This is a genomic window from Mucilaginibacter frigoritolerans, from assembly GCF_007830615.1.
Classification (GTDB): Bacteria; Bacteroidota; Bacteroidia; order Sphingobacteriales; family Sphingobacteriaceae; genus Mucilaginibacter; species Mucilaginibacter frigoritolerans.
Window position 1 is genome coordinate 57672 of record NZ_VLLI01000017.1, and the last position, 57671, is coordinate 115342.

The window sequence follows — 57671 nt, forward strand, 5'->3', positions numbered from 1 at the left end:
CGGCGGCCCTAAACAATATAGGGTAAGTTATACACCGCAAGCATTTGAAAAAGCATATTTGAGCGGCACATTTAATTTTACGGAGACATTCAGTTTACCAAAACATTTCTCGGCAGAGCTTTCCGGATATTATAATTCACCATCGTATTATGGTAATTTCAGCTCAAATTCAAATAGTATGATTAATTTGGGTTTTAAAAAGGAGCTTGAAAATAATGGAGGAACCTTTCAATTATCTGTTTCAGACCTCCTTAATGATGCTAACTACCGTAGTAAACTAGGCGAGCTTACCAGGGATGCTTTTTCTTCCAGTGCAAGTGTAGGATATTTGGCTGAAACCAGTCGCGTTCCTGTATTTAAACTTACCTATTACCGGTCATTTGGATCTTCGGCCAGTAAGAAATCCAATAAAACAGGTGAGGGAACAGAAGAGGAACAACGGCGACTTGGGAATTAATATTCCAGAGTGCTAAATAAAATCACGAAAACTTTTTAGGTGATGCTTTGTTGAGTGCTATACTGATTATAGATAGCTATAATCAATTCATTTACAAATTTCACTACAATGAAGATTAAAGTAATTTTGCCCGTACTACTGCTTTTGGCAGTTGCATTTCAAAGCTGTGTAAGTAATAAAAAATATGCTGCACTGCAATCAGATTATAACAAATCAATTGATACTAACCGTAACCTGAAACAAAGCTGGCAGGTTACCCAGCAGGAGCTGGCGGTATCAAATAACCAGGTAAAAAGCCTTCAGGATCAAATTGCCCAGGCGCAAAACAATTCACTTGCTTTACAGGATGCGCTAAACAAATGTTTGGCCGGTAATAACCAGGGAAATGTAAATATCTCTAAACTGGTTGATGAGATCAATGCATCAAATAAATACATACAGCACCTGGTGAACCTGAAAAATACCAGCGATTCACTGAATATGGTATTAACCACCAACCTAACCCGTTCTTTAACTCCTGATGAGGTACAGGGTGTTGATGTTAAAGTATTGAAAGGGGTGGTTTACATATCACTTGCCGATAATATGCTATATAAATCAGGCAGCTATGCTATTTCTGACAAGGCAGGCGCCACGCTGGCTAAAATTGCCAAGATCATTAATGATTACTCAAGCTATGATGTGCTGATTGAAGGTAATACAGATAATGTACCTATCTCTCAAACCAATATCCGTAATAATTGGGATTTAAGTACTTTGAGAGCATCCTCAGTAGTACAGGCATTGCAAAATAATTATGGCGTTGATCCTAAGCGATTAACTGCCGGTGGCCGCGGAGAATATAACCCGATAGCTGATAACAGTACTGATGCCGGAAAATCTCAAAACAGGCGTACACAAATTATTATTACACCAAAATTGGATCAGTTTATGGCCCTTATTGGCAAAACACCGGAAACAACGACACCACCTGCCGCGGATCAGAAATAAAAAATAAAAAAGTGAATGGACGCTCTTCGGGAAACTGAGGGGCGTTTTTTATTAATAGATACTGGCAATATATTGGCTATTTAATATATTTACCACGATAATAAATCAAATAAACCAATTTGTAATAGCTTATAAATCTTTATTTAATATTAACAATAATTGAAATTATCCGTATGAAATATATCATACTGTTAATGATAGATCATTTTAGTTAATATATTGTCATTATTGGCCAATGGTTTGTTATATTTGGGTAAATGGCAAACAAAGCCAAATTTAGTATTTACTAAAAAACTGTTTTATGAAACATGGACTTTTGATTGATATGGACGGTGTAATTTATAGCGGTGAAAATTTGATACAAGGCGCCGATAAATTTATAGCCAGTCTGCTTAAAAATAATATACCTTTTACATTTATGACCAATAACAGCCAGCGTACGCGTTTGGAAGCGGTGAGGAAATTAAAAAGGCTTGGTATTAATGTTACCGAAGATCACGTATATACCAGTGCAATGGCAACCGGAAAGTTTTTGGGCGACCAGGGCCCCGGTAGTACTGCTTATGTTTTAGGCGAAGGTGGTTTATTGACCAGCTTGCACGAAAATGGTATTACCCTGGTTGATACAGATCCTGAATTTGTTGTTTTGGGTGAAGGTAGAAACTTTACGCTGGAAATGGTTCAACGGGCGGTTGATATGATTTTAGGCGGTGCCAAATTTATTACTACTAACAGGGACCCTTCGCCGAAGAAACCCGGATGGAATAACCTGGGGATTGCGGCAACTACTGCCATGATTGAAGAGGCCACCGGACGCAAAGCCTTTGTAACAGGGAAACCAAGCCCGGTAATGATGCGCTCGGCACGCAAATACCTTGGTCTGGAAACCGCAGAGACTACCGTTGTTGGAGATACAATGGAAACCGATATACAAGGTGGTGTGCAAATGGGCTATAAAACCATTTTAGTACTGTCGGGTATTGCCCGTAAGGAGGATTTAAGCCATTATGCTTTTAAACCTGATCTGGTGGTTAGTTCGGTGGAAGAGATTGCATTTCCGTTAAAGTGGTGGGAAAAGGTTAAGGCTGAGCCTGAGGTTATAGATTCAAAGGCTTAAGTTGAAATTATATTATTATGCTTAAAAAAGGTGAACATATTGAAGGCACACCAGCCGAATTGCAGATGTTGCTTGATAAAGATGCAGAAGCGAATAAATTTTTTGAAAGCTTATCAAAATCATACAAGCAAGGTTATTGCGATTGGGTAGGATCTGCCAAACAAGAAGAAACCCGTAAGGTTAGGGCCGATAAAGCGCTGATAATGCTGCAGAATAAGCAAAAGACGCTAAAAACGTAATTAGTTTTTTATTATAGGGTAAAGCGTTCCATTTCTTATAATGGAATGCTTTACCCTATTTAGTTAAACCTCAGATCTCACGATTGCGGAACTAAATTCTTTCCGCAAATCATATAAATCATTCACTTCTCAAACTCTTCACCGGGTTAGTCAATGCAGCTTTTATGGCCTGGAAACTGATGGTTAACAGGGTGATGATGATAGCTACAATGCCCGAAGCAATGAACACCCATATGCCGATGCTGACGCGGTATGTGTACTTTTGGAGCCAATTATGCAGGTAATAGAATGCCACCGGTGAGGCAATAACGCAGCTGATGATAACCAGCACTATAAAATCGCCCGAGAGCAGCAGCCAAACCTGCGCTATTGAAGCGCCAAGCACCTTGCGGATACCAATCTCCTTGGTTCGCTGCTCGGCAACGTAAGCGGCCAGCCCGAACAGCCCAAGGCAGGATATAAATATGGCCAGACCCGCGAATACGCCCGCAAGCTTGCCCACCAGCACCTCCAGGTTAAACTTATGCTCGTACTCATCGTTCACGAACTTGTATTGATAGGGGTAAGCAGGGTTATACTTTTCAAACACCTTGCCGATCTTATCTATCGCAGTATGCATATTAACGTTTTTCGCCAGCCGGTACGTCACTACAAACCCAAAGGGGTTATGCCCGAATACAGCAGGCTCCACCGGGCTATAAGGAGAATCCATCAACGCGTCTTTTACAACGCCGATAATCCTTACCGGTTTTGTGTTTAAATTGATGGTTATCAGCTGATTAACCGGGTTTCTCAACCCTATACGCTTAACCATCGCTTCATTTACTATCACATTCAGCGTGTCGCTTTTCCAGTCGCCCGTGAAATTGTGCCCAGCGGTAAAGGTCATCCCCAAAGTCTTAAAATAGTCCTCAGATATCCATATCGCGCCGATGTTCACATTTTCGTCACCTGCAATTTTGCCCGGCCATTTCTCCAGAGAAAAATGACTGTACACCTGCGTAGCCGGGGAGGTTGATGAGGCCACGCTCTCCACTAGTCCTGAAGATAGTAGGTCGTTTTTCAAGGCTTCATATTGTTGGGAAAGATCGCTATTCATGTCGGTCATCACCAGTCTGTCTGCGCTGTAACCAGTCGGCCGGTTTTTTACGTATTGAATCTGCTGGTAAACGATAACGGTACTGATGATCAATGCAATGGAACAGGTAAACTGCACCACTACCAGTACCTTTCTTGGTATTGATGCCCAGCGCCCCATCTGAATGCTTCCCTTCAGCACCTTAACCGCATTGAAAGATGACAGGTAAAATGCAGGCCGACTGCCTGCTATTAAACCGGTAAACAGCACAAACACGATCATGATACCCCAGAAGCCGATATTGTTATATGGAATTTGGACATAGGCACCCGTCAGTGTATTGAATGCAGGCAAAGCTAGCATCACCAGCAGCAAGCTCAGCAGAAACGATATAAAAGTTATCAGTATGGATTCCATCAAAAACTGGAAAACCAAATCCATCCGCGCCGAGCCGATGGCCTTGCGCACGCCAACTTCCCTCGCCCGCTTCTCAGACCTGGCCGTTGAAAGATTCATGAAATTGATACAGGCGATGGCCAGTACCAGCATACCAATGATGCTAAACAGACGTACATACTCCACAAAGCCACCAGCCGGTTTACCGTTCTTGAAATCAGTGATCAGATGCCAGTCTTTTAAAGGATGCAGGATCACCTCTGGTTTTGAAGGTCGCATCTCGGGGCTTCTTTTGTTGACGATATCCCTGATCTTCGGTTCGAGCTGCTTGTAGGTTACCCCCGGCTCCAGTGCTACGTACGCTGAAAATGAATTGTAGGTCCACTTGGTGCGGCCTTCTTTGATCCAGCCCTGGGTGGCTTCGGTGTAAGCAAAAGGTACAAGGTAGTTGAATTGCAGCGTGGCATTTGTCGGAATATCCCTGATAACGCCTGTTACTGTCATGTTCTGCGCATTATCAAAGCGGATGGATTTCCCCATCGGATCAGCATCTCCAAACAATGCTTTGGCAGTCGATTCGGTTATGACTATCGAATAAATATCCTTTAGGGCTGAATTACCGTTGCCTTTAACAAACGGATATTGAAATATCTTAAAGAAATCCGCACCGACTGATCCTCCGCCCAGGTATAGCTTTTTATCGCCTACCAACAAGCCGTGGTTCGCTTTACCTACGGCATCAGCTTCAGCCACATATTTTATCCCCGGTATTTCTTTGCGCAGAACATCGGTCAGTGGTAGGGCAATGGATGTCTGGGTACTTGTGCCGTTGTGCTGGCTGGTAAGGTTCATCTCCACCTGGTACAATTGCTGGTAACCGGGCAGGAAGCGGTCATAAGAATATTGGTTAACTACCCACAGCCCTATGAGCAGCGCCACCGCCATACCGGCGGCCAGGCCTGCAATATTCAGGGCGCTGTAAACTTTGTTGTGCAGCGTGTTGCGCCACGCCATCTTCAAATAATTACGAAACATATAATTGCGATTTAATTGTTCATAAGACCATACGGGTATGGCTTTGTGACTCGAAATTATCGCTTCGGAACGGAAATCAGGTTCCAAATCATGATTTGGTCGCTCTTTTTTAAGTCCGCCCTTATATTGAGCAGGGCTTTTCCCTGTAACTTGTTTAAAGGCGCGGTTAAAAGTAGTTTTTGAGTTAAATCCGCAATCGTACGCAATACCCAAAAGTGTTATCCGGTCATATACAGGGTCCTTCATTTTCCGGGTAATGTCCTGTATCCGGAATTCATTAACAAAGTCGTTGAAGTTTTTTCGCAGGCCGGTATTGATGATCCTCGACAATTCATGGATAGAGATACCAAGCTCTTTGGCCAACGAATTAAGGCTCAGATCCTCATTGAGGTAAAACCTGTTCGCCTTCATTTGGTGCCGCAGCCAGTATCCTCTTTGTATCAATTTATCTTTTGACGATGGGCTTAGGCGCAAAAAACTTTTCCCGGCTGTTTTATAAAGATTTTGCCGGGCAGGGTTTTTAACCAGCTGTGCACAGCGATATAAATAAGCGGCAACAGAGATAAAGGCCAGCAATTGCAATACCGGCTGCCATTGTTTATAGGCCAAGGTATTGTACGTAGCAGTGCTGGTATGTACGCTCTGTACGACAGTTAGCACATGCAGACCCAGTTCCAGCAAAACCGGGCTGAAATGTAGCAAATCCTTGCGGGTGAATTTTTGCTCCGGCCGTACTATGCTATGCACATAAAAAAATAACAGCGGACCGAGTGAAAGCAGGAACTGTAATGGCATCCAACTCCATAGCGGAAAATAGTTTCCTAACCGGATACTTATACAAACAGTCTTGGTCAACCACAATGTCATAACGGCCAGGGTAAGGCTAAGCAAGCGGTTTGAATCCCCGGAGGCCTTTTTGAGCCACAGCTGTATGCTGAATGTCAGCCCAACGAGTATCGATGCGAATAACGCAATGTCATATAGGCCGATATGGAATGAATATTGTTTCAAGTAAGTTAATTAGCTCAATCGCTGTTCCAGGATTTTAATGTATTGATATATAGTAATATAGGTGTATTGTTGTTTATGTATGTTGTAACAAATCCGGACGTTGATATGTCCGGTTTTGGAGCATTTAGTAGTGGAACTTGAAACAAAAAGCGCCATGCAAACTGTTTTACATGGCGCTTTTTGTTATTTAATGATCTTGTTTATTTAACAGCATTTAAAGTTGCAGTCGTTTTTCCGCAGGTTGCCATTTCTTTGTCATTATAGTATGGGTTTTTAATGGTTGGTGATTCACTTAACCAATATGCTTTTTTCATTGGGCAATATTGTTCATAAAGGGGTGAGGTGTTCACCTTAAGTCCTTTTAAAACTTCGTACAGGTTTTTTGAAAGGCTTTCAAAATGCTCACGCTGATGATCAACCTTAGCAACTTCACTGATGTGGCGGCTGTCGAATTTTAATTTATCTAGATAGCTGTTTAGTAGTTTTTGCTGATCGGCATTTAGGCCCTTGCCCGGATCTGTTGATAGTGCGTCCAAGAGTTCTTTACCTTTTGCCTGTGCCAATGTGCCATTGCCGGCAGCTAATGCATTTTTAATGCCCAAATAGGCGCTGGTTATTTTATCGATATTATTTGCCGGAGGTGCTGCTTTTACCAATGAGATGGAAAATGCTAATACCAGCATTAAGGAGATCAATTTAAGCGTTTTCATGATTTTAGATTTTTAATTATTTATAAAATTATTACATTTTTTATTAATGGTAGATACAAATGGATGTTTATTCTTCATCTGCCTGTGATTTACAGGTTAGTATAGAATAGTTAAACCGGCGCCCAGACCCATATCACTGTCGTAATGACCGGATATGGAAAAGTATTTGGTTATAATATACCTTAAGCCGGCATTGTATTCTTTATCGGTGTTTCCCATCAGACTAAACCTTAACCGGCTGGTTACAGGGATATCGTCTCGGCCCAGTTGTAAACGAAGCTTGCCATTACCATCAATGCGGGCATCTGCAACAAATAGCAGTGGCAGGGCATAAGCCAGGCCAGCAACAACTGTATGCCGGTTGTTTTGATTGCTGATTTGTCCAAAAAGATTCTTTTCTGGTCCGTTTACTTTTCGGTATTGATAATCAAACCCGGCATAAGCGTAAAGCCATTGCATTTGCCCCAGGTAGCGGCCAACTATGGTTTCGCTTTCGTATCCTTTTTCGTCAGTTGTGCCCAGTTTCCATAGGGTTTGTATCTTCCAGCGGGTATTCACTAAGCTGATATTACCATCGCTGCCATTACTTTCCAGGCCGATTTTTGCCGTCGGAAAAAAGCGCTGGTCATCAGCATAAACTTTTTTAATCGCTTTGGTAGAATCTGGAATCTCTGGATTTTTCGGTGAATTTTCATAACTGAAAATCCTACCCATGCCACTCATCATATGATAAAGGATATGGCAATGGAAAAACCAATCGCCACTGGCTGTTGCTGCAAACTCAATGGTGTCGGTTTCCATCGGCATAATATCCAGTGTATTTTTTAAGGGAGCATATTCACCTTGCCCATTCAATACCCTAAAATAATGGCCATGCAGGTGCATAGGATGCCGCATCATGGTGTTGTTGTAGAGGATGATCCTTACGTTTTCGCCCTTTTTAATCAAAATCTTGTCCGATTCTGAAACCGTTTTGTTGTTGATGGTCCATACATAGCGGTTCATGTTACCAGTTAAATTAAACGTGAACACTTTAACCGGCCCAGGAGGCAAGGTGGTAGGATGGGGCGCTTTCAACATTCCATAATTAAGGGTAACCAGATCACCGGAAGTAGTCATATCCGTTGCTCCCATGTCCATTCCACTCATGTACGTGGCCGCCATGCTATCCATTTTTTTTCCGACTGTGTCCATTGTCTTTTTCATTGAGGACGCGGTATCTTCTGTTATTTCGGGATACATCACACGGTTCATGTCCATTTTTTGGTTACTCATCTGCATGCCATCCATCTTTTGCCTGTTACCGCTCATCGTCATCATACCGTTCATCATCTTCATCCCCTCAAAATATTGGAGTTTAGGCAAGGGTTTAGCTTTTACTTTTGCGCCATCGCCCAACCAGAGGGAGGTGGAACCTGAACGATCCTCAGCGGTAGCTAAAAATTCAAAACTGCCATCCTTTGGAACGGTAACTTCAACATCATAGGTTTCGGCAACTGCTATAATCATACGGTCAACTTTTACAGGTTCTACTGCCTGACCATCACTAGCCACTACGGTGATTTTACCGCCTGCATAATTGAGCCAGAAATAGGCTGATGAACTGCCATTGATAACATGCAACGTTACTTTATCGCCGGCTTTAAACTGTGATGCCTGTTGCTGCGGACTACCATTACTCAAAAAACGATCGTAATAAACATCACTCACATCCATAGCTATCATGCGCTTCCATTCATTGGTCAACTTGGTGCCCAAATAACCTTTACTTATGGCTTCGGCATAGTTTTGCGTGCTGCCTTTTTTTATGGCATACCAATCTGTTTGGTTATGTAGCGAACGTTCTACCTGTTCGGGATTTTCATCTGTCCAGTCACTGAGTAGCAGGGTATATTCTTTTTGGGCGATTTGCTGTTTGGGGTGAATAATAAAGGCCCCGTATATACCACTTTGCTGCTGAGTCATGGTGTGTGAATGGTACCATAAAGTACCATGTTGCACCAGCGGAAACTTGTAAAAATGTGTTTCGCCCGGCTTTATGGGCGCTGTGGTTAGATATGAGACCCCATCATAACGGTTGGGCAGGATAACCCCGTGCCAGTGGATGGAAGTTTCCATCATCATTTCGTTATGAATATAGATTTCGGCGGTATCGCCTTCTGTAAACTCCAATGCTGGCGCCGGAATAGAACCGTTGATGGCCATTGCCGGTCTTTTTTTGCCGGTATAGTTTACAATAGTATCGCCAATGTATAAATGATAAATTTCCCGGTTGCCAATTTTGGTATAAAAAGGCAAATGCTGTTCCTTCTGGCTTTTTTCCATGTTCATAGGCATGTGTTGTGGAAAAGCAGCCCCCGCAATAAGCAAGCCCCAAAGTATTAATACTGTAGTTTTCATTACTGAAATACATTTTGGCCTATAGCCATTAAGTAATTATTTTTTGATTATTTGAGCTGAATTTATTAGAAGGATTAAAAATAATCCATAATTCAGCTATTGATCGGTTACTTAAGGAGAGATCAGATCAGAAGGGAGCGAAACAGAATAGATATGGAGCGGCCAGATTTCCATGGCGGTGCTTTACCGCTTATTTGGGTATCTACGTTAGCAATTATGGCAACTGCCTGGTAATTAATTAAGTGCTGTGTTGGAGCAATTGAAGCCGGATGCTGCCCGAACTGAATGGTAAAATCAGGCTTTATGTTTTCCTTGATGACAAAGCTGCCATGTTTTTTGCAGCAGTCGCAAGGTTTATCGCTTTTGCAATGGTCGGTTTTATTGCCACTCATTTGCATGCTTGCTTTAGCCATTAGGCCTTCGGCAGAACAATGCATGGTACAAACAAACATACCCGTAGTAAGTAACAGGTAAAATGCTGTAAGACCAATAACTGCAATTCTTTTCATCCTTAACAAAAGTAACAATAAATTATCCTGATTACATATTGCCTTTTAAAACTGACATGCTAAAGACGAATGAAATGCTCTTTAATTATATTGTTAATAAAATGATAGCCTAAACTTTATAAATTCTGTTTAATTTTCGGCCGTTAAAACCAGTTAAACCCTTCCTGAAATGAAAGCTATTTGTGTGTTCTGCGGCGCCAATTTTAACGGCGACCCTGTATTGAAAAGTGCCATTGAAGAATTAGCCGAAATAATGGTTAATCGTGATATTATGTTGGTTTATGGCGGCGGCAAAGTAGGGGTGATGGGCTTAATAGCAGATGCCATTTTAAGCAGGGGCGGAAAGGCAATAGGTGTTATTCCGCAGTTTTTGATGGATAAGGAGGTTGGCCACACCGGTTTAACAGAATTACGAATAGTGGAAAATATGCACCAGCGCAAGCAACTAATGAATGATTTGAGCGATGGTATTATTATGTTGCCTGGCGGTTTCGGTACTTTGGAAGAGTTTTTTGAAGTGTTAACCTGGCTGCAGCTAGGCCTGCATAATCACCCGGTAGGGGTTTTAAATGTAAATGGGTTTTATGATTTATTGTTGCAGCAGATGGACCTGATGGTGGAGCAGAAATTTCTAAAACCCGCCAATCGTGAGTTGGTAATTACTTCTGCTGATGCCATTGAGCTGGTAAACCTAATGGAAAATTGCAATGTGGCACCCGATGAAGTCTGGTTCAGAGATAGGGATTTAACTTAGTTCTTTTTGGCTGGTATATCGATATAAAAAATAAAATCCTGTTGCTGATGCAGTACATAAACAAGCCAGCCCCCACCATAGCATCCGAAAACCACCATAGTTTATAACAAAGCCGCCAATAAGCGGCGCCAGTATTTGAGCAGCCGACCACGACATACTGTACAAAGCGGCATATTGCCCCCTGTTATTTTCGGACGTGCGGCTTATCCAAAATGCGTTCATAAAGGGCATGGAAAGCATTTCGGCAATGGTAATTACAATAACAATAGCTATGCCGGCAATTAGGCCGGGTGGCAGCCAATTGAGCATTACAAAATCAACGGCAGCAAGGGCTACACCCAGATAGATGTAAATAATGCCGTTTCTTTTGCCTTCCAGGTTATGGATGAGCACCATTTCTACTGCTACTATCATCAAGCCGTTTAACGCCATTAAAGAGCCTATGAGGCGTTCGTTAAAATGCCATTCTATTTTATAAAACACGGGCTCCATAATAAAAAACTGAAAAAAGCATATGGAAAACAGTGTGGTGAAAAGGATGAATAACAAATAAGTGCCATCACGGTAGGCTGATGCACTTTTAATGGCTTTGTTTACTTTTTTAATGCCGGTTAAAATATTGGCTCTCGGCATTAGCCTGAGCAACATTAATGCGGCGAATATATTAGTGGTGCCATCAACCCAAAATAGTAAATGATAATTAATAGCTGCTATAAAGCCACCCAAACCGGCACCAAATGCCCAGCCTAAATTAACAGCCAAACGGTTAAGGGAGTATGACCGGGTTTTGTTTTCGGGAGTGCTGTAATGTGCTATTGCCGTTGAATTGGCCGGTCGCACGGATTCGTTGCAAAAGCTTAATACAAATACACCTCCACAAAGTATATAAAAGCTATGCAAATAACCTACTATAATAAAAAACATACCACCGCTTAACAGTGCACCAACCTGCAGATCATAAAAGCCTATTTTGTCAGTAAGCTTACCGCCTATAAACGAGCCGCTTATAGCCCCTGCTCCAAAAAACGCCATTATAATACCTGCCTGTATTACCGTGAAATGTAGCTGTTGTATACAATAAATACTCATGTAGGGAACCACCATAGTTCCGCTGCGATTGATGAGCATTACGATGCTGAGGTACCAGCTGTTACGGGAAAGTCCGGTATATGCGTTTTTGTATAATTGGAAAAAGGAGGTGAGCATTAGGGGTAAAATTAGCTAAAATCATTTATTCCAGGCCTATTAAAGTACGCTTTAGAAGGCGCACTCATCGTTTTTTTACAACACTAGTCATATAGCTACAACTGATGGGTGGTTTATGACGTCTGAAAAATAATATTATATTTGAATCATAAAATACTAATAATCATGAGTATACCAACCTGCAATTTGCCCTGGACCGAATCTCCTTTTTTTGAACGGGAGCTTGCAGCAGCAAACCTATCACCTGAAGACAAAACGTTTGTTAAGTTTTATGCTGATAATGGCTATGTTATTTTTGATCCAAAAATCGATGACGAATCGATTGAGGCTATAAAGTCTGAATTGGCAGCAGCTCATGAAAAATACGCAGCAAAAAATAAGAAAATACACTTTTCACCACATCGTATTCAAGATGCCTGGTTATTTAATGAAAATGTAAAGAAGATAGTACTAGCCCCAACGGTGCTCGATAAATTAAAGTTGCTTTACAGGCGACGCCCAATCCCGTTTCAAACACTCAATTTTGACCGGGGAACTCAGCAATGCACACATTCTGACATGATTCATTTTAGCTCTATACCGGAGCGTTTTATGTGCGGAGTATGGGTGGCGTTGGAAGATGTTACTGATGAAAACGGGCCTTTACACTATTACCCTGGCAGCCATAAGCTTCCTTTTTACGAAATGTCTGACATGGGCGTAAAGGCTTCTGATAGTTTGAAGATGAAAAATGGTTACATGGATTATACGGACTATTACGAGAAATTTATACAGGATGTAGTTGATAGCCTTGGTCTCGAAAAAAAGAAATTACTGATAAAAAAAGGTCAGGCACTTATTTGGTCGGCTAATTTATTACATGGCGGCGATACCATCACCAGGGAAAACTCAACCCGGCACAGCCAGGTATCGCACTATTATTTTGAAGATTGTACCTACTACACGCCTTTGTTTACCGACATGTTGTTGAAAAAGATATTTCTGCGTAAAATAATTGATATATCAACAGGCGAACTGGTACCCAATAAATATTTTGGAGAAGAAGTAACGGGTTCAACTTTAAGCACCATAAAAGGCAAAGTGGCTAAGTTGATGCCCAAAAAGATGCTTAGCTTATATAAAGCATTCCGGGAAAGGTAACCGTAGAATAAATCCGAAGAATGTTAAAGACTTCGGATTTATTTTTCTTTTTAGCTCAAAATAGAATTTCTGTTTCTCAGCCAATGATCAGCTAATACGAGCGCAGCCATTGCTTCCACAATTGGTACTGCACGGGGTACCACACAAGGATCATGGCGGCCCTTGCCTGATATTTCAGCAGCGTTACCCTCACTATCTATAGTTTGCTGGTTGTGCATAATGGTGGCTACCGGTTTAAAGGCTACCTTAAACTCAATAGGCATACCATTACTGATACCACCCTGCACACCGCCCGAAAAATTGGAGCGGGTTTCAATGTGACCCAAATGGTTTTTTACAAATATGTCGTTATGCTCCGAGCCGCGCATTTCACTGCCCGCAAAGCCCGATCCGTATTCAAAGCCGTGTACTGCATTAATACTTAGCATGGCCTTGCCTAAATCGGCATGCAGTTTATCAAATACCGGTTCGCCAAGACCAACCGGGCAATTTTTGATATAGCAGCTTATTTTACCGCCAACAGTATCACCTTCTTTACGGATGCCATCAATGTATTCGATCATTTCTTCGGCTGTTGCCGGGTCGGCACAGCGGACAATGTTCTTTTCGCGTTCTTCAATAAATTGTGCAGGGTTGCTGAAGTCAACATTGGGCGAATTTATTTTACCTACACTGCTTACATGGGCAACAATTTCAATCCCTTGCGTTTTTAGCAATAGTTTCGCCAAGGCACCTGCTGCTACCCGCGCGGCAGTTTCGCGGGCCGATGAACGGCCACCTCCACGGTGATCGCGGATACCATATTTGGTTTGGTAAGTATAATCGGCATGCGACGGGCGGAATACATCCACATTATGGCTGTAATCTTTTGAGCGCTGATCTTCATTAGGAATGATCATGGCGATAGGCGTTCCGGTTGTTTTGCCCTCGAACACACCAGATAGAATTTTCACCGTATCACTTTCTTTGCGCTGGGTAGTGATTTTGGATTGACCGGGTTTACGTTTATCCAGTTCACCCTGAATATAGTCCAGATCAACTTCCAATTGCGCCGGACAGCCGTCGATAATTACGCCAATGGCTTCGCCATGTGATTCTCCAAAAGTGGTTATCCTGAATATTTGTCCGAATGAGTTGCCTGCCATGATTTTTAGATGTGCAGATTTGCTGGTGTGCAAATGTGCGGATTATTTTAATTCTTACTCTTTTAATTCCGAAATCGAAATTCCGCAATTCGAAATTATTGCACCTTCGCCTCAAATCCTGCCTTTTCCAGATCGGTCCAGAATGCGGGGTATGATTTTTCTACTACTTTTTCGTCCTCAATTTCCAGCTCAGGTATTACCAGAGCCAGTGGTGCAAAGGCCATTGCCATGCGGTGATCCTCATAAGTGTGGATAAACATCTTTTCCGGAATGAACTTTTCGCTGCAATCCAGTTTGTACACCAGGCCTTTTTCAGTCAGCTTAACACCCATTTTAGCCAGTTCGTTTTGTAGTGCCTTTATACGGTCGGTTTCTTTAATTTTTAAGGTTTCCAGCCCGGTAAACGTAGCCTCATGGCCCAATGCTGCACAAACCACAATAACGGTTTGGGCCAAATCAGGGCATTCTTTTAAATCAAATATTTTACGGCCCAATGGCTTTGGTTCCTTTAACAGGTATACGCCGCCATCTTTAAATTGTGATGTAATGCCAAAATTGGCCATTATCTCAGTAATAACACTATCGCCCTGTAAGCTGTATTGCGTTAATCCGGGTAAAAATAGTTCGGCTTCATCAGATAAAGCAGCAATAGCGTACCAGTAAGAAGCGGCGCTCCAATCCGGTTCTACATGTAGTGATGTTTCTTTGAAGTCTTGTTGGGTAATGCTGATCACATTACCATTCCAGGTATGCTGAATACCTGCCGATTGCAGCATGGCCAAAGTCATCTCAACATACGGACGTGAGGTTAAATCGCCTTCAATATGCAGTTCCAACCCGAAAGGCAGCCGTGCAGCAATAAGCAACAGCGCAGTAATATACTGACTGCTTATACTTCCTTTTATACTGACCTTATTAGAAAGCTGCACCAGGCTGCCTTTCAGTTTTATCGGAGGAAATCCATCATTCTCCACGTATTCAATCTGCGCACCCAGTTGGCGCAAGGCATCAACCAAAACACCAATGGGGCGTTGTTTCATGCGTTCGCTGCCTGTTAGTATTACTTCTTCATCCTGCAAAGTAAAATAAGCAGTTAAAAAGCGCATTGCTGTTCCGGCGGGACCGATATTGATTTCGGATTTCGGAATTTCGATTTCGGAATTAGTATCATACGCCGCCGCTCCTGCTAATCTCTGACCTCTAGCCTCTGATCTCAAAATAGAAGCCAACGTCACCGTATCGGCAGCATCCGAAATGTTTTCAACCTTTACCTTACCATGACTCAGTGCTTCAATAATAAGGGCGCGGTTACACTCACTTTTTGAACCGGTGAGGTGTACTGTGCCTTTTAATGATTTGCCTGTTTTGGTAAGGATGATGTTGTGGTGTTTCATTTGTGTATTTCTATACAGAGACGCAAAATATTGCGTCTCTGTAGTATTTGTCAGAAGCGCAAGCTATTGCGCCCCTATAAAATTTATGCGTGTGTTAATTTCTCTGCAGCCTGGCCAGCCTGATCTTTGTTCATGATCTCAGTTTGTTTACGGATAGATTCGCTGTGGATCAATTCCAACAGTTTCTCTGTAAACTCAGGGCTTAATTTTAATGCTTTACCGTAGTTAACGCCTTTCTGCAAAATTTCGTCCCAACGGTTAACCTGTAAAATGGTGATGTTATTGTCTTTTTTGTAATTGCCAATCTGCTCAACAATTTTCATGCGCTCAGCCATTTTCTGAATCACCAGGTCATCAATTTTGTCAATCTGGTTACGTAATTCAGCCAGTTTATCTTTCAGCTCGGTACCTTTTACCTCTGGTTTACGTAATGCCAGGTGATTAATAATATCAACCAATGCATTAGGTGTAACCTGTTGTTTAGCGTCAGTCCAGGCAACACTTGGATCGATGTGTGATTCGATCATCAGGCCCTGCATATCCAGATCAAGCGCTTTTTGTGAAATGTAACCGATTAAATCGCGATTACCGGTAATGTGGCTCGGATCGTTGATTAATGGTAAATGAGGTGCATGTGTTTTTAAGCTGATGGCCAGATCCCACATTGGCTCGTTACGGAAAGCGCTTTTTTCGTGTGATGAAAAGCCGCGGTGTATAGCTGCCAGTTTGGTGATACCTGCGTTATTGATACGCTCTAAAGCACCGATCCATAAAGAAAGATCAGGGTTTACCGGGTTTTTAACCATTACCGGAACGTCAACACCTTTAAGGGCGTCAGCAATTTCCTGTACGGTAAAAGGGTTTGCAGTTGAGCGGGCACCTACCCATAAAATATCAACACCTGCATTTAAAGCTTCTTCAACGTGTTTGGCGGTTGCCACTTCAACAGCTGTAGGTAATCCGGTTTCGTCTTTTGCGCGTTTTAACCATTCCAAACCGATGCTGCCAATACCTTCAAACTCTCCCGGACGGGTACGTGGTTTCCAGATACCGGCACGTAATGCTGATACTTTACCGGTTTTTGCTAATAAATGAGCTGTGGCCACTAATTGTTCTTCAGTTTCGGCACTGCAAGGTCCCGCTATTACCAGGGGTTCGCTGGTAACTTTCATCCATGAGCTTAGCGGTTGTATGTTTAAATCAAGTTTCATTGTTTTGGTTTTTTATAGTCCGAAATTCGGAAAAGTCCGCAAGTCCGGATTGTGTTATGTTTAATTTTATATTGTTTTTTCTCTTTAATGTGTTCCTTTGTTTTCGGATATCCGGCTTCCGGAGCTTCCCCGATTTAAATCCCTACGTTCCTAATTTTTTAATATTGATATAAGTACGTGGGCTGCGTTCTGCTTTTACTGATTTTGGAACCGCACTTTCTTCATCGTGCCTTTCGTATTCGCCCAAAATGTTAAAGTTGTGCGTATATTTCAGGATCTGCCTGATGGAGCTGTCATATTGTTTGGGGTCTTCCCACTCAATATCTACATAAAAGTTATACTCATTGCGCTTTCCTAAAATAGGCATGGATTGTATTTTGCTCATGTTAATGCCTTCTTCAGCAAAAATATTAAGCACTTTGGCCAATGAACCCACTTTGTTGCTTACCTGAAAACAAAGCGATGCTTTATTGGGCTGCCTTTTTACCACATTTTCGTGATGGGTAAGGATCAGGAAACGGGTAAAGTTCTTTTTGTTTGATTCTATGCGGCGTTCCAAAACGTCGAGTCCGTAAAGCCTTGCTGCTAGTGTATTGGCGATAGCCACGGTATCAGTAAGCTGCTCATCGCGGATGCGTTTGGCGCAGGCCGCGGTATCACTGCTTTCAACAATTTGCAGGTGCGGATATTCATCAAAAAAATCAACACACTGGCGAATGGCAATAGGGTGGGAGGTTACATATTTAATATCCTCAAATTTTACGCCCGGCAGAGCCATTAAATGCAACTGTATAGGCAGGTAAATTTCGCCAATTACCGGGAAAGCATAACTTAACAGTAGCGAGTAATTGGGTAAAATACTGCCGGCAATGCTGTTTTCAATCGCCATTACCACGTAATCGGCATTTTTGTTTTGCAGTGCCTCAAACGTTTGTTTAAAAGAGTTGCACTCAATAGTCTGGATGTTTTCTCCAAAATATTTGAATGCTGCTTCTTCGTGAAAAGAGGCGCGGATTCCTTGTATGGCAACTCTGGGTTGTTCGTGTTTCATAAAAGTCCTGATAAAGCAAAAAGTCCCGGTTTTTGGCCGGGACTTTTCAGTTTCTTTATATGTTGTTCAAGCATATTAGTCCCGGCTCTTACTGGTAAAGTAAAAGTAGTAACCGTAAAAATATGCGTTGTTAAATTTCATTTGTTTTTGTTTACGTTGTAAATGTAAGGTTAAAAAGAGAATTGTCAATAGAAAATTTTATTTTTTTTAAAAATGTTACATTAAACAGAATTTTATTTGGTAATAGGTGTGTTTAATGTATATCAATTAAGTATAGTTAGGCGATGTTTATGTGTTATGGAATTTTATTTGGCGGATTAGTTACAGGGGGGAATAAACCTGCATTATTTTATACTACTTCTTCATTAAGCGCTTTTAGTTCATCTTCATACTTACTCAAATCAATGTCATTGTCTAATTCTTTGGCTTTATTAAAATTGATAGTAGCCTGATTAATGTCTTTTATCTTTAAATAATAAATGCCTAATACTTTGTATGCATCGGATGCATTTTCATTAACAGACAAACATTGATTAACTAACTTTTTACCGGTTTCCAAATTGCCCTCCAAAATTTCCAGGTGACCAAGATTTCCGATGGGTGCATAAAAATCAGGATCGAGTTTTATTGCTTTTTCAAAGGCATGCCTGGCTACAAAATATTCTTCTTTTTCCAGTAATGCAGCTCCAATATTATTGAGTGCAAGAATGTTATTCTTGTCCTTCTTTAATACTTCATTGTAGGTTGTTATCGCCTCATTATTTCTTTGGGTTAAAGACAATAAAGTGGCTTTCATCAACAGGTCGTTTGTTGATAATTTAAACTTGTTTTCTAATTCTGTTAAATAAAAATGTGCATCATCGTACTGCTTAGTCTCGATAGAAGTAAAAATTATCAGTCTTAAAATATCATCGGATGTTTTATGTGCTTTTTCAAGCACTAATTTTAAGCTAATGGCCGCTTTCTCAAATTTTTTGTTTTTATAATGTTCTGCAGCTTCCAAATAAATAGGAAAGGCTTGCCTGAGATTTAACGCAAAAAGTATTTGTTTGCCATCATTAGCCAGATACACTTTGTACTTTTTGTTTATATCTTTTGGAATCAGGTTGTTTATTAAACTCAAAACAGAGAATCCCAGGAAAATATAGCAACTGGTGAGTACTAATAAATTAGCCCCTGTATTAAGTATAATAATGAAAGGTATACAAGCCGCAACAACAGTAAATAATGGGCCCGCCAACAGAATTATTATTTCATTTATATAAGATGGTTCTTGTTTTGAACTGTGGCAAAGACCTATGCCCTTAATAAAAGGGAAAGACTTCTTTATGTAGAAATGTAGTTTACCTAATTTGAATGCTATATTATTTTTCTTGTTGCCGTATGAGCCTATATAGATATCTATTTTATTGGGTTTGGTTAATATCAAATAAGCAAAAGCGTGCCCTAACTCGTGAAGTACTGCAATTAATGGGCTTGAAATAAAAAGAGCAGTGTATATTACTATGAGTACTAACCAATCGTTCATTTCTCTAACATACCTATTTTTATTTATTGGGCAAAACCATGTGATAAATAATAAAAACTTAATAAAATATTCAATATCCGACACCTTATAGAGACGATGCTTCATAAAATAAAAGGGTTTCAAACCTTGTTGGCATGAAACCCTTTTGTGTAAGGTTTAAATGGGATAAAGGCTTATTTTTTTGCCTTTACCACTAATGATTGCAAAAACTGAACCTTTTTTGCAGGCAATCGTCCTGCTTTCGGATAAGTGGCCGTTATCTCGAAAAGGTATATATCGCCGACTTTTGCATTGGCCGGTACTACAGCCGAAACGGTAAAATTTGTTTGTTTTTTATCCGCAAAGTGCAGCACATAATCATTTGCCTCCGGTTGTTTGGATATTTCGCCCTTTGAAGTAAGTTTAAGCTCCGGTTTAATATTAACCACAGGTAACGTTTTCCTTAATACCGGGATAAGGTAGGGGGGGGCTTTGCTGTAAATACGTTTGTGTATCCTTACTTCTTCCAAAACTTTATCATTTTGTGCCCAGTTAGCAGCAACGTGCTGTGTAGTAAATTGAATGCCAATTGATAAATTTTCATATTCAAGCGGAATTTCTCCCAAGCCTAATATTAAATGCCATGGTTCGCCTGGAATTACAAAAATACTGTTTGTATTTCTCCATGCAGAACAACTATGGCTAACGTTTGCATTAGGCGATGGAATATTCACCGCATCAGCTGAGCTTGTAGGGTTGAAGCCGCAAGGCGAATCAGCGGTATACAGGCTAACCGCAGCACAAGTGTGGCTGTCGACACCGCCGGTATTTACAAATGGTACGGAAGATATCACTATTTGAGAACTGCTTGCAGGTATAAGAACTGTTTGTGTATCCAGCAGGATACCTATCGTAGCCAGGCCCTCCGGAATGGCCCAGAAAGTAACCTTTGTACTTACTTCAAATGCTGAATCATTGTGTATTACCGCAGCAAAGCCATACTGAACCCCAGCTATTACCGTTGTACTGCCACCTACAATGGGAACGGTAGTGCCCAGCGAGGTGCTGCTGAATGGAGTGAAAAGGATAATATCAGGACTTTCGTAGCTTCCGGTAATATAAGTAGACGCAGGTTCTTTATAAAATGCAAAGGCTGTTATATTGGAAGGTGTTGAAGCGCTTACAGTTAAGTTAGTACCGGCTATTGTTTGTGCCGGACCTTCCAATTGCCCCCATTTATCAAAAAGGGCAGTACTGTTTGCTACTCCTGGCGTATTAATTGGATTGGTGGCTGCCTGTACGGTTTCTGCACGTGGTTCAACAGCTAACGAGCCGTATACATTAACATTTGGGGTTAACGAATTGTCAGGAGTAATGCTATTAACAAAAAAGTTATCCAGAAAAGTGCCGGTTGTTTCGTCCATAGCATCTAGATAGATGCCCGGACCCCCACCGGAACCTGTACCATGGGCAATGTATAAAACTAAAATATTAATTACCTGTGTGCCTACAATTAACGGGGCAAATGGAGATGAGCCAGGTAAGTTATTAATATCGGTTGAGGTTTCGCCTGCACCTGCACAACCGGAAACATTCATGAACCCGAAATTATAAGTGTTGCCAACACTGTCGGTATAAGAAGCGGGTGGTGTATCGGGAGTAAAAGAACTGCCGGTAGCCAGATCATTGGTTGCCGGTACCGTAATGCCGGGAATAGGTATATATTTTGATGATGTGGCAGGATTTCTGTTTTGTCGTGTTTCAGGTCCACCAACTGTTAGTGGTTCGTAATAAACATACTGGTAAATTGCGTTAGGCATGATTTTTTTTGCTTAATGTTTTGCCTACTCTATAACCCGTTTTCGGCTAATCGGGAGCTTACTCTTTTTTTGTTTTCGCTGCAGTCTATTCCAAAAGGATTTTCGGCTATTGCTCCGTTATTAATTTTTTGATTTTAGTTTAAATGATCAGGTTTTTATTGCTGGTTTTTTTTCACTGAAAATATAAGGGTTTGTTTTTCAGGTTAATTGGTTGAAATTAATATCCAAATGTACAGGCTGTTATTCCCAAAGGGTGTAGTAAAACCACTGGATTTTAGCGAGGTTTTTACGCGATGTTTAATGCGTAATAATAGACGGGAGAGGTGCGTAGTTTAAACAAATTAATTATGGGTTTAGGCTCATTTTTTAATTAAGTGTACCGTTGAGAAAAATAATTTTTTGTCCCATTTATCCCAATCTGCCCCGGTGTTGGCCTTAGCTTATTGATTTACAGTGTGGATTTGTTTCTACCGCCCTATGCGTTTCTTTTTGTTCCATTTTTTCTGCGGGACAACAAACGCCGGGCGGCTACTGAAAATATAGCGTTCAGGGTGTTTACGCATTAAATGTTATTCCAATAAAAATGCCGCCTCATAATTGCTTATAAGGCGGCATTCTCCATTATTGAATTGATAAAATCTATAATCTTATTCTTTTATCATGCGACTTCCAAATACAGGCCCGGCACTGTTATCAGTTTTGGGTAACAGCTTAACGGTTACTTTTGATTTTCCTTTGGTTAGTTCAATTGGTATTACATAGGATATATTATAAAAGCGACTTTCTTTGTACTTATTCAAATCTTCGGTACTTAGTTTAACGCCATCAATTAAAATATCAAATATTCTTCCCCGGTTATCAGTACCCCAGTAAGTATTGATCAGGGTATTGACTTTATCCGGATCGGTTTTCATTTCATAACTTAAAAAACCACCAACATCAGTAGCCCGCCATTTTTTCTGGTGATCTTCGCCGGTAATTTCATGCTCTCCTTTAAAGTTATGATCCCTTTCTGGCTGCATTTCACCCAAGCGGATCATGTCGGTAGTATGAGCTTCCAACTCTTGCTGTTTTTTCTTTTCTTCATCATAGGCTTTTTGTTGTATGGCCCAGGTTGCAGGAGTAAAAACATCCCAGTACACAGAATAGTATTCGTCTTTTGTCTGATTAAAAGGAATCAGGGCTACTTCTTCAGGCTGAGCTATATTGACTGTTGTAAACCGCAGGCTTTTTTGGTCAACCATTTTAAGCCATTGATTAGGATTTGTTTCGCTGGTTACAAACACCGGTACACCTTTAAGCGGATCGGGTTCTTTGTTACCCAATACACCGGCCAGTAATACCGGGCCGTAAAATAAAGCCTTGCGGTTTGCATTATCGGGGATTGCTTCGGTGTATATAGATTCGGGGGCTGTAAATTCAATTTTGTCATTGTTTTTCCATTTGCGGTTTAAAACAAGATATCCTTGAGCATCTATAACTGCCTGCTGAGTTTCTCCGTTAACTTTTAAAGTACAATTGCTGCTCCATTGCGGTTTACGGATACGCAGGGAGAACGTAACAGGTTTCTCGGTAGCTATGGTGAAATTAACTTCATCATTTGCCGGTAAGGTGGTTTGTTGGGTAACTGTTACTCCTTTGCTTTTCCATTTAAGTACTGAAGGAATAAACAGGTTCACATATAAGCTACCGTCGCCTCCGCGGAAATAAATGCTTTCGTTATATTTTACGTGATTTTCCATACCAGAGCCTACGCAGCAGGTAAACGTAGTAAAGGGTGTGCTGTATTCTTTTTTGCCACCCATGCGCAGTGGTACAAAATAACACATCATGCCGCTTTCATGGTTTTGAGAGGCTAAGATGTGATTGTACAAAGCGCGCTCATAAAAATCCATTAAGGTAGCTGAAGGGTTAACCGCAAACAAATGTCGGGTTAGTTTTAGCATATTATAGGTATTACAGGTTTCTGTAGTGTTTTCGGTAAGCTTATCGTTTAATTTATCGGGCTCACTTAAATATTCGTAGTTGCTGTTTCCACCGGTAGCATAAGTATGATCTTTAGTGATAATTTGCCAGAAATTGGCCGAAATAGCTTCGTCCTTTTTATCTCCGGTAAGTTCATACCTGCGTGCACTGGCAATAATTTTAGGGATTTGAGTATTGGAATGCTTGCCTGGCAATATATCTTTATTTTCGGCAAGCGGATCCAGTATCCGTTTATCGTAAAACTTGTAAGAGGTAGTTAAGTAATCTTTATTACCGGTGATGGCATATAGATTGGCCATTACCTCGGCCATGCCACCGTATTCGCAAAGCAGCATTTTCTGGATCTGATCGTCATTAAGGTCTTTCAAAGTTCCAACTGTCCAGTCCCCCATACCTTTGCATACAGTTAACGCTTCGGTATTATTTGCATATAAATAGGCATCTAAAAGCCCGGCCATAACCTTGTGTACAGTATACCATGGCGACCAGCCGCCATTCAGGTCAAATCCATGAGAGCGGATATCTCCCTTTTTAACTTCCGCCCAAATCGTATCTTCTTTGGGGATGGCGCCAACATAACCTGTTTTACGAGCAAGCTGGCATTCCCTTAATTCTTTAACTATATAATTAATGCGTTTCAAAAATTCAGGGTCGCCGGTTGAAGCATATTGCATGGATATGGCAGAAAGATAATGCCCTAGCGTATGTCCTGCCAGTCCTGATGACTCCCAACCCTCGTACAGTGCACCTTTTGGTTTTAAGCCGGAATGTGAACGGAAACCAGATAACAACCTATCAGGCTCAATGGATAATAAGTAAGCTGCATCTTTTTCCATTGCTTCCTTAAAAGGGCTATTGAGCAATTGCACATCCCGCAAATCGAATGAATAAGCCTTTATTTCTACCGATGGCCCAACTTTCATTCGGCTATCATTTAGTTCTGGCACATATGATTGCGCTTTTACCATTAATCCATCGGCAATCAGAAAAATAGCCAGTAGTGCTTTTATTAAACCAGGTTTTCTGATCAGGGTGTGTTTCATATTTTATCAAATTAATACAAGGATAAAATTAAGATACTTTAATTGCTGTTTGTGTATGCTTTTTTGCTATTAATGCACATATTTTATCCGTTTTTTCTCTTTGTAGTATTTAAAACTGTTATTATATAGTGATTTTTAGTATCAAATTTATCTCTATTCGCTCTTTTTATTAAAAAATATCTACATAATAATTATGAATTTTAATGAATTTATAAAAATGGCTTTAAAAATGTAACATTTGTGATAATATATTGTAAGTATGAGACAAATTATGTAAAAAATTAAGGGTTTTGTGCGAATAACTTTACGGTGTACTGATTTAGTACTGATTTATTGAAAATTTTTACTCACACCTTAAATGTATTTCTATGAACCCAAAACGTTTACTTAAAAAGCTCTTCATGACCTGTTTGAGCATCACCCTGCTCTGTTGCGGTGCTTATGCACAAAGCATTAGCCTAAAAGGAAAGGTTACCGATAATAAGGGCCTTCCCATGCCGGGAGTTACCGTTAAAATTAAAAACACTAACAAAGTTACCGTAACTGATGTGAACGGATCATTTGTTATCAGTCATGAAAACCCTGCCAAATTAGTGGTTTCTTTTATTGGTTTTATAACCAAGGAGGTGCCGGTTACTAACGAAGCAACTGTTACCATTAGTATTGCTGAAGACGCACAATCGCTAAACGAAGTAGTGGTTACTGCATTGGGCGTAAAACGCGAAAAAAAGAACTTAACCTACAGTACTCAGCAAATTGGGGGAGAAGACCTGGTACAGGGAAAGGACCCAAGTTTAATTAATGACATTGACGGAAAAGTGTCAGGTGTGCAGATTGTAAGCTCATCTGGTACGCCGGGAAGCTCATCGAGTATTGTGGTGCGTGGCGCATCATCATTTTATGGCAATAACCAGGCGTTAATGGTTGTTGATGGTGTTCCGGTTAATAACGATGAAACAGGTAACCTTAATTCGGGCCCGGGAACAAGTCGTATTGCTGATATTGATCCATCAATTATTGAAAGCATTAACGTTTTAAAAGGTGCAGCAGCAACGGCCCTTTACGGTTCTGCGGGCGCAGCCGGGGTAATTATTATTACCACAAAAACTGGTAAAGTAAACGCAAAGCCAACCATTAATTTCTCTTCCGATTTTTCGTTTGAAAATGCGCTGCTTCCGCAGATCCAGGATAAATATGCCCAGGGAACAAATGGTGTATATTATGATGGAACTACCGAAAAAACAAGTACTTCTTGGGGCCCACTGATGGATACGCTTACCATTAATGGCCAACCTGCGAAAAAATATAACCAGGCTGCTCTTTTCTTTAAAACTGGACACACCTATAATAATGTAGTAAGTGTAGCAGGTGGTGGTACAGCATCAAACTATTATTTGTCATATTCTAATTTCGATCAAACCGGAACGGTGCCTACTACTGAGTTTCTCCGCAACGCTCTATTTGCAAAATATGGCGCAAAGATTAACGATAAAATAAATACTACATTCCAGTTAAATTATACCAATTCCCAAAACCACCGTTTACCTGAAGGTTATGCGCTGGAAAGCCCGGTATGGACTATTTATACCGCACCTATTTCTTACAACCTGTTGCCTTATGAAAATGCAGACGGCACACAACGTTTATACCGTTATTCCAGAAATAACCCATATTGGGTGTTGAACAATATTTCAAATACATCATCTGTTAACCGGTTCTTACCAACCTTTACTACTGATTATAAACCGTTAAAATGGTTAACCGTTACAGAAAGGTTTGGAGCCGACGTTTATAACGAAACGGATAATTACCATGAATCGGCACAATCAGTATCGAATCCGACAGGAAGAATTGTGCTGAATAGTTTAAATTTCAGGCAGTTTAATAATGATTTGGTTGCAAGTGCTAATCATCAATTTGGCGATTTTAATATTGACGGATTAATTGGTAACAACGTTTACTCTCAGTATTCGCAGGATTTATATGCAAATGGTGTAGGCCTTACCGTTCCTGATCTTACTAATATCAGCTCGGCTTCCACTATCAACTTTTCTGAATCACACTATTTACAACATAAAATCGGCGTTTATGCTCAGGCCAATGTCGATTATAAACGTTTTCTGATTTTGGCGCTTACCGGTCGTTATGATGGCAGCTCAAAACTGGCAACAGATCATAGCTATTATCCTTATGGATCAGCTGCAACGAGCTTTATAGCTTCAGAATTTTTCTCAAAGGAATTACAGGATGTAATGAATCTGGCTAAAATAAGAGTGTCATACGCCAGTGTTGGTAATGATAATATAAGCCCTTATTCGCTTACTACACCTTACTATAGCCAAACCATCCGTAACATTACGTTTCCATACGAAGGACAAGCCGGATTTTTACTAAGCCAAACTTTAAATAATCCTTACCTGCAAAATGAGCGTATCAACGAGTTTGAAACTGGTATAGAAACGGGCTTCTTTAACAACCGCATTACCATGGAAGCTTCATACTACATCAAAAACTTAAAAGATGGTATTATCCCGGGTGTAGCTATTGCACCATCTACCGGTTATACAGGTACAACTGTAAATACCGGCGTTATGCGTAACAAAGGTTTTGAGTTATTACTTACCGTTGTTCCCGTTAAAACCAAAGATCTTAAATGGGATGTAACCATAAATTATTCTCAGATTCGTAGCAAAGTATTAACTATTGATGGCGATTTACAACAAATTGGTAATGGCTTTTCATCAATTATAGTTGGTCAGCCATATGGGGTGCTTTATGGTACGCGTTATGCCCGTAACGCTAAAGGTCAGTTGCTGATTGACGATAGCGGTTTACCTTATGCTGATGCAACGCCGGGTGTTATCGGTAATATCAATCCTGATTGGACCGGTGGTTTTAGCAGTACTTTAAGGTATAAACAATTTAACTTTAGCGTGTTTTTCGATGTTAAAAAAGGTGGAGATATCCAAAACAATGTTGATGGCTATGGTTATTTTTATGGTACTCCTAAAGTTACCGAAAACCGTGCACCAAGAGTTGTTTCTGGTATATCAGAGTCAACAGGTTTGCCAAATACTGTTGTAGTTACCGGACAGGCATATTATCAGCGCTTAAATGGTATAGAAGAATCTGTAATACAGGATGGTACTTACATAAAACTACGTAATGCAAGTATTGGATACACCCTTAAGCCAACCTGGTTAACCGGTAGTCCATTTAAATCTATTAATGTTAGTGTAACCGGCCGTAACCTTTGGATATATGCTCCGCACTTTACCGGCGGTGATCCGGAAGTTAGCTCATTTGGTGCATCAAACGGCGATCAGGGCATCTACTCGTTCTCCACTCCAACATCCAGATCAATTGATTTTAGTGTGAAAGCAACGTTGTAATCATCTGTTAATCCTATTAAATATAATCAGATCATGAAAAAAATATATTCTATCATAACTATATCAGCCTTGCTTGTAAGTTTTACGGGCTGTAAAAAATTTATTGATGTAAATCAAAATCCCAATCAACCGATCAGCGTAAGCGAAGGGCTAATTCTTTCTCCGGTTGAACTGGCTATATCTTCCAACCTTTATGCTGGCAGTGGTGCTGCTGTTATTGTTCAGGAGTATATGCAGGTGGCCGCCCTTAATCAGGTTGCACCCAATGCCGGCACTTACCTTATGTATAATACCGATATGGATGGTGATTGGAGTAATTTATATACCACCTGCTTAAATAACCTGGTTACTTTAACCACTAAAGCTACAGCCGATGGTAATACCAATTACTCAGGTATATCAAAAATATTAACTGCCTATTGTTTAGGTAATGGCACCGATTTGTGGGGCGATATTCCATACTCTAAAGCATTTAACGGGGCGGGTAACTTTACACCAACTTATGATTCACAAAAAGCTATTTATGCCGATATCCAATCATTACTTGATGCTGGTATAGCTGATATAGCCAAAAATTATGCAACCACACCTGGTGGTGATGATTTGTTTTATGGTGGCGACATGAGCAAGTGGACAAGGTTGGCTTATACCTTAAAAGCCCGTTATTATATGCACTTAACAAAAGCACCGGGTACAACAGCTACTGAACAGGCTCAATTGGCATTAACTGCCCTTCAAAATGCAATGGCATCAAACGATGATGATTTTAAAATGATCTACTCTGGTGCAGCAGGCGGTGAAAACCCATGGCAGCAAAATTTCATATCGGCAAGCACTGTAGTTTTGGGCAGTACTTTTGTAAATGCTTTGGAAACCCGTAACGATCCGCGTTTAACCATAATGGTAGCTCCTGCAACTGCAACAGGCCTTTATACAGGTTTGGGCGAAGGTTTAGAGCAGATTGGACAATTGGAAGATTACTCGCGCCCCGGTGATTTTTATGGAGCAACCGGTGCATATGATTATCTGGTAAATTATTCGGAGGTTTTATTTCTGAAAGCAGAAGCAACCTTAATTATTTCGGGATATACTGCTGCTGAACCAATTTATGAAAGCGCTATACAATCGCACATGACCAAATTGGGTGTAGGCACAACAGACGCTGCTAATTACATTGCAAGCCGTAAATTAACCAGTACCAATGCTGAGCAATTTATCATTGAGGAGAAAAATGTTGCTGACTTCCTTTCATTAGAAAATTATGTTGATTTCAGACGCACCGGCTTCCCTGCACTAACAAAGGCCCCTAATGCTTTGTCTGATATTCCAAGAAGAGTATTGTACCCTGAAGCTGAGATCATTTCAAATCCTCAGCCGCAGCAAACAGCAAAACTTACAGACCGTTTATGGTGGGATGTTCAATAAAATATTGATAAAATAAAATAAGTATCTGGTAATTTGTTACTTTTTAACCCATAGTTTCGATTTATCTTTGCATACAATAAAAAAAACGTAATACATGAAATTTGACTGGAAGGGGGTTTTCCCTGCGGTAACTACAAAGTTTACTGATAATGAGGAACTTGACTTTGTTGCCTTTGATATAAATATTGACGCGCAGCTTGAAGCTGGCGTTGATGGAATAATATTAGGCGGATCATTAGGAGAAGCAAGTGTTTTAACTAGCGACGAAAAATTTGCACTGTTAAAACATACACTTGAATATGTTGACGGAAAAGTGCCTGTGATATTAAATATTGCAGAGCAATCAACCCGTAGCGCCATTGATATTGCAAAAAAAGCATTTGAGTATGGTGCCTCAGGTTTAATGCTGCTTCCGCCGATGCGTTACAGTTCTGATGAAGATGAAACAATAGCTTATTTAACAGCGATTGCTGAAAGTACGCCTTTGCCTATAATGATCTATAACAATCCGGTTGATTATAAAACGGAAATAACCCTGGATATGTTTGAGCGTTTGAAAGCGTATCCTACAATTCAGGCCATTAAAGAATCAACCAGGAATATCATCAATACAACAAGGCTCATCAACCGTTTTGGCGACAGGTATAAAATATTTACTGGCGTTGACCCTATTGCTACCGAAAGCTTGATAATGGGCGCACATGGTTGGGTTGCAGGTTTGGTTGATGCATTTCCGAAAGAAACAGTTGCTATATACAGACTGGTAAAGGCCGGAAGAATTGCAGAAGCCATTGCCATACACCGTTGGTTTTTACCTGTACTAGAGTTGGATATTCATGCAAAATTGGTACAGTATATTAAACTTGCCGAGGTAGCAACAGGCATCGGTACCGAAAATGTAAGGGCTCCGCGCTTGCCGCTTAAAGGTGCTGAACGCGAAAAGGTATTGAACATTATCAATGCTGCATTAGCTGTTCGCCCTCAATTGCCTGAAGGAAGCTGGGGAAGATTAGAAGAAAAGGTAAAGCAAATAAATTAACTGATGATAAATGGTAATAATGTAATTGCCGGTAATTATGTTGAAGTTGATGGAGGAGTGTTTAACGCTACAGATCCATCAACCGGGAAACAGTTAACTGGCGATTTTCATGCAGCCGATACTTTATTAATCGAAAAAACCTTAAATGCTGCAACCGCAGCATTTAAGGTTTATAGAATAATTTCTCCGGCAGCTAAAGCGACTTTTTTACGTACAATAGCTGATAAATTAACGGCTATTGGCGACGATTTAATCAATAGGGCAGTAGCCGAAAGTGGTTTACCTGTGGGTAGAATTACAGGCGAATTAGGCCGCACCACAGGCCAATTACGTCTATTTGCTGATTTGGTTGAGGAAGGTTCATGGGTAGATGCCGTTATTGATACTGCACAGCCAGAGCGTACACCAATACCAAGATCTGATATCCGCAGAATGTTTAGCCCGATTGGCCCGGTGGTAGTATTTGGTGCCAGCAATTTCCCGCTAGCATTTTCAGTAGCAGGTGGCGATACCGCTTCCGCACTGGCAGCCGGTTGCCCGGTTGTGGTAAAGGCACATCCGGCACATCCCGGCACCAGCGCAATGGTTGCCGCGGCAATAAGCGCAGCAGCAATAGAAACAGGCATGCCTGCAGGTGTTTTTTCCATGTTGTATGACAACGGTTATAATGTTGGTGCTCAATTAGTAAAACACGAACAAACCAAAGCCGTAGCTTTTACCGGTTCATATAATGGTGGTATGGCCTTGATAAAACTGGCACAGGAGCGTAAATCACTCATCCCGGTATTTACGGAGATGGGGAGTATTAACCCGGTTATATTATTGCCTGCAATACTTAATGCAGAACCCGAAACATTGGCCGCAAAATATGCAGGTTCTATAACTTTAGGAGCAGGGCAATTTTGCACTAATCCCGGTTTAATCCTAGCGATAAAATCTGAAGGGTTAGATCGTTTCGTAACTTCATTGGGCGGGGCTATTGAAATAACACCATCTGCCACTATGCTCACGGCAGGTATCTGGAAAAACTACGAGAAATTATCAGGCGAAATATTGGCAGAGCCAGGGATTGAGCTGGTAACTAAATCAACTGCAATTGATAAGGAGAAAGTAAATCAGTCGGTTGCAACCATTGCAAAAGTATCAGCAGAAGCTTTCATCGCCAATAAAAAGTTTGGAGAAGAGGTTTTCGGCCCCTGGTCACTACTGGTAGTTGCTGATGATGCAGCCCAGTTACAGCAGGTAATAGAATCTTTGGATGGTCAGCTTACAGCCACTGTTATGGCCGAAAAAGAAGAATTACCATTATATGGCGATTTGTTGAATGCCCTAACAGAAAAAACGGGTCGCATTATATTAAACGGCGTGCCTACAGGTGTTGAGGTTTGTGCAGCAATGCAGCATGGCGGGCCTTTCCCGGCAACCAGCGATAGCAGATTTACTTCTGTTGGAACAGGAGCTGTTTACCGGTTTGTAAGGCCCATTGCCTGGCAGGATTGGGAAGACAGCCTTTTACCACCTGAATTACAACAAGCCAACCCGCTGAACATATGGAGGCAGGTAAATAATAAATGGACTAAAGAATAATATGGCGAGTAAAACATTTTTTTGTATCGACGCACATACCTGTGGCAATCCGGTTAGATTGGTTGCCGGTGGAGGCCCAACGCTTAAAGGCGAAAATATGAGCGAAAAGCGCCAGCATTTTTTAAAAGAATATGACTGGATCCGTACCGGCTTAATGTTTGAGCCGCGTGGCCATGATATGATGTCGGGAAGTATTTTATATCCGCCTCATAATCCCGAAAATGACGTGGCAGTTTTGTTTATTGAAACAAGCGGCTGTTTACCAATGTGTGGCCATGGCACCATCGGAACAATAACCATTGCCGTTGAAGAAGGCCTTATCCAACCAAAAGTGCCTGGTATAATCCGTATGGAAGCACCAGCAGGTTTGGTAATTATTGAGTACAAACAGGAAGGTGCAAAAGTTACCTCTGTTAAGCTTACCAATGTGCCTGCATATCTTGCCGGCGAAAATTTACAGGTGGAATGCCCTGATTTAGGAACATTAACATTTGATGTGGCCTACGGTGGTAATTATTATGCGATAGTTGATCCCCAGCCAAATTTTAAAGGACTGGAAGATTATACAGCAGGCCAGCTTATTAGCTGGAGCCGCACTATCCGTCAACGCATTAATGAGAAATATACCTTTGTTCATCCGCAAAATCCTACTATAAATACCTGTACGCATATACTTTGGGCAGGTGCTACATTATCTGCCGATGCAACTGCGCGTAATGCTGTTTTTTATGGAGATAAGGCCATTGACCGCTCACCTTGTGGTACCGGCACCTCGGCCAGAATGGCCCAATGGCATGCAAAAGGCAAGTTGAAAAAAGGCGATATGTTTATTCACGAAAGCATAATTGGCAGCAAGTTTACCGGTAGGGTAGAAGACGTAGTGAAGATTGGTGATATTGATGCCATTGTACCGAGTATAGAAGGATGGGCCAAGGTTTATGGTTACAACACCATAAAGATTGATGATGACGATCCTTACGCACATGGCTTCCAGGTAATTTAATAAAGAGTTTAATTTAAAACTTAGGCTGCGGTTTAAGTTGAGTTACGATGTTTCTATGTCTAAAATATTAATTGTTGGTGGTGGTATAATGGGGCTTAGCTCTGCTTATTATTTAAACAAAGCAGGGCACGAGGTTACCATTTTAGATAAAGGCGATTTAAGTGATAACTGTTCATACGGCAATGCCGGGATGATAGTTCCGAGTCACTTTATACCACTTGCAACGCCGGGCATGATAAGTCAGGGCATCAGGTGGATGTTTAGCAGTAAGAGTCCCTTCTATGTTAGGCCATCGCTTAACCCTGACTTGATTTCGTGGGGCATTAAGTTTATAAAGCATGCCAATGCCAAACATGTTGAAGCCTCGGCTAAACCGTTGATGGAGATCTCCATGCTTAGTAAAAATCTTTATAAAGAACTTGCTGCTGAACCTGGATTTGATTTCGGTCTTACTGAAAAAGGCATTTTGATGTTTTTTAAAACAGAGAAAGCAGGTGAAGAAGAAGCGCACATGGCCGAAAAAGGACGTGAGCTGGGCCTTGATATGGAAGTACTCACCGTAGCCCAATGCAAAGCTTTGCAACCCAAGCTGGAACTGGATGTTTTAGGTGCGGTACACTATCGTTGCGATGCGCATTTATATCCTACCCATCTGATGGCTGCTTTGTTAAAGCATTTGGAAGCTAAAGGGGTGAATATTGTAAGGAACCACGAAGTAACAAAAATTGAAACTGCAGGCAATAAAATAAGCAAAGTATTTACAGGTACTAAAGAATGGACTGCCGATAACTACATTATAGCGGGTGGTTCATTGTCGCCAGCTATAGCTAAGCTGGTTAATATTAAAACGCCTTTAATGCCAGGCAAGGGCTATTCGTTTATGGTTAACGAGCCGGAACAACGAATGCAAATTCCTGCTTTATTAGCGGAAGCCAGGGTAGCTATTACCCCAATGAATGGCAGCTTGCGTTATGGCGGCACCATGGAGCTTGATAAAATAAATAAGCGGATAAATATGAACCGGGTAAAAGGAATTGTAGAAGCTATCCCTAATTATTTCCCCAATCTGCATCCTGAAATACCGGCCGAAAAAGATATCTGGTTTGGTTTCCGTCCATCATCTCCGGATGGCTTACCTTATATAGGCAGAAACAATAAATACGATAATTTAATTGTAGCAACAGGACATGGAATGATGGGTCTGAGTCTTGGCCCTGCAACAGGTTTATTGGTAAGTGAGGTAATTGATGGTAAGAAGCCAAGTATTGCTATTGATCCATTCTCTCCAAATCGCTTCTAAATTGTGATGATTAAGTACCGATTTTAGCCGAAACTTCTTATATTTTATCCTATATAGAATAATTGTTGGAAATTAAAGTTAATTAATTGTAAATTATACACGAATTAATTAATTGGCCGCTATGAAGATACTTCAATTTACAATTCCAGTTGCGCACGATAAGAGTGTCATAATTGATCAGGTTGAATTGCCTTACCATTATCCTTATTTGCACCGTCACAAGGAGGCGCAAATAACCTGGATACAGCAAGGTGAAGGTACTTTGATAGCCGGAAACAACATGCATGACTATGCAGCCGGCGAGATTTATTTGTTGGGAGCTAATTTACCTCACCTGTTTAAAAGCAGCCCTGAATATTTTAATCCTGATAGTGGAAGGTCAGTAAAAGCGTTCACTTTGTTTTTTAATCCAGACGGAGTTTTATCGGGACTGTTTGATTTGCCCGAGATGAAAGCTTTTAAGATTTTCCTGCAACAACATCAGCAGGGTTTTAAAGTTCCGGAGGAATATTTTAACGAGGTTTCCCAATCGATGAATGCCATTAAAAGCAGCCATGGCGCCGATAATTTAATGCAGTTTTTTGGCTTACTCAAAAGCCTGTTTTCTATAAATACTAAGCTTGAGCCGTTATCTACTTATGGAAGTATTCCGGCAATTACTGAAAATGAAGGTATCCGCATTGGCAATATTTATAACTTCATTATGCAAAATTACAGCGAGGCCATAACCCTTGAGGATGTTGCCAAAGCTGCCTGTATGACTCCCGAATCATTTTGCAGATATTTCAAAAAGCATACTGGTCATACCTTTATCTCCTTTTTAAATGAAATAAGGATAAATGAAGCTTGTAAGAAACTCATAGCCCATAAATTTGAAAGTATATCAACAGTGGCCTATAAATGTGGTTTTAAAAGCATAACAAACTTTAACCGCGTGTTTAAATGTGTAATAGGCACATCGCCCCGCGAATACCTTGATAATTATCACAACAACGTGAACAGTCTAACTAAAATAGCAAGCTAATTTCTGGGTTATCTACCTGTAAAAGCTAAAAAATAAGTAATAGAGGATAAGTTAGGCCATTATGCCGAAGCTTATCCTTTTATTTTTGCTAGGGCTTTAACATTCAATTCATCATGCACATTTCTAAAAAAGATTACTTATCCGTTACCAGAAAAATATTTCTTTCATCCGCTTTAATTCTTGGTCAGCTTTTATTTATTAATGCCAGTTTAAAGGCGCAAAAAATAGCACCCGAATCAGAAATATATGAACAGGCAACAGAGGTGAGTGGTAAGTTGATTCAGTATGGACAGGATATAAATGCTATCAGAGAATTTTACACCCCATATCGCTTAAATCCAACAGGCGAAGAACAGTATAAACAATGGGTATTAAACTCACCGGAACAACGAAAAAGATTAATAGAGGTAAATAATGACTATCTGCAAAAATTGGCAGCCATTGATTTTAACTCCATAAGTGTTTATGGAAAGGTTGATTATATCCTGTTAAAGAAAAAAATAAACCTTGAGCTGGAAAATCTGCAGAAAGAGGAAGTTCAATATAACAGTATTAAAAAATATATCCCCTTTGCTGGTGAAATTTACTTTTTAGAAAAGCAGCGCCGCAGAGGTGTTTCATTGGATGGTCAACAGGTTGCAGCTAAACTGGATTCTATTTTAAAAGAAGTGAAAACCGACGAAGCTTCGTTTAGTAAAGTAGCTTCGTTGGATATGACGCTTGCCGTAAAAGCGCAACAGGCTGTAATTGGTTTAAAAGGCAGGCTTAAAAATGTATACGATTTTTATTATGGTTACGATCCTATGTTTACCTGGTGGGTACCTGCACCATACAAGTTATTGGATAGCGCTTTAACTGTTTATAGCAAACAGCTAATTCAAAAAGGGAAATTACTTACTACTCAAAAGCCTGATAGCAGCGGCATAAAAGGGGTGCCTATTGGCCGTGATGCTTTAATAAGCCAGCTAAATGCTGAGATGATACCTTATACTCCCGAAGAGCTGATTGCTTTAGCCAATAAGGAATTTGCCTGGTGCGATAAAGAAATGTTGAAAGCCAGCCAGGAAATGGGCTATGGCAATGACTGGAAAAAAGCTTTAGAAAAAGTTAAAAACAGTTATGTTCCTGCCGGAAAACAACCGGAGCTGATAGTAAAGTTATATAACGATGCCTTAACTTTTATAAAGGACCGCGACCTGATAACTATACCTCCATTGGCTGAAGAAACCTGGGGAATGATTATGATGACCCCGCAAAGGCAGTTGGTAAATCCATTTTTTACCGGTGGCGAAGAGATCAGTATCTCGTATCCAACCAATACCATGAATGAGGGTGATAAGCTGATGAGCATGCGCGGTAATAACCCATATTTTTCAAGAGGTACGGTACAGCATGAATTAATACCGGGACACAACCTGCAATATTTTATCAATAGCAGGTATAAACCATATCGCCAGGATTTTCAAACGCCTTTTGCTATTGAAGGATGGTCGTTATATTGGGAGCTATTACTGTACGATCAGGGGTTTGCAAAAACACCCGAAGAACGTATCGGTATGTTGTTTTGGCGCATGCACCGTTGTGCAAGAATCATTTTCTCACTCAATTATCATTTAGGCAACTGGACACCACAAGAGTGCATTAACTTTTTGGTTGACAGGGTAGGCCACGAAAAGGCCAACGCTGAGGGTGAAGTAAGGCGTTCATTTGAAGGCGGCTACAGTCCGCTATATCAGGTGGCTTATTTAACAGGAGGGCTGCAATTAATGAGTTTAAAACACGAACTGGTTGATGGCGGTAAAATGACCTATAAACAATTCCATGATGCAGTGATAAAAGAGAATCTGATCCCGGTTGAGTTAACAAGGGCCACTCTTGAAGGTACCCCTTTAGATAAAGATTTTAAGACTAACTGGAAGTTTTACAACTTTATTAAGTAATCATTAAACATATTAATACCCTGATATTTAAACTCCCTGATTTTATAAATGGATAACAACTCCTCTTTTAAACCATCGCTACGACTGATTGATGCTACCATGTTAGTGGCTGGTAGTATGATAGGTTCGGGTATATTTATAGTAAGTGCTGATATCACCCGCAATGTAGGCAGTGCTGGCTGGTTAATATTTGTTTGGTTGATAACCGGCTTTATGACGCTTACTGCTGCGTTAAGCTATGGCGAGTTGAGCGCAATGTATCCGAAAGCAGGTGGCCAGTATGTATATCTGAAAGAGGCATATAATCCGCTTGTGGGTTTTTTATATGGATGGAGTTTTTTTACAGTAATACAAACCGCTACAATAGCCGCCGTAGGTGTGGCATTCTCTAAATTTTTGGCTTACCTGGTTCCAGTGGTAAGTGAAGATAATATATTGTTTAAGCTTAAAACAGGTATGGGTAATGCCGGGCAGCCTCAGTTTTTTACGCTTAATGCGGCCCAACTGGTATCAATAGGTTTAATTGTGCTGCTTACTTTTATTAATACCCGTGGTATACGAAGCGGAAAGCTTATCCAAACTACTTTTACCCTAACCAAGCTGCTCAGTTTATTCGGGCTGATTGTTTTTGGTTTTATTGCTTTGGACAGTGATATATGGAAAGCCAACTGGCACAATGCCTGGAACCTGCATAGCTTAAATAAAGATGGCAGCTTTTCAACCTATACAACGGTTGCTGCATTGGGGGCAATAGCCTCATCAATGGTAGGTTCCATTTTTAGCAGCGACTCATGGAATAATGTAACCTTTATAGCCGGTGAAATTAAAAATCCTAAAAGAAACATCGGCTTAAGCCTGGCTTTAGGTACGCTTATAGTAACAGTAATATATATTGTTACCAATATTATGTATACAGGTGTATTGTCCCTGCATGATATTGCTACTGCTGATAAGGATAGGGTAGCAGTTACCGCATCGCAGCAAATATTCGGGCATGCAGGTACTTTGATTATTGCATTGCTTATTATGGTATCAACCTTTGGCTGTAATAATGGATTAATAATGGCCGGTGCCAGGGTATACTATTCCATGGCGAAGGATAAACTGTTTTTTAATAAAGCGGCTACGCTTAACAAAAATTCAGTACCGGGATACGGTTTATGGATCCAGTGCATCTTTGCCTGTTTATGGAGTTTAAGCGGTAAGTATGGTGATCTGCTGGATATGATTTCATTTGTGGTGGTAGTATTTTACATGTTAACCATTATAGGTATTTTTATTCTTCGTAAAAAACATCCAAATGCTGAGCGTCCTTACAAAGCTTTCGGTTATCCTGTTTTGCCTGTATTGTACGTTGTTATGGGATTGGCATTTTGTATCTTACTCATAAAGTTTAAACCCAATTATACCTGGCCGGGATTAATTATTACGCTGGCAGGTATCCCGGCTTATTACTTAATTATGCGTAAGCAAACTTCTTTGAAATAGTTTTTGAGTTTTCTTTAAATAATAAAATCTTACATGTTTATTTATAATACTTTAAATAGTATCAAAATGTTAATCCATAGGAATTTCTTTATAGCCGTATTGCTGGTATTTTGTTTGATTTCAATAGGCCAGTCAACTATGGCACAGGACCCATGGAAAGCTTTGGAAGCAAGACCATCCACACTGGGGCTTGAAAATGGGGTATTAACATTTCACACACCGGCATTACAATTGCAGCTGGTAAAGTCATCACAAACGGTAGCTGCGTTAAATCCTGATAGTGATAATAAGTTTGATTTTACTCCCGGTAACAGGCTGAAAATACGAAGTAGTGATGGCATGTATCAATTAGGCGATCTGGATCTTCGTTTGCGGGCCGAAGGTGAAAGTGCCTGGCAGAAATATTCAACAGCGGCAAAAAGAGCCCCGGTGAGCGCTTTAACTATTAACGATGATAAAGTACTTGCCGCAGCTGATTTGTCGGCCACACTGCCTGCCGGTATCCCCTTAAATGTACAACGCTATTGGGAAATAATAGATGGTCACCTGGTTTTATTATTCAAACTGAAAAATACAAGTGACAAAAATGTTGAAATAGGATCAATAGGTATCCCCATGATCTTTAATAACATTATGCAAGGTAAATCACTGGAAGAGGCCCATGCTGAAAATGTTTTTTATGACCCCTATATTGGTAAGGATGCAGGCTATTTACAGGTTACCCGTTTAAATGGGCATGGCCCGGCTTTGCTGGTGGTACCATATGGTAAAACACCATTTGAGGCTTACAATCCTTTACTCGATGACCCGACCCCGCGAAGTATTGATTTTGAAGGATTTTATGAATGGATGACGCATAGTAAAGCCTATGCTGAAAATGAATGGAAAAAAGCCGAACCATGGAACACTCCAACCTCTTTTACCCTTAAACCTGGTGAAACAACAGAGTACGGACTGCAATTTTTACTGACTGATTCCATTAAAGGTATTGAGCGTAAATTGATTGAAAGTAAACGACCAGTTGCAGTTGGCACCCCTGGATATGTATTGCCGATTGGTACGCAGGGCAAGTTATTCTTAAACTATCCTGAAAAAATAAAATCATTGCAGGTAGAGCCAGAAGGTGCTTTGATACTCAACGAAACGCCATCTATTAATGATAAATGGAAAGCCTATCAAATAGAAGGAAAAATATGGGGCAGGGCACGTTTAACCATTACTTATGACGATGGGCTTTCCCAAACCATTAATTATAAAGTTATAAAGGCTGAAACGGATATGCTAAAGGATTATGGTCATTTTCTTACGCATCAGCAGTGGTATGAAAACAAATTAGATCCTTTTCACCGCGACCAATCGGTAATTACTTATGATTACGAAACCAAGAAACAGGTAACGCAGGATAGCCGGGCATGGATAGCAGGTTTAAGTGACGAAGGTGGTGCAGGCAGTTGGCTTGGCGCTATGATGAAAGAACTTATCCAGCCTGATAAATTGGAAATTGATAAGTTGCAACGTTTTGTGAACCATACGCTTTGGGGTGTAATTCAGCATGATGCAGGCAAACAAAAATATGGTGTAAAGAAAAGTGTGTTTTACTATGAGCCAAAGGAGATGCCAGCAGGCACTTATAGTGACAGTATAAATTATAAAACCTGGGCCGCCTGGAGCCATGAATCTGCTAATGATGTTGGCCGCTCTTATAATTATCCACACGTTGCTGCGGCATGGTGGGTTTTGTATCGCTTATCACGTAATCATACAGGGTTGGTTACCGAACAAAACTGGCAATGGTATTTGGATCATGCCTATCAAACTACTATAGCCATGGTTAACCAGGCGCCATATTATGTACAGTTTGGACAAATGGAAGGCACTGTTTTTTACATGATATTGATGGACCTTAAGGCTGAAGGATGGAACGATAAAGCAGCCATATTTGAAAAGGCCATGAAGGTACGTGCCGACCATTGGAATACCCTGATGTATCCTTTCGGGAGCGAAATGCCATGGGATTCAACAGGGCAGGAAGAAGTTTATTTATGGTCATCATATTTTGGTTATACCAGCAAAGCCGAAATTACTATAGATGCCATACTGGGTTATATGCCTACTGTGCCTAATTGGGGTTATAACGGTTCTGCACGCCGTTATTGGGATTTCTTGTATGGTGGAAAGCTTTCCCGTATTGAGCGTCAGTTGCATCATTATGGTTCAGGAATAAATGCCATACCTGTTTTGGCAGAGTATAGGAAAAACCCTAATGATCTTTATTTGTTGCGCGTAGGTTATGGCGGTTTAATGGGTTCTGTTTCCAACATCACCCAGGATGGATTTGGCCCGGCAGCTTTTCATTCATTCCCTTCAACCCTTAAAATTGATGGATTATCCGGCGATTACGGATCAAACTTTTTTGGCTATGCTATTAATACTGCAACTTATATAACACACGATGCTAATTTTGGCTGGTTAGCATTTGGAGGTAATTTAGCAGAAAAAGATAATTGGATAAATGTTAAGATAACCAATGGTGCAAAATCACGCGTATTTATTGCACCAGCCGGACTTTGGCTAACGCTGGATGCCGGAACTTTTAACACAGTATCTTACAATACCCAAACCGGAGAGGTATCCGTTTTGCTGAATGCTGCTGATAAATATACTCCTAAAGCCTATTTAAGAATAAAACACACCGCTGATACAGCTATATCAGGTAAATATGTTCCCGATTCAAAAGTCATTACGCAACGGGGCGCCTATGTTATTTTATTAAAGAATAAGGTATCTAAAATAAACCTTGTTCATCATAAATAATTGGCAAGCGTATCACACAAAAAAGCTGCCCCAAAAGAGCAGCTTTTTTATATATCAATTAAGTCTTTGAAATGTCTCCGGATATTAAAAGCGTCGCCCTATAATTATTTTGAAAATTAGTTTTTCGGTACTATCGGTAAAGCCATAGCCTACACCGCCATTAAATTCCCAATCGGGGTTGGTATTTAAATCTGTGGCAACAAATAATTGCTGCATTTGCTTTTGAAAGGGATCATAATTAAAGAATGGTCCGGTACTGCCATAATATTCAAGCCCTAAAGCAACAACTTTAGTTACATCATAACTTCCTTTTACATTTGGAGAAAATATGAATCCGCGATTCTGATCAGGGCCTGCAAAGCTTTTATCGAGCGTTGGGTTTACCGAAACATAAATTTTGTTCCATTTCTTATCTACTATTGGTCTGATCTCCAGGGTGCTGGTATTAGAAGAAAAAGCCTTTTTCTGAAACCCGAATTCGGTAGAAAGGCTTACCCCAACAGGCCAATTCCAGCTTAGCGGTGCAGAAACACGCGGTCTGATGTGTGAACCAACATAAGCGGTACGGCCATCACTTCCTAGGGAGTTAAAAATGTAAAAGCCGGTTTCAAACCAGGACGTCCAGCCATGTGTAATTTCTATCGTTTCGTGAACTTCGTGGTTGTCTGGCAACTGTCCGTCAACAGTAGTAGTAAGTCCGTTTGCAGTATAGTTGCTGTGCAGCTCAATCATTGTGCGGCCCGGATCTACCGTTTCTGATCCATAAACTTGTATTTCATAATTATCCTGGGCCTTAACCAAGGTTGATAATAGTACAGCGCAAATAAAGGTGAAGAGAAATCTTGTCATATTCAATTAGTATAAATCTTTTTCTTTTGATACATGTTGTTCATTTTCAATTCATTCAAAGATGTGTTTTACGAATGGTTGATCCTGAAATAATACCTGTTTTAAGCTAATTCAATAGGTGTATATTATTGCCGGTGACTTAACTTAAATTATTTATTCAAAATTATAACCGCAAATTGAAGCAATTCTGTAGTAACAGCTTTGTTATACTAAATGGGCTTAGCCAAAAATAACGATGACTTTAAACTGACTTAAATGATTTTTTATTGGCCTAAATTGTATAATTTATGTCCTTTGAGACAATTGATTTAAACTATAAATTTGTTATAAGAGTTATGAATAATGTATGATCGCTAATAATCAGCAAAGGAAACAGGTGGTAATTGTGGCCATGTCTGGTAATACGCTGCTCAATTTTGCAGGCCCGGCTGATGTTTTTACCAGTGCTAATAATTGTTTAGGTGCATCAGGCTCTGAAGCAGGTTACGATGTTTTGATTGCATCGCCAACTATGGATAAGAGAGTGAGCAGCTCAACCGGAATGGAGATAGTTTGTCAATACTGCGCAATGGAAATTAAAACGCCTATTGATACGCTCATCATCGCCGGTAATGACTTTCAAATGCTGAGAAAGCCTGAATACAAGGATTTTTATCAATGGTTATCATTCCTAAGTGAAAATCAAACACGGCGCATTGGGTCGGTTTGCGGAGGAGCATTTTCATTAGCAGAGGCCGGACTATTAAACGGAAAAAAAGCAACAACACACTGGCAATTGAGCGAAAGGTTGAAGAAAGAATATCCGCTTGTAGACGTGGACGCTACCGCGTTTTATACCAGTGATGGCCATATTTATACATCAGGTGGCGTATCGTCAGGAATTGACCTTGCACTTGCATTGGTAGAGGAAGATCATGGGAAAGATATTGCCATACAGGTTGCGCGAAAATTGGTTTTTTATTTGAGCAGGCCCGGTTTCCAGGTGCAGTTTGGTAATTTGCTGCCCGTTTATGAAAGTTCCAATATTGCCGAAAAACTGCATAATTGGTTTAATGAAAACCTGCACGAACCTTTGGATGTAGCCAGTATTGCAGATCATTTAAATATGAGTCCGCGGAATTTTACACGTGTTTTTCATAAGCAAACAGGTTTGCCTCCTGCTAAGTTTATAGAAAAGTTAAGGGTTGAAACCGCCCGCAAATATCTGGAAGATACCGATATGCCCCTGGATTGTATAGCTGAAAAGTGCGGACTGGGTGGATTGGTATCTATGAGGCGAACGTTTCTGCGGCATTTAATGACTACGCCCTCCGATTATCGCCGGGCATTCCGCACATCACTGAAGGTAGCCGGCGTTGGCGATATTCTTCAATCCAATTTACATTATCCTAATTAATTAGAAAAAATATCAGCCTTAATTTAAAATGTGCAGCTACTGGTTACACGTTATCAGGTTTACTACGTCTTTTTATTATTTAACTTAATATATACAAAATGAAAATTGCAATTAATGGATTTGGCCGTATTGGCAGAATGACCCTCAGGGCATTACAAAACAAACCAGAAATAGAAATTGTTGCTGTAAATGATTTAACAGATATTAAAACGCTGACCCATCTGCTTAAATATGATACTGCCCACGGCCGTTTTCCGGGAGAGGTAGTTGCTGATGGCGATGCGATTATTGTAAATGGAAAATGCATACAAATGCTAAGCGAACGCGATCCTGAAAAGCTACCATGGAAAGATTTGGGTATTGATGTAGTGATAGAATCAACCGGGCGTTTTACCGATAAAGCTGCGGCACAATCGCATATCAATGCAGGCGCGAAAAAAGTATTGATTACTGCCCCCGCTTCAGGTGGTGTAAAAACCATTGTACATGGAATAAATAACGAATTGATAGGGGAGGATTTAATTTATTCAACCGCATCATGCACCACCGGCAGTATTGCCCCGGTATTGTACATTCTGGATAAAGAATTTGGTATAGAATCGGGCTATATGATCACCGTGCACGCATTTACTGCCGATCAAAACTTACAGGATGCGCCTCATAAAGATCTGCGAAGGGCGCGGGCAGCATCTTATTCCATTATTCCTACTACCACTGGCGCAGCTAAAGCTATAGGCGACGTATTGCCAAACTTAAAAGGGAAAATGGATGGCTACTCATACCGGGTACCTGTAATTGACGCCTCTATAGTGGATTTATCCATCAATTTAAAAAAAGAAGTATCCGTTGCAGAGCTAAATACCTTGTTTAAACACTATGCAGAAAACTCGCTCAAAGGCATCCTTGAATATACCGAAGAGCCTTTAGTATCTTCAGATATTTTGGGAAACACGCACTCATCCATAGTAGATGGCAGCCTCACTAAAACGATTAATAAATTGGTAAAAGTTGTTTCCTGGTATGATAATGAAGTTGGCATTTCTAACAGGATAGCAGAGTTGGTTGCGCTGTTATAATTTAGGAATTAATTTAATAAGAATAGTCGGGTCTATAATAATCAGTTTATTATGGGGCTGGCTATTTTGTTTAAAGATATAAGCTTGTTACTTAATCAAACACCGCTATAGTAAGTGCAATAATATCCTTAAAAACAGATGGATCTGTTGTTGATTTTGCGGTTACGCGCATACCTTTTACTGCATTAATAATAAACCTTGCCAGTGAGCGCGCGTCCTGCTGGTTCTTTATTTGACCACTTTCTTTACCTTTTTGTATTACCTGGTAAAAAGCTTCTTCCATTTGCTGATCATTTTTGCAAACCATATTATTCACTTCCTGGTCATGGGGAGCTACTTCAACTTCAGCATTTACCATAAAGCAGCCTTTATGTTGTTTATCAGTCATCAAATCGCCGGTTGATAGTTCCAGTAATTGTTTAATGGTTTCTTTTGCAGATGACGTATTAGTGATAATATCCTGAATTTTTGCTGCTCCTGAAGTTTGATAGCTTTCCAGGGCCTTTATAAATAAAGTGTGTTTATCGGTATAAGTATCATATAAACTAGAACGGCTGATGCCCAGGCTATCCACCAGATCCTGCATAGAGGTGCCATTGTACCCCTTGTGCCAAAAAATCTGTATGGCCTTAGCCAGCACTTCATTCTCATCAAAATCTTTAGTTCTTGCCATAACGTTAAATAGCCTTGCCTAAGGGCAAAGCTATTCATTTTTAATTGTTTTCGCTTAAAAGGATTCGATATTACCTAATGCCACCGCCGGCCAATAATGTTTCGCCGGTTAACCAGCGTGAATCTTCAGAAGCCAGGAACACAGCCACATCAGCAATATCATCAGGCTGACCGATACGGCCCAGCGGAGTTGTACGGGCCATTTCAGCTTCAAAATCACTACCGATAAATCCGGCAGCGTGCGTGCCTTCAGTTTCAATCATGCCTGGATTAATGGAGTTAACACGTATTTTTTTGCCACCTAACTCTTTTGCCAATACATGAGTTATAGCATCAACAGCGCCCTTTGTTGCGGTATAAATAGAGCTGGCAACCGGTGCGATGGAACTAACAACCGAACCTATATTAATAATGCTGCCACCGTTTGCGTTAAAGTTTTTAACCGCACCTTGTGTGGTTAATAATAAACCCAATACGTTGGTGTCAAATTGTGTATGGAAGTCTGCCGCATTGATTTCTTCAATAGCGCCAAATTTGTAAACTCCCGCATTGTTTACTAAAATATCAACAGCGCCAAAAGTTTTTTTGGTTTCTTCAAATAAACGGGTAACATCAGCCTCGTTTGATACATTACCCTGTACGGCTATTGCTTTACCACCTTTGGCGGTTATTTCGGCAACTACCTTTTCGGCCCCGGCTTTTGCCGATGCATAATTTACTACTACGCTGGCACCTGCTGCTGCAAGGTGTTTAGCGATACCTGCACCTATACCTTTTGATGCTCCTGTTATTACAGCTACTTTGTTTTCTAACTTTTTCATTGTCGTGACTGAATTAATTTTTATATTTGGAATAATCGTTCCGCAAATATAAATCTAAAATGGAATGATCGTTCCGCAAATAAATATTATTGTTTTGGGATGACAATAGGGGAGCTAGGCAAGCGTGTTTGCCTGATAAATCATTTGTTTGAGATAGGAGAGAGCAAAAGAAAGGAGTTAAGGTACAATACCTTATTATAAGGTGCCGATTAGACGGAGGATACCCTAAGCTTTCTCAACGCTTTAAATTTGTCTTTCTGCACTATATCCATTTTTTCTATGGCTATAGTGAATGCAATACTGCTCACCTGTTTAATATGCTGATTAAGATAAGACATGGTTGGTAAGGGATATACCGTGTGAAGCTCGCGTAGTGTCCAGCCCAGCCCTTTTTGTACATAATATTCCTTGTCCTGCAATAAGGGGGTAATTAAACTGGAAATCTGATCAAAAGATAGATAATTCTTTTTGGTACGGCTGTAATATAACAGCGAAACCAGTGATTGTCTTCTTTTCCAAAGGTTGGTATCTGTATTCCATTGTTGCAATTGCGCATAAACTTCCTCAGGTATTACCTCCAGTATTTTGGTATAAACCTTGGCCAGTGCATCACAAAGTCCCCAATCATCTATCTGATTCTGCCATTCAACAATTACCGGCCACATTTCCCTGAGTTCAGTTTCCTTTTTAAGGTGCCGTTCCAGAAAGAAATAAGCATGTAACCGAAGCCAGAAGTTATTTTCTGTATGCCAAAGCCGATCCCAAATAACCAATTGTTCGCTGAAGTCCAGGCCCGAAAAAGTATATTGTTTTTTTGATTCCTTACGGTGCATTGGCACATTGCCGCTCAAGGAGCGGAGGTGAGTAATAATTTCAGTAAGGTGGTGGTTGGCAGATGCTTTCATGGTGATACGAAAATACCATTTTTAATAGGTTATATAATCAGTATATACTAAAAAAAGCACCCCACCGAATTGATGGCACGAAGGAAGAAGATCTGTTAGTTGAAAGATTTCCTGAATTCTAATGGCGAAAGATTTGTTTTGGTTTTAAATAACTTACTGAACGATTGCGGGTGTTCAAACCCTAAATTGTAGGCAACTTCACTTACAGATAAGCTGGTGGTTGATAATTTTTCCTTTGCTTTTTCTATAAGTTTATGGTGGATGTGCTGTTGTGCATTTTGCCCGGTAAGGGAACGCAACATATCACTTAAATAGCTTGGGGATATATTCAGTTTATCCGAAAGGTATTGAACTGTAGGTATTCCCTGGCTTAAGGATTTTTCGTTATTAAAATATTCGTCTAAAACTTCTTCCAGCTTTAGCAACAGATCATTGCTTACCGCTTTACGGGTAATAAATTGACGCTTGTAAAACCGATTAGCATAATTCAGTAATAACTCAATTTGAGAGATGATGACATCCTGGCTAAAATCATCTATCCTGCTGTTTAACTCGTCCTCAATTATTTTAAAAATGGAAAAGATGGTTGTCTTCTCTTTTTCTGACAAGTGCAAGGCTTCATTGGCCGAATAGGAAAAGAAGCCATACTGCCTGATTTTTTTTGCCAAAGGGTAGGTTAACAAAAAATCGGGGTGTATCAATAAAGTATATTGAGAGCATGTTTCTGCATCAATGCTCCCATGGTTGCCAAGAACCTGGTTAGGGGCAGCGAATAACAAGCCTCCTTCATCAAAATCATAATAGTCCTGACCATATTTTAACTTGCCACCCAGACGGGGTTTATAAGAAATTTTATAAAAATGCAGTACATGAGATTGGGGCATCCTGCCTATAATTACCCGGTTCGTTGCGCCGTCTACCAGGCTAATTAGCGGGTGTGCCGGTGCAGGCAAACCGAAGGCCCGGTGCATGTCAGATAACGATTCCATTTTAACATGGGCTAGTTCTTCCTTTTTCATTTTTAAATTTAAGGTAATTATAACCGGCATTGCTTTTCAATACCGGTTATAATTAATTGTTTACCTAAAGATTACTTTGAAGCGCCCTGGGCCGCGGAGGAAACAGCATCCCATTCTTCCCAGGTTGCCAGTCTTTCGGCATATGCATTGCGTACCCATGGCAAATTGTGGCTGCCCAAATTAATTCGCAAAGGCGGGTTTTCCGAATCAACTACTTTAAATATCGCTTCGGGGGTTGCATCGGGATCGCCTCTTTCCATTCCTCTTAATCTTTCGAAAAAGTGCGTTTTAAAATCTCCGTAAATATCAAGTCCTGCTGCAAATTTTAAGGATTCCTGGCTGCCGAACTCGGTAGCATAGGCACCCGGCTCTATGATAGTTACTTTAATACCGAAATCTTTAACTTCTAAAGCTAAACTTTCGTGAATTGCTTCGAACGCCCATTTTGAAGAACAATAATAGCCGATAACCGGTAATGTTACATGGCCGAGACCGCTTGATGTACCAAGGATATGCCCACCACCTTGCTTGCGTAACAAGGGTAAAGCCGCCTGGATAACAGCTACAGGACCCAAAATGTTGGTTTCATAAAGCGCACGGATTTCGTCTGCATTTGCTTCCTCAATTGTACCAACCAATGAGTAGCCAGCATTATTGAGTACGATATCCAGCCTTCCAAAGTGATCGAAAGCTTGATTAACAGCTGTTTTCACTTGCTCGGGATTGGTTACGTCAAGCTCTAAAGTCAGCACGTTTTCGCCGTATTTTTCTTTCAGATCGGCAATGCTTGCCAACTTGCGGGCGGTAGCTGCCACCTTATCGCCACGCTTAAGCGCTGCATCGGCCCAAACGCGCCCGAATCCACGGGAAGCACCTGTTATGAACCAAACTTTACCAGCATTTGAGATATCATTTTGATGTGTCATGATTTTATATTTTAAATTTATAACACAACAAAGGTCGACAGATGCATTTGGCTGCTTGTAGCCTAATTGAGAGTTTTAGTAGCCAAAATGAGAAAATGGTATTCAAACCGGATGACCATTTTCTCATACCGGTACATGACGGTTAATCCGTTATTCAAATCGTTGGTTGTACAGATGTAATGCTTTATCAGCATGCCTTGAAGCTCTTACCATGTGAAAAAATGTAGAGAACAAAAATGCTGTTGCTACTCCGGTAAAAATGTACGCTCCTGTCAGGCTGCTGCTGTGTGGTTGAGCCGGAGTAATAGAGCTGGGATAACCATTTACATAAGTTACGGTAGGGATGCTGTTGTTGTAATTCTCCCTGGCATGATGTACATACTCAGCAATTGAAATGCCGGATGATATGGCAGCTCCTCCCATTGAAATGTAAGTCCATGTAATTTCGCTTTTAGCTTTTTGATACTCCCCGGCGGATGGCGCATAGGCAAGTAACCTTATTTTAACATCTTCGGGAGTTTGCAATTTACCGCCAATGGTATAAAGGTATCCTCCGTATCGACCCTCACCATAAGGGATGACTTTAATAATACTGTCGGGTTGAGCCGTAGATTTAATTGGGGCCTGGGCTTTGATCAAAAAAGATGAAAGCAATAATAAAATTGTGATAATGATTGGCTTTTTCATAGTGTTTATTTTTATAGGTATGATGCCAAATATCAAAATAAGTTTAACGCTGAAATGGTCGTCAACGGTAACAAATGTATTACGCTAATTTATTGTCAAATAGACATATACGGGTGATGTATTGCAATACAATAACCTTCTCAACGCGTCTTGGCGAGGAACGAAGCCATCTCTACTTAGGATGATCGCTGGAACGGCATTTTGTCATCTAACTAAATTTATCTTCACTGATCTGCAAAGCGTATAGATTGCTTCATTCTTCGCAATGACGTAGTGGTGAGCGTTGGTGGCTAATTGTTATGCGCAGACTTATTTGTTGAAGAAGATCCTTCTTTCATCGGGATGACAAAAAAATACTAACGATTAATTAAGGATGACTTGTTTATTAGCGACCAATCAATTTACATAAACAAACTACTTTGTTCCGCTTCTGGTCCTTTAAGTTCTTGTTGATAGGCGCGGATCAGTAGCATTAATTCGGGGCCGTATAGGTTTGTTTTTTGTGGACCGACTCCTTTTACCGCACTTAATGCTTTGAGTGTTGCCGGAAGTTTCTCGGCAATGGCTGCCGCTGTTTTTTCGGAGAGAACCATTCCGGGCATTACATTTTCTTTTTGGGCCTGGCCCTGGCACCAGGTGATAATCTGATCAAAAAGCTTTTCATTAGGCTTGGCATTTAGCGCCTTAACATAGGAGTGGGTTTGATCTGCTTTTATATCTTTTTTGGCGAGGATATAGGCGGCTGCAGAAAAGGATTGTTCTGAAAAATGAGTCATGAGGCTGAGCCTGGTCATCACCCAATGCAATAGTTGGTCGGCTTTGGCGGCGCCTTCTTTCGACTTACCAATGAGCGCCGGAATTTGGGCATGCAAGCTTTCCGCAAGTTCCTTTAGTGCTGTTTGGAAGTAAGCCGCCGCTTTCTTAATCCGGTCGGGATCAGTTGCACTTAATTGGCGTGCTGATTTTTCGGCAACAGACAGTATTTTAGTTTGAAGCCCGGGCACCAGTTCCTCAAAACCGGTGACGCGGCTTTTTAAGCCGTTGAAGTTAAATAGCTCGGCTAACAGAAATTGCGTGTATAGATTGCGGTCGAGTTCAAGTTTAGCTGCGTCGGGATGCAGAGCCTGCGCCTGTACATTGAAGCGGGCCACGGCAGGATCGCCAATGATATTTTGAGCCGTAATAGGGTTGCGTAAAACCATGCCCGATAGGGTACGGCAGCGGCTCAGCGCCACATAAGTTTGCCCGTGGGCAAAAGCTTCGCTTACATCAATAATGGCTTTATCAAAACTTAACCCCTGGCTTTTATGAATGGTAATGGCCCAGGCTAACTTCAGCGGAATCTGCGCAAAGCTGCCTGCATTGGTTTCGCTGATCTGTTGCCCCTCCAGTTGGTATTTGATGTTCGACCATTCCAGTGCCTGAACGGCAATTTCTCCACCTTCGGGGCCGCATTGTACAAATACGGTATCTGTTTCTATGCGGGTTACAGTGCCTATCTTTCCATTATAAAAAAGTTTGCCGGCAGAAGTATCGTTCTTAACAAACATTACCTGGGCGCCAACCTTAAGCTTTAAAAGGGTTTCTGTTGGATAAGCATCCTTCGGAAATTCACCGCGGATGGTCGCCTTAAACTCAAATTCATGGCCGGAGAGTGCTTCCAGAAATTCGCTGTTTAGCTGGTTAGCCAGGCCGTTATGGGTGGTTAGGGTAATGTAAGGATCATTTGCAGTGGGAAGGAAGCCCGGCTGGTGACGTGTGTTCAGCATCGTGAGGTTTTCTGCACTGATCATCTGGTTGCGCACCTCGTTTAGTATATCAACAAAGGCCTGTTCCTTTTGCCGGTACACATGGTCCAATTCAATGCGTACGTAAGGTGCTTTTTGCAGCACCTGGCTGCTGAAGAAATAGGGGCTGCTATAATAACGGCTCAGCATTGTCCATTCCTCCTCCCGGATGATTGGGCTCAGTTGCGAAAGATCACCGATGAGCAGGAGCTGCACACCACCGAAAGGGCGATTGATTTCCTTTACATTGCGCAATATCAGGTCAATCTGATCCAGCACATCGGGACGTACCATACTCACCTCATCAATAATGAGCAGTTCCAAATGAGTTAGCAGATCCTTCTTCTCCGGACTATAATGCACCTCCGGTTTGGCGTTTCCACCCGGAATAATGGGTCCGAAAGAAAGCTGGAAAAAGGAATGAATGGTCATGCCGCCGGCGTTAATGGCCGCAACACCAGTGGGGGCGACTACCGCTAACTTTTTTTTACTTTCCTGCCTTATTTTTTGCAGAAAAGTGGTTTTACCGGTACCCGCCTTGCCTGTTAAAAAAACAACTGTATTGGTGGATTCGACATAATCGAATGCCAGTTGCATTATGGGGTTCACTTTACGCGCTCTACGTATTCGCCGGTGCGGGTATCTACTTTTATTTTGTCGCCCTGGTTAATAAATATGGGTACTTTTATTTCTACACCGTTTTCTGTGGTGGCAGCTTTTAGCGCACCCGATGAAGTATCGCCTTTAACGGCAGGTTCTGAATAGGTAATTTCCAGTTCAACAAAGTTAGGAGCCTGCGCCATAATAGGTTCTTCACTTTCTATAGAAACAATAACGTTCATGCCTTCTTTTAAAAAGCGTGCGGCCGGGCCAAACAGAGATTTCGGAATTGAAAACTGATCATAAGTTTCATTATTCATAATCACCAGGTGATCGCCTTCTTCGTATAGGTATTGGTAATCGTTGGTTTCTACCCTACAGATTTCCACCTGTTCGTCGGTTGCCAAACGGGCCTCTACTATGCGCCCTGTTTTAATATTACGGAATTTGTCGAGATAGAAGGCTCCACCTTTACCAGGTGTGCGGTGTAATACTTCAATCACCGTTACCAATTCTCCGTTAAATCGTAAAATGTTTCCTACTTTAATTTCAGATGCCTTCGCCATGTATCAATAAATCTAAATTTTGGGAACAAAGATAAAGCTTTAGGCCGTGTTTTCAGAGATTGGTGAAATGATTGTTTGGGTGAAGGATATTATTGTTCACCTTATCACTGTAACAGTAGTATTTTAATGATGAACAGAATATAATTATTCACTATGTTCGTTTTTAACGCCTTTTAATAAGGCAAATATGGCCATGGCATGCCCGTGGCCAAGTTCAAAATCAGCCTTGAGCCAGGCAATAATTTCTCCGGCTTTGACCTTAAGCGCTCCGTTCTCTGTAAATCCTTTCTCTTCGGCAAGTTGCCTGAAATCCTGGGGACCTTTCCCTGTTTTTTCCCGGATGGTTTTAAGATACCCTTGAAATGACATGTTTTTTTCGTTTCTTGAATTAACAATTATTTCAACAATACAGCAAATTCTCCGTCAGTATTTTTTGGGATGGAATGTAATTACAATTACAGGCACAACAGGGATACCCATAATCCTTAAATACAAAAGCCGCATCGTTGTATAACGACACGGCTTTTATGAAAAAATGGATCGGCTAATTATAAAGAATCGTGTTCATAAGCAAGCTGCCGTCAGCTGCATCCGTTAGGTAAAAGGTATAAATTTTACCGGCCACCAGGTCAGATACAGTGAAGTTTCCAACATTATCCCCCGAGGCAATATCTGTAAATTGGATCGAAAGGCTGCCGGGATTTATATATTGATAGCCGCTTGCTACATCTCTCACTAAAGTGTTAACGAGGTTACCCCCTGAGGAATTTTTAACGGTAAGAACAGATGGTACATTATTACTTAAATCGATAAATCTGATTTTTACCTGCCCATTATTTGGAGCGCCAGAATCATCCTGAAATGCTTTGACCCTGGCATTTGATCCTTGCCCGGCCAGGAAAACCGTGAAATCTACACCATTGGTAGTATAAAGTGAACCTGAAGCATATACATTATTGGTTCCGGCATTTTTAAACTGCATAGTCATGTTTTTTCCCGAAGGGGCATTGATATAATCAGATACATCGGTGAAATTAAGGCCGCCGCTTATTAAAACGTTGTTGGCCAAGGTAAAACTCTGTGCACCCGAAGTGGCTGCAGCATTTACAACTTTAATATTAAACTGTCCCGAAGGGTCGATCGTGTTTTTCTTGCACGAAGAAATAGCTACTGCTGCCATAAAGAAGGCCAGGCCCGTAAATAGCTTTTTATAAATGAGTGTCGTTTTCATATCGATAATGATTTTAATTGTTATGCTGTTTTAATTAATGGCGTCAATGCCTGGTTTACATGTATTTTACCTTAATGACAATTTTAGACTGGGATTTCAGATCAACTTTGAAATCGTCAAAAGTTGGCTTCTTCATCTTTTCCATAAAGAAGTTGGAGAACCCGAATCCTTCTTTGGGTATCCCGATGATGTTTTTGTCGATTTTGCCGTTACCATTCTCATCGTCTACCATGGTAAAACCATAAATTCCAGGGTCCAGATCGCAGCGTAAAACGAGCGTACCATTGGTTATTTCTTTTTTGTCGAAAATGAGTTTTTTGTAAGGTTTTTCATCATCATAGCTCGCGTTGTCTTTAAATACATTGAGCAAGATTTTTCCTTTTGCAGATCTGATATCGGTCACCTTAATCTCCGCTACGTGCTGTGTCTGTATGTACGAAGCGAGGCAGATAAACAGTAGGCCCATCAAAAGATTGATGCCTAGTACGATTGTCTTTTTCATAGTTATAAAATTAAATTTGACTTTATTTTGAACCGAAGGTATAGGCATTCCGCACGGCCTAATAGTGAAAACTGAGTGAAGCGGGCATAATCGCGCCTGAATATTATCATTGGCTGACTGAAAAAGAAAAGGGAAAAATGATCCTTTTAATTTTTGCAAGTGGCTGATAGCATTTCAATTCCGTGTAAAAACGGTTTAACCTTGCTTTTGCCCGTTTCGGTTAACAATCTTAAGCTACAAGGTAGCTATTGATTACATTTGTGTTAATGGAAGAGAAGCTACCCGTACAACGTTTAAGCCGCCTAACCTGGTTACAGGCCATAATTATCGGTTTTATATTCTATCTGGTTGCCTCCAATAGCGACAAGCCTGATCAGCATACTGTTGTTTACACCGTGCTAACAATGTCGGGAGTTTTGCTTGTTGGGTATTCGGACATTACGTTAATGATTATTTTGGCAAGAAGAAACGCGATTAGTTCAAAGAGGTTTTCCCTTTTGCGGCGTCTGTTAACCTATCCCGTCAGTGTCCTGATTTATCTTCTTTTAAGGCCATGTTTTTCTTATATTTCAGGTAAAGCATGGTCGTTTTGGGATGCAGGTTCATTCTTCGCTTTCGTTGGATCGGGTATCGTCATCAATACGCTGATTACCTGGTTGCACGATTCTGTGTTGTTATACGAACACAAGCTGCACAGTGAACTGGAGCTTTCAAAATTAAAAGCGGCAAACGCGGAAGCAATGAATCTTGTTTTGAAACAGCAGATCCAGCCGCATTTCCTGTTCAATGCCCTCAATACACTAAAGGCGCTTTACCACAAGGATCACTCAGCTGCTGACACTTATATTGTTCATATGGCCGATTTTTTAAGAGCCTCCATTTCTCATCATGCTGCCAATATATCGATACTGGAAGATGAGATTAAATTGTTACAGGACTACCTGGCTATGCAGCAGATTAGATTTGGCGCCGCATTGGACTGTTTGGTAAACTTAACTGAGGATGCCCTGAAAAGTTATTATGTCCCATCATTTTCATTGCAGCCTTTGCTGGAAAATGCTATCAAGCACAATAATTTCACGCCGGAAGATCCCTTGCATTTCAGCATTTATCAATTGAATGATAGGCTCGTGATCAGTAATAATATTCAAAAGAAAAAAATAAGGGTTGAATCTACCAACTCGGGCCTGGCCAACCTGGCAGAAAGATACCGCCTCTGTTCCGGAGACAATATCATTGTTGCAGAAGATCAAAACTCATTTTCGGTAAGTATCAAATTATTAAATAATGAACATAGTAATCATTGAGGATGAAATGGTTGTGGCCGACGACCTGGAAATGAATATCAGGAAACTGATAGACGAACCGATAGATATTGTGCAATTAAGATCGGTGAAGGAGGGTATTGCGTATTTTAAAAAAAATGATGCTCCGGATCTCATCTTTAGTGACATCCAGCTGGGCGATGGGCTTAGTTTTGAGATATTTGTAGCTGAACCTATTTCTGCCCCGGTGATTTTTTGTACGGCATATGATGAGTATGCCCTTGACGCGTTTAAAGCTAACGGGATAGATTATATCTTAAAGCCATTTACCCGGCAAACGCTTGATCTTGCTCTTCAAAAATACAAACAATTGAAAAAGGTGTTCTCCATTGATAAAGCACCTCAATTTGATGAATTGATGCAAATGCTGACCGCCAGAAACACACCGGCAACGGCTTCGGTGCTGGTATATCACCAGGATAAGATCATCCCTGTAAACCTGGATGACATTGCCGTGTGTTACCTAAGTAACGAAATCACCCATTTGTTAACCTTTTCCGGCAAAACCTTTTATCCTAATAAAAACCTGGATGAACTGGAACGGCTATGCGGAAACTCTTTCTTCCGGGCCAACAGGCAATATTTGGTATGCAGAAAAACCATCATAGACGTTTCCAGTTTCTTTTCCCGGAAGCTTTCTTTAAACCTGAATGTGCAATTGCCTGAAAAAGTAATTGTGAGTAAAGGGAAAGCACCGCAATTTCTCAACTGGCTGGCCAAAGGATCCGGATAACACAGCAGGTTGATATGAACAATTAAGTGTTTGTTATCAATATTTGCACCACTCTTCCAATGTCAATACCGATGCATGGCGTATAAAAACTTTCCTGGTAAGCATATTGTGTGCTTCGGCATCCCCATCTGTACAACAGTCTGACAATACGGTAATGCCATAATCTTTATCAGCAGCTTCACATAAAGTGGACAACACAACCCCGCTGGTTGCAACGCCCGAAAGTATAATATGCTGAATATCATTGGCCCTGAGAATAACTTCAAGGTCACTCCCGGTAAATGCGCTAATGCGACGTTTGGTAATGATGATTTCGCCAAGTACCGGAGCAACAGCGTTATCGATTTTCATCAATTCGTCCATGTTTATATGACTTGCCCTTTCTTTAGTTGCCGAAAAAACTTTATTGTTCATACTAATTTCGGGCATCCCAGGCCGGAAACTGACCACAACAAAAAGAACAAGTATATTTTTGGAACGGGCAAATGCAATAGCTTCCGCTACTTTACCTGTAATTTCAAGGTAATTGGGAAGATTGCGGATAACTGCCAATTGCATATCCATTACCAGGAGAGCTGTGTTTGGTTTGATTGATTTTATTTTATGCATTGATTTTTGAATCATTAATTTTTACTTCCCGGCTAAGCCGTATTAATTACAAAGCGTTTATTGTACCAATACACTGCATTCAAAACCATAATCTGCTAAAGTTTGAATAATATTTGAAGGACAAAAATAATTTCCTTTAACCCGTAATATATTGTCACAATCTTCGAGGTCAAAATTGATTTCAGCCGATGGTAACTGATCTTGCAAAAGATAAAGCAATGCTGCTGCTTGTTTTGAATTTTCGACATTGGTTTTAAATACTTCAATCATCGTTAATAGGGGGTATGTTTCAACAAAAAATCCTGGCCCAAATGAAGCCAGGATAAAAAATATAGTGTTATTAGGGACTAAAAGACGTAGAAAATATTAGCCTGTATTGTTTCGTTCTTAAAGTTGTTATTAACAGCGGCACTTGTTGGGAAATTTCCGACCTGAGTAAGGCCATAAGCATATCTTGCGCCTATACCCAGACCCATTTTTGATTGGTAGCCGATTCCACCAACTGCGGATGCGTTTATCTTCTTAAAAACTTTCTGATCGCTGGTATATCCTGCTACGTCATATTTGAGCAGGATGCCTGTTTGCGCACCTGCTTCAACATAAAAGCCTGAGGTGGTACGGTATTTCAACAGGATAGGAACTTGTACATAAGAAAGTTTAATATCCTGATCGCCGAGGATGCCGCCCTTAACCTTTGCGCCTTCTTGTGAGTAAAGAAAATCCTCCTGAACCATGAAGTGATCGGTAAATTTAAAA

47 protein-coding genes (2 of these 47 cut by a window edge) are annotated in these 57671 nt (G+C 40.7%); 20 read left to right on the forward strand and 27 right to left on the reverse strand.

Going from position 1 to position 57671, the window contains the following annotated elements; genetic code table 11:
* The 4 genes from JN11_RS22010 to JN11_RS22025 all read left to right on the forward strand — a co-directional run.
* Window positions 1-457: the final stretch of a TonB-dependent receptor domain-containing protein gene (locus JN11_RS22010; protein WP_144916197.1), read on the forward strand. 2003 nt of this gene lie to the left of the window's left edge; only the last 457 of its 2460 coding nucleotides appear in the window; its start codon lies beyond the left edge, outside the window; the stop codon is at window positions 455-457.
* A 108-nt stretch (window positions 458-565) separates the two neighbouring features.
* Window positions 566-1447 carry an OmpA/MotB family protein gene (locus tag JN11_RS22015; RefSeq protein ID WP_144916199.1) on the forward strand — a complete coding sequence of 294 codons (882 nt, stop codon included), beginning with the start codon at window positions 566-568 and terminating at the stop codon, window positions 1445-1447.
* 301 nt (window positions 1448-1748) lie between these two features.
* Complete coding sequence (locus JN11_RS22020) at window positions 1749-2564, forward strand: HAD-IIA family hydrolase (RefSeq protein WP_144916200.1); 816 nt, start codon at window positions 1749-1751, stop codon at window positions 2562-2564.
* A gap of 17 nt (window positions 2565-2581) precedes the next feature.
* On the forward strand, window positions 2582-2803 hold the full coding sequence (locus JN11_RS22025) for a YdeI/OmpD-associated family protein (protein ID WP_144916202.1): 222 nt from the start codon (window positions 2582-2584) through the stop codon (window positions 2801-2803).
* Window positions 2804-2921: 118 nt separating this feature from the next.
* Here JN11_RS22025 and JN11_RS22030 read toward each other — a convergent pair whose 3' ends face one another.
* From JN11_RS22030 to JN11_RS22045, 4 genes are all read right to left on the reverse strand, one after another.
* Window positions 2922-6323: an ABC transporter permease gene (locus tag JN11_RS22030; protein WP_144916203.1), complete on the reverse strand. Its 3402-nt coding sequence runs from the start codon at window positions 6321-6323 to the stop codon at window positions 2922-2924.
* Window positions 6324-6523: 200 nt separating this feature from the next.
* Window positions 6524-7033 carry a DUF3347 domain-containing protein gene (locus JN11_RS22035; protein ID WP_144916205.1) on the reverse strand — a complete coding sequence of 170 codons (510 nt, stop codon included), beginning with the start codon at window positions 7031-7033 and terminating at the stop codon, window positions 6524-6526.
* A 96-nt stretch (window positions 7034-7129) separates the two neighbouring features.
* A complete protein-coding gene (locus tag JN11_RS22040) occupies window positions 7130-9433 on the reverse strand; it encodes a multicopper oxidase domain-containing protein (RefSeq protein ID WP_246139076.1) in 2304 nt (767 codons plus the stop codon).
* A gap of 122 nt (window positions 9434-9555) precedes the next feature.
* Window positions 9556-9942 carry a hypothetical protein gene (locus JN11_RS22045; protein ID WP_144916206.1) on the reverse strand — a complete coding sequence of 129 codons (387 nt, stop codon included), beginning with the start codon at window positions 9940-9942 and terminating at the stop codon, window positions 9556-9558.
* Window positions 9943-10111: 169 nt separating this feature from the next.
* Here JN11_RS22045 and JN11_RS22050 point away from each other — a divergent pair, with 169 nt between their 5' ends.
* On the forward strand, window positions 10112-10696 hold the full coding sequence (locus tag JN11_RS22050) for an LOG family protein (RefSeq protein ID WP_144916208.1): 585 nt from the start codon (window positions 10112-10114) through the stop codon (window positions 10694-10696).
* Here the strand turns inward: JN11_RS22050 and JN11_RS22055 are convergent.
* Window positions 10688-11902 (reverse strand): MFS transporter, encoded by a 1215-nt coding sequence (locus JN11_RS22055; RefSeq protein ID WP_144916209.1) that lies wholly within the window; start codon window positions 11900-11902, stop codon window positions 10688-10690. The two genes, JN11_RS22050 and JN11_RS22055, sit on opposite strands and share 9 nt — an antisense overlap.
* Window positions 11903-12067: 165 nt before the next feature.
* On the opposite strand from JN11_RS22055, the gene JN11_RS22060 reads away from it, so the two are divergent.
* A complete protein-coding gene (locus tag JN11_RS22060) occupies window positions 12068-13042 on the forward strand; it encodes a phytanoyl-CoA dioxygenase family protein (RefSeq protein WP_144916211.1) in 975 nt (324 codons plus the stop codon).
* Window positions 13043-13092: 50 nt separating this feature from the next.
* On the opposite strand, the gene aroC is transcribed toward JN11_RS22060, so the two are convergent.
* The 7 genes from aroC to JN11_RS22095 all read right to left on the reverse strand — a co-directional run bounded on the left by aroC (window position 13093) and on the right by JN11_RS22095 (window position 24199).
* Complete coding sequence (gene aroC, locus JN11_RS22065) at window positions 13093-14187, reverse strand: chorismate synthase (RefSeq protein ID WP_144916213.1); 1095 nt, start codon at window positions 14185-14187, stop codon at window positions 13093-13095.
* A 95-nt stretch (window positions 14188-14282) separates the two neighbouring features.
* Complete coding sequence (aroA, locus tag JN11_RS22070; RefSeq protein WP_144916215.1) at window positions 14283-15581, reverse strand: 3-phosphoshikimate 1-carboxyvinyltransferase; 1299 nt, start codon at window positions 15579-15581, stop codon at window positions 14283-14285.
* Window positions 15582-15664: 83 nt separating this feature from the next.
* The gene (locus JN11_RS22075; RefSeq protein ID WP_144916216.1) at window positions 15665-16792 is read right to left on the reverse strand and encodes a bifunctional 3-deoxy-7-phosphoheptulonate synthase/chorismate mutase type II; all 1128 of its coding nucleotides are present in this window, start codon (window positions 16790-16792) and stop codon (window positions 15665-15667) included.
* 142 nt (window positions 16793-16934) lie between these two features.
* Window positions 16935-17843 carry a prephenate dehydratase gene (locus JN11_RS22080; RefSeq protein WP_144916218.1) on the reverse strand — a complete coding sequence of 303 codons (909 nt, stop codon included), beginning with the start codon at window positions 17841-17843 and terminating at the stop codon, window positions 16935-16937.
* A gap of 349 nt (window positions 17844-18192) precedes the next feature.
* Complete coding sequence (locus tag JN11_RS22085) at window positions 18193-19371, reverse strand: tetratricopeptide repeat protein (RefSeq protein ID WP_170227826.1); 1179 nt, start codon at window positions 19369-19371, stop codon at window positions 18193-18195.
* 173 nt (window positions 19372-19544) lie between these two features.
* The gene (locus JN11_RS22090) at window positions 19545-21170 is read right to left on the reverse strand and encodes a hypothetical protein (RefSeq protein ID WP_144916222.1); all 1626 of its coding nucleotides are present in this window, start codon (window positions 21168-21170) and stop codon (window positions 19545-19547) included.
* Between the two features lie 647 nt (window positions 21171-21817).
* Entirely contained in the window at window positions 21818-24199 is a 2382-nt protein-coding gene (locus tag JN11_RS22095) for a glycoside hydrolase family 127 protein (protein ID WP_144916223.1), read from the reverse strand.
* A gap of 368 nt (window positions 24200-24567) precedes the next feature.
* Here JN11_RS22095 and JN11_RS22100 point away from each other — a divergent pair, with 368 nt between their 5' ends.
* From JN11_RS22100 to JN11_RS22145, 10 genes are all read left to right on the forward strand, one after another.
* Entirely contained in the window at window positions 24568-27591 is a 3024-nt protein-coding gene (locus JN11_RS22100) for a SusC/RagA family TonB-linked outer membrane protein (protein WP_211360881.1), read from the forward strand.
* A 33-nt stretch (window positions 27592-27624) separates the two neighbouring features.
* Complete coding sequence (locus JN11_RS22105) at window positions 27625-29016, forward strand: SusD/RagB family nutrient-binding outer membrane lipoprotein (RefSeq protein WP_144916225.1); 1392 nt, start codon at window positions 27625-27627, stop codon at window positions 29014-29016.
* A gap of 94 nt (window positions 29017-29110) precedes the next feature.
* On the forward strand, window positions 29111-30055 hold the full coding sequence (locus tag JN11_RS22110) for a dihydrodipicolinate synthase family protein (RefSeq protein WP_144916226.1): 945 nt from the start codon (window positions 29111-29113) through the stop codon (window positions 30053-30055).
* 3 nt (window positions 30056-30058) lie between these two features.
* Entirely contained in the window at window positions 30059-31642 is a 1584-nt protein-coding gene (locus JN11_RS22115) for an aldehyde dehydrogenase (NADP(+)) (RefSeq protein ID WP_144916228.1), read from the forward strand.
* Window position 31643: 1 nt separating this feature from the next.
* Window positions 31644-32645 carry a 4-hydroxyproline epimerase gene (locus tag JN11_RS22120; RefSeq protein WP_144916229.1) on the forward strand — a complete coding sequence of 334 codons (1002 nt, stop codon included), beginning with the start codon at window positions 31644-31646 and terminating at the stop codon, window positions 32643-32645.
* Between the two features lie 55 nt (window positions 32646-32700).
* Window positions 32701-33945 (forward strand): NAD(P)/FAD-dependent oxidoreductase, encoded by a 1245-nt coding sequence (locus tag JN11_RS22125; protein WP_144916231.1) that lies wholly within the window; start codon window positions 32701-32703, stop codon window positions 33943-33945.
* Window positions 33946-34066: 121 nt separating this feature from the next.
* A complete protein-coding gene (locus JN11_RS22130) occupies window positions 34067-34969 on the forward strand; it encodes an AraC family transcriptional regulator (protein WP_144916232.1) in 903 nt (300 codons plus the stop codon).
* Window positions 34970-35082: 113 nt separating this feature from the next.
* Window positions 35083-36909 carry a DUF885 family protein gene (locus JN11_RS22135; RefSeq protein ID WP_144916234.1) on the forward strand — a complete coding sequence of 609 codons (1827 nt, stop codon included), beginning with the start codon at window positions 35083-35085 and terminating at the stop codon, window positions 36907-36909.
* Between the two features lie 48 nt (window positions 36910-36957).
* Complete coding sequence (locus JN11_RS22140) at window positions 36958-38397, forward strand: APC family permease (RefSeq protein WP_144916235.1); 1440 nt, start codon at window positions 36958-36960, stop codon at window positions 38395-38397.
* A 66-nt stretch (window positions 38398-38463) separates the two neighbouring features.
* Window positions 38464-41211 (forward strand): DUF5695 domain-containing protein, encoded by a 2748-nt coding sequence (locus JN11_RS22145; protein WP_144916237.1) that lies wholly within the window; start codon window positions 38464-38466, stop codon window positions 41209-41211.
* Between the two features lie 84 nt (window positions 41212-41295).
* Here the strand turns inward: JN11_RS22145 and JN11_RS22150 are convergent, their stop codons facing one another.
* The gene (locus JN11_RS22150; RefSeq protein ID WP_144916238.1) at window positions 41296-42060 is read right to left on the reverse strand and encodes a hypothetical protein; all 765 of its coding nucleotides are present in this window, start codon (window positions 42058-42060) and stop codon (window positions 41296-41298) included.
* Between the two features lie 346 nt (window positions 42061-42406).
* Here JN11_RS22150 and JN11_RS22155 point away from each other — a divergent pair, with 346 nt between their 5' ends.
* Window positions 42407-43456, forward strand: a complete 1050-nt coding sequence (locus JN11_RS22155) for a GlxA family transcriptional regulator (RefSeq protein ID WP_144916240.1) — start codon at window positions 42407-42409, stop codon at window positions 43454-43456.
* 98 nt (window positions 43457-43554) lie between these two features.
* Entirely contained in the window at window positions 43555-44532 is a 978-nt protein-coding gene (gene gap, locus JN11_RS22160) for a type I glyceraldehyde-3-phosphate dehydrogenase (RefSeq protein WP_144916241.1), read from the forward strand.
* A 91-nt stretch (window positions 44533-44623) separates the two neighbouring features.
* Here the strand turns inward: gap and JN11_RS22165 are convergent, their stop codons facing one another.
* The 11 genes from JN11_RS22165 to JN11_RS22215 all read right to left on the reverse strand — a co-directional run bounded on the left by JN11_RS22165 (window position 44624) and on the right by JN11_RS22215 (window position 54248).
* Window positions 44624-45205, reverse strand: a complete 582-nt coding sequence (locus JN11_RS22165; RefSeq protein ID WP_144916243.1) for a TetR/AcrR family transcriptional regulator — start codon at window positions 45203-45205, stop codon at window positions 44624-44626.
* Window positions 45206-45275: 70 nt separating this feature from the next.
* The gene (locus tag JN11_RS22170; RefSeq protein ID WP_144916244.1) at window positions 45276-46025 is read right to left on the reverse strand and encodes an SDR family NAD(P)-dependent oxidoreductase; all 750 of its coding nucleotides are present in this window, start codon (window positions 46023-46025) and stop codon (window positions 45276-45278) included.
* A 209-nt stretch (window positions 46026-46234) separates the two neighbouring features.
* Complete coding sequence (locus JN11_RS22175; RefSeq protein ID WP_144916246.1) at window positions 46235-46930, reverse strand: DNA alkylation repair protein; 696 nt, start codon at window positions 46928-46930, stop codon at window positions 46235-46237.
* Window positions 46931-47025: 95 nt separating this feature from the next.
* Window positions 47026-47949 carry a helix-turn-helix domain-containing protein gene (locus tag JN11_RS22180; RefSeq protein ID WP_144916247.1) on the reverse strand — a complete coding sequence of 308 codons (924 nt, stop codon included), beginning with the start codon at window positions 47947-47949 and terminating at the stop codon, window positions 47026-47028.
* A 71-nt stretch (window positions 47950-48020) separates the two neighbouring features.
* A complete protein-coding gene (locus tag JN11_RS22185) occupies window positions 48021-48875 on the reverse strand; it encodes an SDR family NAD(P)-dependent oxidoreductase (RefSeq protein ID WP_144916249.1) in 855 nt (284 codons plus the stop codon).
* A 150-nt stretch (window positions 48876-49025) separates the two neighbouring features.
* Window positions 49026-49562, reverse strand: a complete 537-nt coding sequence (locus tag JN11_RS22190; RefSeq protein ID WP_144916251.1) for a hypothetical protein — start codon at window positions 49560-49562, stop codon at window positions 49026-49028.
* 401 nt (window positions 49563-49963) lie between these two features.
* Complete coding sequence (locus JN11_RS22195) at window positions 49964-51946, reverse strand: HRDC domain-containing protein (protein WP_144916252.1); 1983 nt, start codon at window positions 51944-51946, stop codon at window positions 49964-49966.
* Window positions 51947-51954: 8 nt separating this feature from the next.
* Window positions 51955-52515: an elongation factor P gene (gene efp / locus JN11_RS22200; protein ID WP_144916254.1), complete on the reverse strand. Its 561-nt coding sequence runs from the start codon at window positions 52513-52515 to the stop codon at window positions 51955-51957.
* A 144-nt stretch (window positions 52516-52659) separates the two neighbouring features.
* Entirely contained in the window at window positions 52660-52884 is a 225-nt protein-coding gene (locus tag JN11_RS22205) for a DUF4287 domain-containing protein (RefSeq protein WP_144916255.1), read from the reverse strand.
* Between the two features lie 175 nt (window positions 52885-53059).
* On the reverse strand, window positions 53060-53746 hold the full coding sequence (locus JN11_RS22210) for a DUF4397 domain-containing protein (protein WP_144916257.1): 687 nt from the start codon (window positions 53744-53746) through the stop codon (window positions 53060-53062).
* A gap of 55 nt (window positions 53747-53801) precedes the next feature.
* On the reverse strand, window positions 53802-54248 hold the full coding sequence (locus tag JN11_RS22215; protein WP_170227827.1) for a DUF2141 domain-containing protein: 447 nt from the start codon (window positions 54246-54248) through the stop codon (window positions 53802-53804).
* A gap of 266 nt (window positions 54249-54514) precedes the next feature.
* Here JN11_RS22215 and JN11_RS22220 point away from each other — a divergent pair, with 266 nt between their 5' ends.
* Both JN11_RS22220 and JN11_RS22225 read left to right on the forward strand, forming a co-directional pair.
* Entirely contained in the window at window positions 54515-55555 is a 1041-nt protein-coding gene (locus JN11_RS22220; RefSeq protein WP_144916260.1) for a sensor histidine kinase, read from the forward strand.
* On the forward strand, window positions 55536-56306 hold the full coding sequence (locus JN11_RS22225) for a LytR/AlgR family response regulator transcription factor (RefSeq protein WP_144916262.1): 771 nt from the start codon (window positions 55536-55538) through the stop codon (window positions 56304-56306). Before JN11_RS22220 ends, JN11_RS22225 begins: the two co-directional genes overlap by 20 nt.
* Before the next feature lie 36 nt (window positions 56307-56342).
* On the opposite strand, the gene JN11_RS22230 is transcribed toward JN11_RS22225, so the two are convergent.
* From JN11_RS22230 to JN11_RS22240, 3 genes are all read right to left on the reverse strand, one after another.
* The gene (locus JN11_RS22230; RefSeq protein WP_144916264.1) at window positions 56343-56915 is read right to left on the reverse strand and encodes a cysteine hydrolase family protein; all 573 of its coding nucleotides are present in this window, start codon (window positions 56913-56915) and stop codon (window positions 56343-56345) included.
* Between the two features lie 57 nt (window positions 56916-56972).
* Entirely contained in the window at window positions 56973-57185 is a 213-nt protein-coding gene (locus tag JN11_RS22235; protein WP_144916266.1) for a hypothetical protein, read from the reverse strand.
* 77 nt (window positions 57186-57262) lie between these two features.
* Window positions 57263-57671, reverse strand: the 3' portion of a protein-coding gene (locus JN11_RS22240) for a porin family protein (RefSeq protein WP_144916267.1). It continues 200 nt past the right edge of the window; only the last 409 of its 609 coding nucleotides appear in the window; its start codon lies beyond the right edge, outside the window; its stop codon occupies window positions 57263-57265.

Bases quoted from the DNA above. Each gene is read 5' to 3' on its own strand.
- JN11_RS22015 (WP_144916199.1), top strand. From the start codon at position 566: ATGAAGATTAAAGTAATTTTGCCCGTACTACTGCTTTTGGCAGTTGCA.
- JN11_RS22020 (WP_144916200.1), top strand. From the start codon at position 1,749: ATGAAACATGGACTTTTGATTGATATGGACGGTGTAATTTATAGCGGT.
- JN11_RS22025 (WP_144916202.1), top strand. From the start codon at position 2,582: ATGCTTAAAAAAGGTGAACATATTGAAGGCACACCAGCCGAATTGCAG.
- JN11_RS22035 (WP_144916205.1), bottom strand. From the start codon at position 7,033: ATGAAAACGCTTAAATTGATCTCCTTAATGCTGGTATTAGCATTTTCC.
- JN11_RS22040 (WP_246139076.1), bottom strand. From the start codon at position 9,433: ATGAAAACTACAGTATTAATACTTTGGGGCTTGCTTATTGCGGGGGCT.
- JN11_RS22045 (WP_144916206.1), bottom strand. From the start codon at position 9,942: ATGAAAAGAATTGCAGTTATTGGTCTTACAGCATTTTACCTGTTACTT.
- JN11_RS22050 (WP_144916208.1), top strand. From the start codon at position 10,112: ATGAAAGCTATTTGTGTGTTCTGCGGCGCCAATTTTAACGGCGACCCT.
- JN11_RS22055 (WP_144916209.1), bottom strand. From the start codon at position 11,902: ATGCTCACCTCCTTTTTCCAATTATACAAAAACGCATATACCGGACTT.
- JN11_RS22060 (WP_144916211.1), top strand. From the start codon at position 12,068: ATGAGTATACCAACCTGCAATTTGCCCTGGACCGAATCTCCTTTTTTT.
- aroC (WP_144916213.1), bottom strand. From the start codon at position 14,187: ATGGCAGGCAACTCATTCGGACAAATATTCAGGATAACCACTTTTGGA.
- aroA (WP_144916215.1), bottom strand. From the start codon at position 15,581: ATGAAACACCACAACATCATCCTTACCAAAACAGGCAAATCATTAAAA.
- JN11_RS22075 (WP_144916216.1), bottom strand. From the start codon at position 16,792: ATGAAACTTGATTTAAACATACAACCGCTAAGCTCATGGATGAAAGTT.
- JN11_RS22080 (WP_144916218.1), bottom strand. From the start codon at position 17,843: ATGAAACACGAACAACCCAGAGTTGCCATACAAGGAATCCGCGCCTCT.
- JN11_RS22085 (WP_170227826.1), bottom strand. From the start codon at position 19,371: ATGAACGATTGGTTAGTACTCATAGTAATATACACTGCTCTTTTTATT.
- JN11_RS22090 (WP_144916222.1), bottom strand. From the start codon at position 21,170: ATGCCTAACGCAATTTACCAGTATGTTTATTACGAACCACTAACAGTT.
- JN11_RS22095 (WP_144916223.1), bottom strand. From the start codon at position 24,199: ATGAAACACACCCTGATCAGAAAACCTGGTTTAATAAAAGCACTACTG.
- JN11_RS22100 (WP_211360881.1), top strand. From the start codon at position 24,568: ATGAACCCAAAACGTTTACTTAAAAAGCTCTTCATGACCTGTTTGAGC.
- JN11_RS22105 (WP_144916225.1), top strand. From the start codon at position 27,625: ATGAAAAAAATATATTCTATCATAACTATATCAGCCTTGCTTGTAAGT.
- JN11_RS22110 (WP_144916226.1), top strand. From the start codon at position 29,111: ATGAAATTTGACTGGAAGGGGGTTTTCCCTGCGGTAACTACAAAGTTT.
- JN11_RS22115 (WP_144916228.1), top strand. From the start codon at position 30,059: ATGATAAATGGTAATAATGTAATTGCCGGTAATTATGTTGAAGTTGAT.
- JN11_RS22120 (WP_144916229.1), top strand. From the start codon at position 31,644: ATGGCGAGTAAAACATTTTTTTGTATCGACGCACATACCTGTGGCAAT.
- JN11_RS22125 (WP_144916231.1), top strand. From the start codon at position 32,701: ATGTCTAAAATATTAATTGTTGGTGGTGGTATAATGGGGCTTAGCTCT.
- JN11_RS22130 (WP_144916232.1), top strand. From the start codon at position 34,067: ATGAAGATACTTCAATTTACAATTCCAGTTGCGCACGATAAGAGTGTC.
- JN11_RS22135 (WP_144916234.1), top strand. From the start codon at position 35,083: ATGCACATTTCTAAAAAAGATTACTTATCCGTTACCAGAAAAATATTT.
- JN11_RS22140 (WP_144916235.1), top strand. From the start codon at position 36,958: ATGGATAACAACTCCTCTTTTAAACCATCGCTACGACTGATTGATGCT.
- JN11_RS22145 (WP_144916237.1), top strand. From the start codon at position 38,464: ATGTTAATCCATAGGAATTTCTTTATAGCCGTATTGCTGGTATTTTGT.
- JN11_RS22150 (WP_144916238.1), bottom strand. From the start codon at position 42,060: ATGACAAGATTTCTCTTCACCTTTATTTGCGCTGTACTATTATCAACC.
- JN11_RS22155 (WP_144916240.1), top strand. From the start codon at position 42,407: ATGATCGCTAATAATCAGCAAAGGAAACAGGTGGTAATTGTGGCCATG.
- gap (WP_144916241.1), top strand. From the start codon at position 43,555: ATGAAAATTGCAATTAATGGATTTGGCCGTATTGGCAGAATGACCCTC.
- JN11_RS22165 (WP_144916243.1), bottom strand. From the start codon at position 45,205: ATGGCAAGAACTAAAGATTTTGATGAGAATGAAGTGCTGGCTAAGGCC.
- JN11_RS22170 (WP_144916244.1), bottom strand. From the start codon at position 46,025: ATGAAAAAGTTAGAAAACAAAGTAGCTGTAATAACAGGAGCATCAAAA.
- JN11_RS22175 (WP_144916246.1), bottom strand. From the start codon at position 46,930: ATGAAAGCATCTGCCAACCACCACCTTACTGAAATTATTACTCACCTC.
- JN11_RS22180 (WP_144916247.1), bottom strand. From the start codon at position 47,949: ATGAAAAAGGAAGAACTAGCCCATGTTAAAATGGAATCGTTATCTGAC.
- JN11_RS22185 (WP_144916249.1), bottom strand. From the start codon at position 48,875: ATGACACATCAAAATGATATCTCAAATGCTGGTAAAGTTTGGTTCATA.
- JN11_RS22190 (WP_144916251.1), bottom strand. From the start codon at position 49,562: ATGAAAAAGCCAATCATTATCACAATTTTATTATTGCTTTCATCTTTT.
- JN11_RS22195 (WP_144916252.1), bottom strand. From the start codon at position 51,946: ATGCAACTGGCATTCGATTATGTCGAATCCACCAATACAGTTGTTTTT.
- efp (WP_144916254.1), bottom strand. From the start codon at position 52,515: ATGGCGAAGGCATCTGAAATTAAAGTAGGAAACATTTTACGATTTAAC.
- JN11_RS22205 (WP_144916255.1), bottom strand. From the start codon at position 52,884: ATGTCATTTCAAGGGTATCTTAAAACCATCCGGGAAAAAACAGGGAAA.
- JN11_RS22210 (WP_144916257.1), bottom strand. From the start codon at position 53,746: ATGAAAACGACACTCATTTATAAAAAGCTATTTACGGGCCTGGCCTTC.
- JN11_RS22215 (WP_170227827.1), bottom strand. From the start codon at position 54,248: ATGAAAAAGACAATCGTACTAGGCATCAATCTTTTGATGGGCCTACTG.
- JN11_RS22220 (WP_144916260.1), top strand. From the start codon at position 54,515: ATGGAAGAGAAGCTACCCGTACAACGTTTAAGCCGCCTAACCTGGTTA.
- JN11_RS22225 (WP_144916262.1), top strand. From the start codon at position 55,536: ATGAACATAGTAATCATTGAGGATGAAATGGTTGTGGCCGACGACCTG.
- JN11_RS22230 (WP_144916264.1), bottom strand. From the start codon at position 56,915: ATGCATAAAATAAAATCAATCAAACCAAACACAGCTCTCCTGGTAATG.
- JN11_RS22235 (WP_144916266.1), bottom strand. From the start codon at position 57,185: ATGATTGAAGTATTTAAAACCAATGTCGAAAATTCAAAACAAGCAGCA.